This is a genomic window from Bifidobacterium anseris (genome assembly GCF_002860345.1).
Lineage (GTDB): Bacteria > Actinomycetota > Actinomycetes > Actinomycetales > Bifidobacteriaceae > Bifidobacterium > Bifidobacterium anseris.
In genome coordinates, this window is record NZ_NMYC01000003.1 from 57,672 (window position 1) to 115,342 (window position 57,671).

Annotated in this window: 35 protein-coding genes (2 of these 35 cut by a window edge); 7 read left to right on the forward strand and 28 right to left on the reverse strand. The window is 64.4% G+C overall.

Going from position 1 to position 57,671, the window contains the following annotated elements; all coding sequences use genetic code 11:
- Both CGZ88_RS04580 and CGZ88_RS04585 read right to left on the reverse strand, forming a co-directional pair.
- Window positions 1-882, reverse strand: partial view of a pyridoxal phosphate-dependent aminotransferase gene (locus CGZ88_RS04580; protein ID WP_101671289.1) — the 5' portion only. 354 nt of this gene lie to the left of the window's left edge; only the first 882 of its 1,236 coding nucleotides appear in the window; it begins with the start codon at window positions 880-882; the stop codon falls past the left edge of the window.
- 71 nt (window positions 883-953) lie between these two features.
- A complete protein-coding gene (locus tag CGZ88_RS04585) occupies window positions 954-1,604 on the reverse strand; it encodes a very short patch repair endonuclease (RefSeq protein ID WP_081664168.1) in 651 nt (216 codons plus the stop codon).
- Window positions 1,605-1,982: 378 nt separating this feature from the next.
- Between CGZ88_RS04585 and CGZ88_RS04590 the strand changes: the two genes are divergently transcribed.
- On the forward strand, window positions 1,983-3,116 hold the full coding sequence (locus CGZ88_RS04590) for a Gfo/Idh/MocA family protein (protein WP_081664148.1): 1,134 nt from the start codon (window positions 1,983-1,985) through the stop codon (window positions 3,114-3,116).
- A gap of 201 nt (window positions 3,117-3,317) precedes the next feature.
- Complete coding sequence (locus CGZ88_RS04595) at window positions 3,318-4,766, forward strand: hypothetical protein (protein WP_101671220.1); 1,449 nt, start codon at window positions 3,318-3,320, stop codon at window positions 4,764-4,766.
- Between the two features lie 151 nt (window positions 4,767-4,917).
- Here the strand turns inward: CGZ88_RS04595 and CGZ88_RS04600 are convergent, their stop codons facing one another.
- The 18 genes from CGZ88_RS04600 to CGZ88_RS04695 all read right to left on the reverse strand — a co-directional run bounded on the left by CGZ88_RS04600 (window position 4,918) and on the right by CGZ88_RS04695 (window position 30,276).
- Window positions 4,918-6,417, reverse strand: a complete 1,500-nt coding sequence (locus tag CGZ88_RS04600; protein ID WP_101671221.1) for a S10 family peptidase — start codon at window positions 6,415-6,417, stop codon at window positions 4,918-4,920.
- A gap of 117 nt (window positions 6,418-6,534) precedes the next feature.
- Complete coding sequence (locus CGZ88_RS04605; RefSeq protein ID WP_026645613.1) at window positions 6,535-8,661, reverse strand: APC family permease; 2,127 nt, start codon at window positions 8,659-8,661, stop codon at window positions 6,535-6,537.
- A gap of 93 nt (window positions 8,662-8,754) precedes the next feature.
- A complete protein-coding gene (locus tag CGZ88_RS04610; RefSeq protein ID WP_026645614.1) occupies window positions 8,755-10,113 on the reverse strand; it encodes a C1 family peptidase in 1,359 nt (452 codons plus the stop codon).
- A gap of 27 nt (window positions 10,114-10,140) precedes the next feature.
- On the reverse strand, window positions 10,141-11,499 hold the full coding sequence (locus CGZ88_RS04615) for a C45 family autoproteolytic acyltransferase/hydrolase (RefSeq protein ID WP_101671222.1): 1,359 nt from the start codon (window positions 11,497-11,499) through the stop codon (window positions 10,141-10,143).
- Between the two features lie 338 nt (window positions 11,500-11,837).
- Window positions 11,838-12,485, reverse strand: a complete 648-nt coding sequence (locus tag CGZ88_RS04620; RefSeq protein ID WP_101671223.1) for a peptide deformylase — start codon at window positions 12,483-12,485, stop codon at window positions 11,838-11,840.
- A 41-nt stretch (window positions 12,486-12,526) separates the two neighbouring features.
- Window positions 12,527-13,909, reverse strand: a complete 1,383-nt coding sequence (glmM, locus tag CGZ88_RS04625; protein ID WP_101671224.1) for a phosphoglucosamine mutase — start codon at window positions 13,907-13,909, stop codon at window positions 12,527-12,529.
- Between the two features lie 224 nt (window positions 13,910-14,133).
- Window positions 14,134-18,081 (reverse strand): type VII secretion protein EccCa, encoded by a 3,948-nt coding sequence (eccCa, locus tag CGZ88_RS04630; protein WP_243390071.1) that lies wholly within the window; start codon window positions 18,079-18,081, stop codon window positions 14,134-14,136.
- Window positions 18,078-19,391, reverse strand: a complete 1,314-nt coding sequence (locus CGZ88_RS04635) for an FHA domain-containing protein (protein WP_026645619.1) — start codon at window positions 19,389-19,391, stop codon at window positions 18,078-18,080. Before CGZ88_RS04635 ends, eccCa begins: the two co-directional genes overlap by 4 nt.
- Entirely contained in the window at window positions 19,388-20,419 is a 1,032-nt protein-coding gene (locus CGZ88_RS08955) for a hypothetical protein (protein WP_165778709.1), read from the reverse strand. The genes CGZ88_RS04635 and CGZ88_RS08955 overlap by 4 nt, the downstream gene beginning before the upstream one ends.
- 132 nt (window positions 20,420-20,551) lie before the next feature.
- Window positions 20,552-20,965 carry a hypothetical protein gene (locus tag CGZ88_RS04640; protein ID WP_026645620.1) on the reverse strand — a complete coding sequence of 138 codons (414 nt, stop codon included), beginning with the start codon at window positions 20,963-20,965 and terminating at the stop codon, window positions 20,552-20,554.
- Window positions 20,966-21,027: 62 nt separating this feature from the next.
- Window positions 21,028-22,485: a hypothetical protein gene (locus CGZ88_RS04645; RefSeq protein WP_101671226.1), complete on the reverse strand. Its 1,458-nt coding sequence runs from the start codon at window positions 22,483-22,485 to the stop codon at window positions 21,028-21,030.
- 55 nt (window positions 22,486-22,540) lie between these two features.
- Window positions 22,541-23,818, reverse strand: a complete 1,278-nt coding sequence (locus CGZ88_RS08960; protein ID WP_207761154.1) for a hypothetical protein — start codon at window positions 23,816-23,818, stop codon at window positions 22,541-22,543.
- Between the two features lie 52 nt (window positions 23,819-23,870).
- Window positions 23,871-24,332, reverse strand: a complete 462-nt coding sequence (locus CGZ88_RS04660; RefSeq protein WP_101671228.1) for a hypothetical protein — start codon at window positions 24,330-24,332, stop codon at window positions 23,871-23,873.
- A gap of 43 nt (window positions 24,333-24,375) precedes the next feature.
- On the reverse strand, window positions 24,376-25,893 hold the full coding sequence (locus CGZ88_RS08870) for a hypothetical protein (protein ID WP_133064599.1): 1,518 nt from the start codon (window positions 25,891-25,893) through the stop codon (window positions 24,376-24,378).
- Window positions 25,894-25,925: 32 nt separating this feature from the next.
- On the reverse strand, window positions 25,926-27,722 hold the full coding sequence (locus CGZ88_RS04680) for a S8 family serine peptidase (RefSeq protein ID WP_243390081.1): 1,797 nt from the start codon (window positions 27,720-27,722) through the stop codon (window positions 25,926-25,928).
- Window positions 27,719-29,302, reverse strand: a complete 1,584-nt coding sequence (locus CGZ88_RS04685; protein WP_165778711.1) for a S8 family serine peptidase — start codon at window positions 29,300-29,302, stop codon at window positions 27,719-27,721. Before CGZ88_RS04685 ends, CGZ88_RS04680 begins: the two co-directional genes overlap by 4 nt.
- A gap of 321 nt (window positions 29,303-29,623) precedes the next feature.
- Complete coding sequence (locus tag CGZ88_RS04690) at window positions 29,624-29,911, reverse strand: WXG100 family type VII secretion target (protein ID WP_026645626.1); 288 nt, start codon at window positions 29,909-29,911, stop codon at window positions 29,624-29,626.
- Window positions 29,912-29,964: 53 nt separating this feature from the next.
- Entirely contained in the window at window positions 29,965-30,276 is a 312-nt protein-coding gene (locus CGZ88_RS04695; protein ID WP_026645627.1) for a WXG100 family type VII secretion target, read from the reverse strand.
- Between the two features lie 578 nt (window positions 30,277-30,854).
- Here CGZ88_RS04695 and CGZ88_RS04700 point away from each other — a divergent pair.
- Genes CGZ88_RS04700 through mycP form a run of 3 tightly spaced genes read left to right on the forward strand, consistent with a single transcriptional unit; the run spans window position 30,855 to window position 34,942 of the window.
- Window positions 30,855-32,231 (forward strand): EsaB/YukD family protein, encoded by a 1,377-nt coding sequence (locus tag CGZ88_RS04700; protein ID WP_243390072.1) that lies wholly within the window; start codon window positions 30,855-30,857, stop codon window positions 32,229-32,231.
- Window positions 32,232-32,252: 21 nt separating this feature from the next.
- Window positions 32,253-33,680 carry a type VII secretion protein EccB gene (gene eccB, locus CGZ88_RS09120; RefSeq protein ID WP_051198789.1) on the forward strand — a complete coding sequence of 476 codons (1,428 nt, stop codon included), beginning with the start codon at window positions 32,253-32,255 and terminating at the stop codon, window positions 33,678-33,680.
- Entirely contained in the window at window positions 33,677-34,942 is a 1,266-nt protein-coding gene (mycP, locus tag CGZ88_RS04710) for a type VII secretion-associated serine protease mycosin (protein WP_051198791.1), read from the forward strand. Before eccB ends, mycP begins: the two co-directional genes overlap by 4 nt.
- Window positions 34,943-35,246: 304 nt before the next feature.
- Here mycP and pepN read toward each other — a convergent pair whose 3' ends face one another.
- The 8 genes from pepN to CGZ88_RS04750 all read right to left on the reverse strand — a co-directional run bounded on the left by pepN (window position 35,247) and on the right by CGZ88_RS04750 (window position 53,845).
- Window positions 35,247-37,871: an aminopeptidase N gene (gene pepN, locus CGZ88_RS04715; protein ID WP_101671232.1), complete on the reverse strand. Its 2,625-nt coding sequence runs from the start codon at window positions 37,869-37,871 to the stop codon at window positions 35,247-35,249.
- A gap of 75 nt (window positions 37,872-37,946) precedes the next feature.
- Window positions 37,947-39,833, reverse strand: coding sequence for a ribonuclease J (locus CGZ88_RS04720; RefSeq protein ID WP_026645630.1), 1,887 nt, complete (start codon window positions 39,831-39,833; stop codon window positions 37,947-37,949).
- A 500-nt stretch (window positions 39,834-40,333) separates the two neighbouring features.
- On the reverse strand, window positions 40,334-41,242 hold the full coding sequence (gene dapA, locus CGZ88_RS04725) for a 4-hydroxy-tetrahydrodipicolinate synthase (protein WP_034524154.1): 909 nt from the start codon (window positions 41,240-41,242) through the stop codon (window positions 40,334-40,336).
- A 90-nt stretch (window positions 41,243-41,332) separates the two neighbouring features.
- Complete coding sequence (gene dapB / locus CGZ88_RS04730; protein ID WP_026645632.1) at window positions 41,333-42,085, reverse strand: 4-hydroxy-tetrahydrodipicolinate reductase; 753 nt, start codon at window positions 42,083-42,085, stop codon at window positions 41,333-41,335.
- A gap of 88 nt (window positions 42,086-42,173) precedes the next feature.
- On the reverse strand, window positions 42,174-43,538 hold the full coding sequence (locus tag CGZ88_RS04735; RefSeq protein WP_243390073.1) for an MFS transporter: 1,365 nt from the start codon (window positions 43,536-43,538) through the stop codon (window positions 42,174-42,176).
- Window positions 43,535-44,257 (reverse strand): GNAT family N-acetyltransferase, encoded by a 723-nt coding sequence (locus CGZ88_RS04740; RefSeq protein ID WP_165778712.1) that lies wholly within the window; start codon window positions 44,255-44,257, stop codon window positions 43,535-43,537. Before CGZ88_RS04740 ends, CGZ88_RS04735 begins: the two co-directional genes overlap by 4 nt.
- Before the next feature lie 226 nt (window positions 44,258-44,483).
- A complete protein-coding gene (locus tag CGZ88_RS04745) occupies window positions 44,484-49,016 on the reverse strand; it encodes an ATP-dependent DNA helicase (RefSeq protein ID WP_165778713.1) in 4,533 nt (1,510 codons plus the stop codon).
- 2 nt (window positions 49,017-49,018) lie between these two features.
- Window positions 49,019-53,845 carry a PD-(D/E)XK nuclease family protein gene (locus tag CGZ88_RS04750; protein ID WP_051198800.1) on the reverse strand — a complete coding sequence of 1,609 codons (4,827 nt, stop codon included), beginning with the start codon at window positions 53,843-53,845 and terminating at the stop codon, window positions 49,019-49,021.
- Window positions 53,846-54,142: 297 nt separating this feature from the next.
- Here CGZ88_RS04750 and CGZ88_RS04755 point away from each other — a divergent pair, with 297 nt between their 5' ends.
- Window positions 54,143-55,567 carry a serine/threonine-protein kinase gene (locus CGZ88_RS04755; protein ID WP_101671235.1) on the forward strand — a complete coding sequence of 475 codons (1,425 nt, stop codon included), beginning with the start codon at window positions 54,143-54,145 and terminating at the stop codon, window positions 55,565-55,567.
- A 40-nt stretch (window positions 55,568-55,607) separates the two neighbouring features.
- Window positions 55,608-57,671, forward strand: the 5' portion of a protein-coding gene (locus tag CGZ88_RS04760) for an Ig-like domain-containing protein (RefSeq protein WP_101671236.1). The gene runs 3,948 nt beyond the window's last position; 2,064 of the gene's 6,012 nt are visible here — the first part of the coding sequence; it begins with the start codon at window positions 55,608-55,610; its stop codon lies off the right edge, out of view.

The window sequence follows — 57,671 nt, forward strand, 5'->3', positions numbered from 1 at the left end:
GAAGCATGCCATCGCCGCCATCTGCGTCGGCGTGTGCGCGCTGAGGAAGAAGTTCGCCGCGAGCCTGTCGACGGCGTCGACGACGTTGTCGGGCACGACGAGCCATCCGAGACGCCAGCCGGTCATGCCGAAGTATTTCGAGAAGCTGCTGCATACGATTGCGTTCGCGTCGATGCTGAGCACCGAGGGCACTCGGCTGCCGTCGGGGTTGACGTCGGCGAGGTCGAGGTACGTTTCGTCGACGATGCGCCATGCGCCGCGTTCGGCCGCGTAGTCGCACACGGCGCGCAGCGTGTCCTCCTGGATCGTCGTGCCGGTCGGGTTCGACGGCGACGTCACCATGACGGCCGTCGTGCGCTTCGACCAATAGTCGTCGAGCAACTGCGGCGTCAGATGGAACCGTGTCGCCGCGCTCGTCGGCACGTCGACGACGACGCCGCCGAAGGAGCGCACGAGTTCGCGGTTCGTCGGATACGAGGGGTCGGCGATGATCACTTCGTCGCCGTCGTCGACGGTGAGCGCGGCCGCGAGCAGCAGCGCCGACGAGCCGCCTTCGGTGATGACGATGCGTTCGGGGTCGACGTTTACATTGTGCTGCTGCGCGTAGAATCGCGCGATGCGCGCACGCAGCTGCGGCAGTCCGCGTGATTCGGTATACGGCAAGGGACGGCCGTCGTACAGGTCGCGCATCGCCAGACGCACCGGTTCGGGCGCGCCATAGTCGGGCTGTCCGACGTTGAGTTTGATGATGTCGTCGCCCGCCGCGATCATGACGTTCGCGCGTTCGCCGATCTGCATCGCACGGAACGGGTGCACTTCGCGCGCACGTTTTGACAGTTTCGGCTGCGGCAGCGGCTGCGTCGTGCCGACCGCCGCATGCATGACCTCTTCGTCCAACGTCTGCTGCCCGTTTGCGTCGACCTGCGTCGTGTCGTCAGCGCGCGCCCCATCCGTCATGTCGTCTCCTTGTTCTCGCCGTTTTCACCTGTGCCGTCGTGTTCGCTACGGGCGGCCGTCTGTTGATGCTGTATGTGCTCCGCTGCATTCATTGTGCCACCACTTGCGCCCACCGGCGCGTGGGCGACGATCTGCTCGACGAGACGTTCGAGTCGGCTTGCGCGCATCGCATTGCCGAGTTCGCATTCCCACACATCGATGACGTGCCATCCCATGCGCTGCAGTTCGTCGTGCTGACGGCGGTCGCGCTCGCGGTTGCGTTGCAGCTTCGCGCGCCAGAACGCCGTGTTCGTTTTCGGCATCGTATGGTTGCCGCAGCCTTCGTGCATGTGCCAAAAACAGCCGTTGACGAACACAATCGTGCGGTATTTCGGCAGCACGACGTCCGGATGCCCCGGATAGCGTTTGTCGTTCTTGCGAAAGCGCATGCCGTGGGCGAACAGATAGCTGCGCACGATGCGTTCGATCGACGTGTCCTTGCCGCGGATGCGCGACATCGTGTAGCTGCGCGTGCCTTTCGCGTATCGCGGCTTCTCCGTTAATTCCCGTTGCCGACGCGTTGATTTCGTCTGTGTCGATTTCTGCTGTGTCGATTTCGCCTGCGCTGATTCCGTTTCCGCCGATTTCGTCTGCGCCGATGCCGTCATGTTGCCCACACCGCCATCCTAACCGCCCTCCTGATCGATCTGACCGATTGACCCAATCGATCAATCCGACCGACCAGTGCACCCCGCATCCATATGCCTGCCGCATCCGCGACGCACGCAGCCTCAGCAATCCGCGAACGCGCACAGACGCCGTTGGGCGATATTCTGGTTTGTGCGCAGTGGCCGCCGCTTTTGCGCTCGCAGACAACATGGACGGCGCTTCGAGGAGGCGCTAGCGTAGAAATCAGAACAATACGACGACCGTAGCATCCGCAGCGACGCACCGCGGCGACGACGTGCGCAACGCACGACGCGCCGACATGGCACGCTGCGGCGGCGCGCCGGCGACGGCACCGACACCGACCCAAAGGACCTGAGATGACCGACACGATCCACGACAACACGAACCCGCTTCCCGTGAACACGCCATCGCCGACCGACCTCACGCCGGCCAACAGCGCAGCCCAGACGGCCGTCGCAGCCGGCACCGAAACCGTTGAGCGTCCGCTCAACGTGGCGATCCTCGGCGCCGGACGCATCGCGCAGACGATGGCGCGCACGCTGACGATGATGGCCGCCGACGCGCGCTACGTCTCCTTCGTCACGCCGTACGCCGTCGCGTCGCGTTCGGCCGCGAAGGCGCGCGCCTTCGCGCAGCAGTTCGGTCTGCACACATCCTTCGGTTCCTACCGCGACATGCTCGCCGACCCGAACGTCGATCTCGTCTACATCGCCACGCCGCATTCGCTGCACGCCGAACAGGCGGCCGCCTGCATGCGTGCCGGCAAGCATGTGCTCGTCGAGAAGCCCTTCGCCGTCAACGTCGACGAGGCGCGGCGCATGCTCAACGTCTCGTCGGCGACGAACCGCTTCTGCGGCGAGGCGATGTGGACGCGGTTCATGCCATCCCGACTCATCATCGACCGCATCGTCGCATCCGGCAAGATCGGCGCGATCACGTCGATCGCCGCCGACCTGAGCTATCCGATGACGCACAAGAAGCGGCTGACCGACCCAGAACTGGCCGGCGGCGCGCTCCTCGACGTCGGCGTCTACCCGCTCAATTTCATCGACATGGTCATTGGCGGCCGTGAGATCACGAAGATCGTCACGTCGATGACGCCGATGCCGACCGGCGTCGACGCGCAGAACGCGACGACGTTGTACTTCGACGACGGCACGATGGCGAACGCGACGTCGTCGATGATGTGCGCATCCGACCGCGCCGGCCACATTCGAGGCACGAACGGCTACGTCGAATGCGCGAACATCAACAACGTGAGCGCCGTCGACGTCTACGCCGCCGACCACACGCTCCTCGACCACATCGACATGCCGGCGCAGTTGACCGGTTACGAATACGAGGTCGCGGCCGCCGTGCGCGCAATCCGCGCAGGCCGCCGCGACTGCATCGAAATGCTGCATGCCGACACATTGCGCATGCTCGCGCTCACCGACACGCTGCGCGAGCGCTGGCAGCTGCGCTACCCCTTCGAGCCGGACGTCCGCTGACGCGCGCCCGCGCGCGCATCCGCAACATCCACAGCATACAGCGATATCGACGAATAGTGAGATGCCCGGGTACACAATGTAGAAAACCCGCGAAACGATCATCCGGAAGCTGCTAGCGTGACGTTGTGCGCATCCGCGCGCAAGCACGCGCAGTCGTTATCGCGTGTTACGAAACCGCGACTTTTGCAGCGGAGGGAACACATGACGATGCGAGCCGAACGCCCTGGCCTGCTCAAATACCGTGAGCTCGCGCAAATGCAGGACTTCGTCGACCATGAGTGGGGATTCGCCGATGATTTCGACGGCCCCACCTTCCTGTGGGATCCGACGATCAGCACCTGCGCACGGCACGACGATGCGCTGCGCGCCGACACGCCGGTGGCGCCCGCCGACGAGGCTGAACAGATCATCGACCGTCCGATGCGCTGGTATCTCGACGGCATCGCCGCCGTCACGCCGAACGCGCGGCGCACCGCCGACGGCATCGACGTGCCGCGCGCCGACATGCCGTCATTCCGTCTGGAGTCGCAGGCGCTCGCCGGCGTCGACGCGGTCGTCGCGAACGCGACCGGCAGCAGCCGCTGGCTCGAGGGCACTCGCAACCTGTGCCGCGCAATCGAACTGACGGCGCGTTTTCTGAGCATGTGCGAGGACCGCAATCAGGAGGGACTCGAATATCTTAAGGAGCTGTTGCAGATCACGCGCATCTATCTCGACGCCGTCGCAAGCCACGCCGACCCGTCCGTCGGCGCGCAGGCGCTGCGCATGGTCACGGCCGTCGCTTGCAACGAGGATTTCCGCATCAACCCGATGCCGATGATTGAACTGCTCTCCTGCTGCCTGTCCTTCGCCCGATACGACGACACCTGCGTGCACGCGTACGAGACGCTCGACACGGCGCTCGCGAGCATGGACGCGATGGCGCGCCGCTACGGCGAGACCGCCGACGAGGATGCGCGCTTCCGTTCGATGATCGACGACGAATACGCCTTCGAGCTCGCCGACCTGTCCGGACTCGCCGACGACCTGTACGAGGCGAGCCGGTCGGATTCGCAACCCGACCGTCAGGACATGGAGCTGCACGCGCACTACCGTTTCCGTCAGGCGGTGCTGCTGCTGCGGCACGACCTGATGCGCATGAGCGGCGACGTGGACGGCGCGGACGCGCTGCTGCGCGAACATGCGACGACGTCGCCGCTCGGCGACGCGTACGCGGCCCGGCTGATTCATGCGCGCCGCTGGAACGACCTGTTCGAGTTCACGTCGACGATGGTCGCCGACCAGAGCGCGCCGTTCCTCGTCATGTTCCCCGATGAGCTCGTCCCCTATGATTGGGAGTCGCTTGAGGAGGTGGCGCTGCAGGCTCTCGACGACCGTGCGCGGCTGCGCGACCTGTACCGCGAGCGCGTGCTGTCCTCCTTCGACGAGGATGAGATGCCGGCGTTGACGAATCTACGGCATGTCAGCACGAACCGCGAATGGCGCGACCAGGTGGCGCGCATCGTCGAGATCTACCGCCATGAGGGGACGCACGCCGTGCGCAACCGCGTCTACGAGCGGCTGCTCGTCATGCAGGGGCTGCGCGACGAGGCGATGCGTTATCTCGACGACTTCCCCGACGCGTGGCCCGACCTCGCCGAGATCCTGTGACAGGTCGACGCCGAAGGCGGCCATGGGCCGCCCTCGATACGATGAAGCCGGTGCCGACGCCATCAGGCGTCGGCACCGGCTTCATATTCGACCGGCCGCGTTCACCGCGCCGGCCGGCACAAGGGACCCCTCATGAGGGAGCGCTCAGACCTCACTGCGCGGCCTGGTCCTCGTGGCGCTTGTCGTAGAAGGCCTTGAGCTCGGGGCCGGCCGCGGCGAGCGCGACGTCGTCGCAGTACAGCATGTGGCCGTTCGAATGCAGATGGTATTCGATGCGGTCCTTGAGCGCCTGCGGCAGGAACAGCTTGTTGATGTCGTGACGCACGTTCCAGTACGGCGTCGCGGCGTCATGGATGCCGCCGAGCACGCAGATGCGGCTCGTCGGGTTGCGGCGCAGCGCGGTCGCCAGGTCGTAGGCGACGTTCGGCACCTGCGGCGAGCCCATCGTGCCGGGCGCCTGATGCGTCCAGTTCCAGCTTGAGTTGACCTTGAGCGACAGGCCTTCGTAGTTCTCATACCCCTTGAAGCCCATGTCCCCGAGCATCTTCATGTAGACGTCGAGGTAGGCGGCGTTGATCGCGTCGTAGGACGGATCCTCGCCGGCGAAGAACTCGTTGTCGCCCTGCACGTCCGGGTAGCCGTAGGTCGTGAAGCGCGTGTCGTAGCGGCCGGTGGTCTCCCCTTCGTCCTTGAGCAGGTTCTTGCGGAAGGTATCGAGTTCGATGCGCAGGCCCTTGGCGAGGATGAAGTCGGCGGGCAGGCCGATGAATTCGCTCATCTCGCCGGCGATCTTCTTCATCTCGTCTGCCGGCAGTGCGTCGGCGAGCGTCAGCGCGCGTGCGAGCGTGTTGTTCGCGTAGTCGAAGGCCTTGTCGTACCACTCGTACTGGTCGACGCCCACGCCGGCCTTCTTGAAGTAGTTGGCGGTGGCCGCGTACACCGGGAACATGCCCAGATAGTAGTCGTCCTCGCCCGAAAGCGTCGGCTCGTAATCGAGGATCGTCGACTGTTCGGTCACGCCGGCGACGCCCACGCCATGCTCGCCGAGCATGCGGTAGACGACGGCGTTGCGCATCGTGCCGTAGGATTCGCCGTACAGGTAGTGCGGGCTGTTCATGCGGCCGTACTTGGTGAGCCATGCGATGATGCCACGGGTGAAGGCATCGCCGTCGCCGTCGACTCCCCACACTTTCTTCGCGTCGTAGTTCGGGTCGACATGCGAGTAGCCGGTGCCGAAGGCGTCGATGAACACGAGGTCCGAGCTCGGCAGCAGCGAATACGGATTGTCCTCGACCTCGCCGACGCCGGTGAGGTGCGCCATGCCGTCGGTCTTGACGCGCTTGGCGCCCATGCCGCCGATGTTGACCATGTAGGATGCGCCGCCGGGGCCGCCGTTCCAGCAGAACGTGACCGGACGATCCGCTTTGTCTTCCTGGTCGGAGACCTGCGAGAACATGAACATGTGGCCGATCATCGTGCCGTCGTCGGCGCGCACGGGGATCATCTCCGCGGTGGCCGTGTAGTTGATCTTCGTGCCGTCGGCACCGGTCCACGTGTACTGCTTCGTGACTGTCTGCGGCAACGGTTCGAGCGGCTTCTTCTGCTCGCCGTCGCTTGCTTCATTCTTGGTTGTTGCTGTGTTGTCTGCCATGGAATACTCCTTAGCTTGTATGGTGCACGGGAAGAAATAACCCGTGCACCGAAGAATTTGGCGCGCAGGCGACGCACCGCTTTCTCGGAGCCGCCTGCGCATTAGGGACGCCTGAGCTCAGTGCTTGGGCTGCGACTGGTCGTCCGCAGGCTTCGTCGGGTCGGTGACGGCCTGATTCGCGTTGATGGAATCAATGGGCTTGACTGCGGCCTGTGCCTCATGCACTTCAGCCTCGTCCACCTGAACGTGGTGGGCGTCCTGCGACAATGTCGCATCGTCCTTCGCCTCATCGGCAAGGGCTACGGCCTCATTGTGGTACTCATGGGCATTCTGGCTGGCGATCTTGGCCTCGGCCTGGGCACGACGAGCATCGGCCGCCGCATCGGTGGGAACCGGGGCCGCGGCGACATCGGCCGCGGTGGGCTGTGGAATCATGTCGCCCGAAGCATTCGTATGCACGGGTTCCGGTTCGTAGGACACCGTCTTGACGCCGACGGTCGGGTCGCCGACCAATGCGACCTTGGCCGGCTCGGACGGTTCGGTGATGCCCTGCTGCTTGAGCAGCGCGGCCGCCGCCTCGCCCTGATTGGGATCCTTGCCGGTGGGCAGATCCGTCATCATCTCGTCCTTGTCGTAATGCTTCTTGATCGGCAGGCCCATCGGGTTCTGACCTTCGGACAGCAACGCGGTCGGGATGTTGGACAGCGCCTTGCCCGGCTTCGTCAGTCCTTCGATCTGCCAGGTGAAGGGGGCGAACTGGTTCGTCGGATCGGCCCAGTCATGCTTGCGCGACGCGCGGTAGATGAGCACGCATGCGATGAACACGAACGCGAGCAGGCCGACGATGATCAGATCGTAGGTCGCGCCGGAACCGACCTCGGCGCTCAGCTGCGCCGGCGGGTAGAACGCGAGCACGATGCCGAAGACCGAGGCGAGGATGCCGATGCCGGCCACGATCCACGCACCGGCCATGCCGCCGGGCACGCGGAAGCCGCGCGGACGGTTCGGCTGCTGGTAGCGCAGCCGCAGGAACGCGACGAACATGAGCACGTAGTAGGTCAGGTACAGGATCGTGATCGCCTGAGTGATCAGGGCGACGAAGCCTTCGACGTTCGGCAGCAGGAACACGATGAACGCGATGATCGTCATCAGCGCCATCTGCGTGTACATCAGACGGCTCGGCATGCCGTGTTTGTTGTTGTTCTGCAGGAACTTCGGCAGGAAGCCGGAGCGTCCGGCCTGACCGAGCATGTAGGACGGACCGGCGAGGTTCGTGATGAGCGCGGCGAAGCTGTTGAGCATGCCGAGCCAGCAGAACACCAGATAGAGGTCCGGGAAGCCGATTGTCGCGCCGAGCGCACGGTAGGTGGCGAACAGCGTATACAGCAGGTTGATCTGCTTGTTCGGAATCACCATCGCGATGATCAGCGTGCCGACGATGAAGATGAGCAGCGCGAGGATCATCGAAACGAAGATCGCGAGCGGGAACTGCTTGTTCGGCTTCTTCAGATCCTTGATGTGCGCGGCGTTCATGTCGATGCCGGCGAAGGAGAAGAACACGCCGGCGGCCAAAGCGAGCGTCGACATGCCCTCCCACTTGGGCACGAGGGCGCTCGGTGCCATGTCGATGGCCGGCGCGTGCCCCTGGCACAGCCAGACGACGGCGAGGATCGTCATGACACCAAGCGGCAGGAAGGTGCCGAGGATGACGCCGTACTGCGCGATCTTGCTGAAGGTCTTGACGCCCTTCGTTGCGAGGAAGCAGCAGAACCAGTAGTAGGCAAGCCAGCCGATCATGATCGGCAGCGTCACCTTCCAGCTGTGCGAGTTCTTCGCGAAGTCAACGGCCCAATCGTACTTCGTCGTGAAGAAGCCGATCGTCGCGGACATCGACGGGATGCCGGAGCCGAAGGTGAAAGTGGTCTGGAACCACAGGATCAGCAGGCAAGCGACCGCCGGGAACACGCCGATGCCTTCGCCGACCCAGCGGAAGATGCCGCCGCGCTGGCTCCAGCCGGATGCGAGCTCGGCCGCCACAAGACCGGTCGGCAGGAAGAACAGCAGACCGCCGAGCAGGAAGAAGGTTACTGAGGAGAGCCCGTAGAACGACTGCTGCACATCGTTGGCGAGACCGGCGATCACGGTGACGTTCATCATGATCAGCGCCAGCGTCGTGAGATTGCCGGTGCCTCCTTTGGCGCCCTTGACTATGGCGCCTGATTTGGATTTCGTGTTATCACTCATGTTTTCCCTGACTTACGTCCATGCGTCGTGCCGCCCGATCGGGGCCGCACGGCGCCATCGGTTATGGACGGGACCCGTACAGGCCTCGCGGCATCACGGTTCCGGGTTGAAGGTGTTCCAATACGGCAGGATCCTCGGCTCGCTGTCGTAGGCCTTCACGACGTCTTCCGGCAGGTATTCGCGACGGATGGCGACCTCGTAGTTGTATTCGGTGAACCACGAGTCGTCCATGATGAAGTAGCCCTCATGGCCGACCGGCTTGTTGTGCGCGGTGGTGCCCCACGAGTTCTCGACCTTCCAGCGCAGCGGATTGCCGTCCGCGTCCAGATCGACGCCGGCGATCATCATCGCGTGGGTCGGCAGGCTCTGGTTGTACTGGAAGCGTTGGCCCTTGTCGAGCTTGAACTCGAGGCCCATCATCCGCTGCACGTCATAGAGGTTGAGGGCCATGATGCCCTTCTGGAAATCGGAGTCCTGCAGCACGTCGCAGCCGAACCACACCGGTTCGCCAGCCTTGAGCTGCTTGATCGTCGCCTGCTTCATCACGTCGATCGGCACGTTGACGTAACGGCAGCGGCGCTTGGAACCGAGCACTTCGCCGGTCATGTCAATCTCGTAGGACTGGTTGTATTCCATGCCCTCAACCGGCAGGTTGATGACACCGATGCAGTCGGCGAACTTGACATCACCCAAATACTTCTTGTAGAACTCGAGCGGGGTCAGGCCGCGGTCCGCATGGTAGTGCTTGTCGGTGTCACGGTACACGAAGTCGACTGTCTTCGGCGGCTCGCCGAAGCTCACGCACAGCACACGGTAGATGTCGGAGAGCATGCCACGGCGCGCCTCGTCGATGTCCGCGTCCGACTTGCCTTCAGCGACCATCGTGCGCAGCGTGTACGCGTCCTCGCGCAGCATGCGGTTGAGCAGCGCGTCCAGTTCGGAGGAGTTCTTCGTGACCGCCGTCTCCGGCATCGCCTCCTCGGGCACGACGCCGTACTTCTCGACGAGCGCGACGATCGGGTCGAAGTCGCCGCCGTCCTGCTGCGGCGTGGCGAGCAGGAAGTCGATGCGGCGGTCGTCAAGGTCGCTGCCGGCGTACTTGACCATGTTCTCCATGAAGAAGTTGGCCTTCTCGAGCTTGTCGTAGAAGAAGTTGTAGGCCTGCGACAGCTGGAAGCTGCCCTTCGGCAGCTTGAGCTTCTTCTCCATGTGGAAGCGCAGGAAGTTGAGCGCCGAATACATCCAGCAGCGGCCGGACTGGCGCTGGTTGGCGACGGCCTCGTCGTCCACGTCCACCGAGAACACGAAGTTGTTCTTGGTGACGACGACGTTCTCACGCTCGCTCGAAGCATGGATGCCGTTGTTCTTGACGGCCTGCTCGGCGATTTTCTGGGCGGTGTCCTTCCTGTAGGATTCTGCCATCTTTGACAGATCTTCTTTGGTTAGTTCCATGATGGATCCTTTCTGCTAACCGTTTCCTTACTCGAACAAAGTCCAAGGCTGGCTCGGGCGGCTCTTGAGATACCCGCGCTGCCAATTCCACTGAGGATGCTGGTCCATGAACGCATCTGCGTCGAAGGGCTCGCCGTCCGCGCGTCCGAAGATGCCCCACATCCTCATGTTCCTGACATCCTCGGCGTCCGCGCATTTGCCGTCGCACGAGCCGCCCGGGAAGAACGGCACGTTCCACACGCCATGCGGATCGTCGGCGTAGTACTGCGGATCGACGTCGTAATGCGCGCAGATGTCACGCGAGCTCGCGCACTCGTAACCCAGATACGGGTCGAACTTGTCTGCGAGAATCCTCTTGGCCATGTCGTCGTCGATACGGCCGTCGACCTCGGGCATGAGCCGTTCGAGACGCGTGCGGCGGCCGCCGGTCTGCTGACGCGGATCGTTGTAGCCGTTGTCGACGCATTCGAGGTTGCGGATGCGCGGATTGTGCGCGGCGTTGCACCCGTAGAACCAGCCGTCCTTCGTGCGCAGCAGCTCCTGATGCTTGAGCCCCTGCTCGTAGCGCGCGATCTCGTTTGTATTGGCATCCACGAGCATCCAGATGTTCGCGTAGCCGCCGTTGTTGCCGTCGTTTTCGATGGCGACCCATTCGTCGATCGTCTTCGCGTATTGCGAGGCCTTGCGCGAGCGCACATATTCAGGTACGCCGTCCACGTCGTAGCTGACGAAGCCCGCGAGCGTCGTCTCGGTGATCCCCAGACCCGCGGAGGTCACGTAGAAATCGGTCATCGAACTGATGTAGCCGGGGATCGTCTGCATCTTCATCGCATAGCCGTGCGCCGGCTTGATCATTTCGCAAACGTTGAAGTACTGGCCGCTCCAGAAGTCGTCGAAGCTTTCGTGGGCGATGACCGGACGGCCGTCCACAGTGGCGGAGCCGGTGGCGACGAACCCGGTGCAATGCGACCCTTTCGGGCCCATCGGCGGGTTGTTCGAATACTGCGCGGCCACCTGCGGCCACCAGTACCCGGTCAGTTCCATCCATGCGTTCCAGCCGATCACGTCGTCGAGCGTCGTCGGGAAGCCGCCGGCGGTGAAGCCGTCCGCCATCCCCTGCATCTCGTCGAGATACTCCTGGGGGATCTTGTCCTTGTGCAGCTTGACGGCCTGCTCGACGAAGAACGAATAATCCATGCCGAGCGTCTCAAGCGTCATATGGGTGTAGACGCGGATCGCGTCCTTGAATTCGTCGACGAGCAGGTAGCCGTGTTCGAATCCGATCTCGTACGGCTCCCCCTGCACCGTGATGTAATGCCAGCCGTTGATGTCCTTGCGCTCGCCCTTCGCGAGCGCCGCGCGTTGTGCGTCGGTGAGCTCCGCCATGATCGATCGCCGTCCTTTCGTGATTGCTAAGGCACACGCTAGGTTCGCGGTCGCGGTGGTCGGCGGTGTTTTCTATCAAGGCATAACGTTTTTTTCATCGCCATGCGCGCAACAGGGAAAATCGAAGTTTTTCAGGCTTATTTGGAAATATATTTCGCTCTGCGTCGCAATCCCGAATGGGAAACCGGTTACGGTGGCGGCGTTGCCACTAATTTGCGCGCCGCGCAGGGGCGGCGGCTGGCGGATAGTCGTGTGGCGGACAGTCGACGACATCTGGCCAAATGGTATGCGCCACCGTTTTCATCGGTGGCGCATGCCGTCTGGGCAGTCGGCGGTGCTCACAGCTCGAAGCCGAGCACCTTGGCCGCTTCGGTAGGCACCGGATCCTCGCACCAGAAGTCCTCGAGGTTCTCGGTCGTCGTCAGACTACGGATTTCCGCCTTGTCGATGTACAGTTCTCCGCTCAGATGGTCGGTCTCGTGCTGGAAGATGCGCGCCGGCCAGCCGTGCAGCCGTTCCTCGTGCGGCCTGCCGTCCTCGTCGTGCCAGCGGGCGATGATGTCGAGCCAGCGTTTGCGCACCGACTGGTAGCCTTCGAAGCTCAGGCAGCCTTCGTAGAACGAGCGAGTCTCCTCACCGACGGGCGTGTAGGACGGGTTGATGATCGCATGGAACGGGAATTCGGCGATTTCACGCGGATCGTCGTCGGCGTCCGCATGGTCCTCGACGACGGCGAGCGCGAGATTGAGGCCGATCTGCGGCGCGGCGAGGCCGACGCCGGGCGCGTCGAGCATCGTCGTGCGCATCGTCTCGATGAGCTTGGCGAGCGTGTGCTTGCTCAGCTGGCCGTCGTAGCGCACGCACTGTGCGCGCAGGACGGGTTCGCCCGCCTCGACGATCGGCAGTACGCCGTTGCTTGCCGACTTGAGCAGTCGTTCCACATCCCTGTTGAGCGCGATGTCCACGCGCTTGTTCGTTCCGAACATGGTTTCCTCTTTCGTGTTCCGATGATGATTCGTATGCCGGCTCACAGCGCGAGTTCGTCGGCGACGACCTGCGCGAGGCGCGCGGTCACCTCGTCCGCCTGCTGCTGGGTCGCGGCCTCCGCCATGACGCGCACGAGCGGCTCGGTACCCGACGGGCGCAGCAGCACGCGGCCGGTGTCGCCGAGCAGCGCCTCCTCGCGGGCGACGGCGTCGAGAACCGCCTGATTCGTCTTCGCGGCCATCTTGTCGACGTTCGGCACGTTGATGAGCTGCTGCGGCAGCTGCGGGAAGTCGGCGGCGAGGCTTTTGAGGGAACGCCCGGAATCGACGATCTCCTTGCACAGCGTCAGCGCTGTCAACGTGCCGTCGCCGGTCGTCGCGAACTCGCGGTTGATGACGTGGCCGGACTGTTCGCCGCCGAGGCTGTAGTCGCCGTGCAGCATCTCTTCGAGCACGTAGCGGTCGCCGACGTTCGTCTGCACGGTGCGGATGCCCATCTCCTTGAGCGCGAGCTTGAGTCCGAGGTTGCTCATCACCGTCACGACGAGCGTGTCGTGGTTGAGTTTGCCTTCGCGCTGCTTGGCGCGTGCGAGGATGCCCATGATCTGGTCGCCGTTGACGAGCGTGCCGTCCTCGTCGACGGCGAGGCAGCGGTCGGCGTCGCCGTCGAACGCGACGCCGAGATCGGCGTTGGAGGCCTTGACCATCGCCTGCAGCTGCTCGGGGTGCGTCGAGCCGGCGTTCTTGTTGATGTTGTAGCCGTCGGGGGACGCGTTGATGACGATGACGTCGGCGCCGGCTCGGCGCAGCGCCTCCGGGGCGACGACCGAGGTTGCGCCGTTCGCGCAGTCGGCGACTACCTTGAGCCCCTTGAGCGGTTTCGTCTGCGTGCCGTCAACGACCGGCGCGACGGTGGCGACGAGATGGTCGATGTACATGTTCGTCGCCGTGTTCGAGTCGTGGCTGACACGGCCGACGCCGGCGCCGAGGGGCCGTTCCCAGTCCTGGCCGAGCACGGCTTCGATTTCGTCCTCCCTCGCGTCGGGCAGCTTGAAGCCGCCGCGCGCGAAGAACTTGATGCCGTTGTCCGGCATCGGGTTGTGCGAGGCGGAGATGACGGCGCCCATCTCGACGTTGAGCACGCTCGTCAGATACGCAACGCCCGGCGTGGGGATGATGCCCGCGTCGATGACGTCGAAGCCGCCTGCGGACATGCCCGCGGCGAGCGCGTTCGAAAGGAAGTCGCCGGAAACTCGCGTGTCACGGCCGATCAAGGCACGCCGACGTCCCGCCTTCTGGTCGGGTTTCGGGGAGTCGTCGCCGAGCACGCGCACGGCCGCGTCCCCCAGGTCGAGCGCGAGCTGCGCCGTCAGATCACGATTGGCAAGGCCGCGGACACCGTCGGTTCCAAACATACGTGGCATATTCATCCTCACTTGATATGCATCAGACAACCGATCCGGCCGATTATCCGCGACCGGACCATACGTGCACGATTCTACTGCACCCGCCGCCGCGCCCTCGGCGTTTGCCGTGGGCGGCGAAAGGCGTGCGGTCGAAGACTTCACAGCGAGGACGATGCGCCGTCCTGATGGCGCGGTCCGTCAGATGGATCAGCCACTACGTCATATGCGCGTCGACGTCGTTTTCAGTCGCACAATGGCGTGTAGGAGAGCTGGGCGACGAAGAGGCCCTCGTCGCGGGTGACGACCTGCGCACGTCCCGGAACGGCGCGCTTCGGCTTGACGCGGCCGATGAGCTGCCCCTCGTTCGGGTCTCCGGACAGCAGGATGCCAGGCATGCCCAGATCCTGGCACGCCTGAATGACCGGATCGTACATCGCACGGCTCGCGCCGCCGGTGCGACGAGTGAGGATCACATGCAGCCCCACATCGGCCGCCTGCGCGAGGAACGGCACAAGCGGACGCAATGGATTGCCCGACGATGTGGAAACCAGATCGTAATCGTCCACGAGCACATACACCTCCGACCCCTTCCACCAGGAACGGTCGCGCAACTGTTGCGGCGTCAGATCCGGACCCGGCATGCGCGTCTTGAGATACTCGGCGAGTTCCTGCATCTGCGTGGCCGCATCGTCCGGGGACGTGATGTATCCGGCGAGATGCGACTGCGGAATCTGCGCGAGGTTCGCCCGGCGGTAGTCGATCATGAAGATCTTCGCTTCGTTGCCGGCGTATACGCGTTCGACCTCCCGGACGACGAGACGCAGGAACGACGACTTTCCGGACTTCGACTCGCCGAAGAGATAGCACAGCGGATAGGTGTTGAGGTTGAACCCGACCGGCGCCAACGCATCCTCGCTGATGCCGAACACGAAGTTGCCCGGTACGTCGACGATCTTCCTGTAGGCCTCATTGCGGTGCATGTACGCGAGCAGCTGCTCGTGTTCGAGCATCTCCGGCAGCAGGCGCAGCTTCGGCCCCGGCTTGCCCTGCCAAGCGCCGTTCACCTTCTCGATGAGATCCTCGACGCCATCGCCGGCCGTGGCCGGATCGTCATCGCCGTCGATGCGCGGCAGACCAACCATCATGTGCAGCCCGTCCGCGCTGACACCACGTCCGGCCATGCCCATCGGCACCGTCTGGGCCACCTTGCGGTCGATGACCGAGTCACCGGGCTCGCCCAGACGCAGCTCGAGCTTCGTACCGATCGAATCGGCGATGTTCGCACGAATCTCCATCCACCGGTTCGCGCTGAGCAGCACATGCACGCCATAGGTGAGACCGCGCGCCACGATCTGCTGCACCTTCGGCTCGAGCTCCTCATAGTCGGCGCGGAAGTTGCCCCAACCGTCAATGACGAGGTACACGTCGCCGAATCCGTCGTTGATCGCGCCTTCGGCACGGCGGCGACGATACGTTTCGACGCCGTCGATGCCGGCCTTCTTGAAGAAGACCTCGCGACTGGCGATGATGCCGCCGATCTCGGCGATCGTACGGCGCACCTTCTCCTCTTCATTGCCGGAAGCGACGCCGCTGACATGGGCGAGCCGGTGCAATGGCGTGAACGAGCCGCCACCGCAGTCGATGACGTAGAACTGCGTCTCATGCGGCGTATGCGACAGCGCCAACGACGTGACGATCGTGCGCAGCATCATGCTCTTGCCGCTCAACGGACCGCCGACGACGGCCATATGACCACCTGCGCCGGAGAAGTCGACGGCCATGACCTCGCGCTTTTGTTCACGTGGCTTGTCCTCGATCGCGCATGGTGCGACGAGCGTCCCCTGCTTGCGCCAGTACGGCGAGACCAGTCCGAGACCCGGCACGACCTGCAGATCCGGCATGAAGCGGTCCAACGTGTCCGGCGTGGTCAGCGGCGGCAGCCACACCTGGTGCGCCGGCGTGCCTTTGCCGCGCATCTGCTCGACGGCGTATTGGAACGTCGTCTCGTCCCCGTCGAATCCTTCCGGGACGCCGGAGACATAGGACGCGCGGAACCGCGACATCGTACCGTCCGGCTTCTTGAGATAGCCGATGCCGGGAAGGCTCGGCAGCTCGAAGGCGTCCGTCACACCAAGCACGGCGCGCGACTCGCTCGCCGAGAACGTCTTCAGGCCGATGCGGTAGGACAGATGCTCGTCAAGACCACGCAGCTTGCCCTGCTCGAGACGCTGCGACGCGATGAGCAGATGGATGCCGAGCGAACGGCCGACGGCGCCGATGCGCACGAAGGACTGCACGATGTCCGGCTTCGCCTTCATCAACTCGGAGAACTCGTCCACCACGACGACAAGCGACGGCAACGGTTTGAGTTCGGAGCGTCCTCCATCGACGCGCAGCCTCTCGTATTCGGTGATGTTCGCAAGGTTGCCGGCATCACGCAGCAATTCCTGACGCCGGTTGATCTCGCCATCCAGTGCGTCCTCCATACGGTCGACGAGCGAGGCCTCACGTCCGAGGTTCGTGATGATCGACGAGATGTGCGGCATGCCGTCCATGCCGGCGAAGGTCGCGCCACCCTTGAAATCGATGAGCACGAAATTGAGCTGATCGGGAGAATGGCTCAACGCGAGCGAAAGCACCAACGTGCGCAGCACCTCCGACTTACCCGAACCGGTCGCGCCGACGAGCACGCCGTGCGGGCCCATGCCGCGCTGGCCCATCTCCTTGATGTCCAGCATCGCCGGAGACTGATCGTCATACAGTCCGATCGGCACATTGAGACGCGTGCGGCCGGTGCGATACGCCCACAACGCATCCAAATCGATGTGTTTGAGGTCGGTGATGCCGAGCAGACTCGGCAGATCGTTGCCGCTCCTGTGCAGTGCGGAATCCATTTGCGCACCGGTGCTTCCGTCACTCATCGACACGTCGCCCAACCGTCGCGCCACGGCCCGTATCTCACCGACGCTCAACGCATCCGCATGCAGTTCGATGGGCTGCTTCATCGCCGTCGACGACAGCTGCACGATGCCCGTGTCCAGCGTGTGTTCGACGACGTTCAGCCCTCGCTCGACCATCGTTTCGGAGAACAGCATGCGCAGCACGTTCGCCTCAGTCAGATCATCCCACGCCTCCGGCATGTCGATGACCGTCACGCCGTCGAGTCCAGCCGCGTCGAAGACACGCGTCTGCCTGCCGAGCGCTCCGATATCGTAGCCGTCGTTGATGATGAGCAGATGCGGCTGCGAGGAATAGTCGGCAGTGCTGAAGACGCCCCGGCTGGTGATGTCCGAGCCAACGAGCGCGTCCACGTCATGCGCGTTCGACGTGACCATATACCGTCTTGACGAAGCGGAGGGATCCAGATAGCCATCATCGGCGTTCGCACCGTCCGTGCGCGCATGAGGCAGCATGCGCACCCATTCCCAATCGCCGATCCTGTCTTCGCTGGCGAGCACGCCCACCTTCAGATGTTCGGGCGAATGCCAGACGACCGCCTGCGCCAGCATGGCGCGCACAAGCGGCTGCACCTGTTCGGGGTCGCCGAGCAGTTCGATGCGCTTGTAGTGCCGCATGTCCACGGTGAAGGGCATGTTGCGCAGCTTCGAATGCGCGATGAGGAAGCGATGCGCCGCCGAAGCGGACACCGGATCGAGCTGGGCGAGCGCCGAGATTTCCGGAGATTCAAGTTTGACGCTCAGCTCCTCCTCGTGGGTTCCCAATCGCAGCCTCATGAAATCGTCATCCGAGGGCATGCGCTCCCACCGTCGCGCCGGTTCGCACGCGACCGCCACCAACGCATCCGGGTTGGGCGCGTTCCACAATGCGGCGCTGCGCTGCCGGTACGCCGACGTACGCACCGCCTTGCGCGTCTGGGCGAGATAGGTCAGATACTCACGGCGCGAGGCCGTGAGGTTCGCCATGCGCTGCGAACGCTGCCGCACGCCGTTGACGACGACGAATCCCATCGAGGACAGCATGAACATGCCGCCGGTGAGCAGTCCGGTCAATCCGCTGTTCGTCATCAGCATCATGATGATCGCGCTGACCGAGCCGAGCAGCGGCACCATGGAGGTCAGCACCGTGTTGACGCCGTCGCTCGCCTCGAGTTCCGGCGGAGGCTGCAGCACGATGCGTCCCTTCGGCGCGACCGGCCCCTGCAGACGGTCCGACTTCATCTCCTTGCTCACGCGTTCCTCCTTCGCGTCGTCCTCATGATGCTGCCTGTCATGTCCCCGAACGACAGTCGTGCGCCGGGCTCGATCTGTTCCCGCACGTCCCGTTGCAGCCGGTGTTCCTCTCCGTCGATGGCGACCGTGGTGCCGTTGAGACTTCCCAGATCGGTGACCCAGATCTCGCCGTCGTTGATTTCGATGCGCGCATGGCTGCGCGACACCGTTCCCGTCGTGTCCTTGAGCGTGACGACGCCGTCGCCGTCCTCGACGGCGACCGGCTTCCTGCCGACGACGATCGCACCCCGTTTAGGCAGGTTCACCCGCTTGCCGCCTTCAAGATACATGATGAGCGTCTGCTCTCTGGTAGCTTCCTGCGCAGGGCGTTGCGGCAGCGCGACATGGACGCCGGCGGCCGGCTGTGGCGGACGCTCCGGCAACGCCGGGGGACGCACAGGCGTTGCCGGCGGACGCGTCGGCAGCGCCGGAGCTGGCCGACGCTTCGAATGCCGTGGCGCCGACGATGACCGCTGCGGCCGCGCCTGCGCCGTCGGCGAGGCGGGAGCGACTGGCGCGGCCGGCGCCGATTCGACAGCTGCCGATTCGGCGGGCGCCGGCGTGGGCGTCGATGCAGTCGGTGCCACGAGCTCCTCACTCATCGCCGCCGCGGGCACCGGTACGACGGGAGCGACGACGGGTGCCGCTTCGGTGTGCAGCGGCGACGGTTCCCTGACAGCGGGCACCGACGGGGCGTCAGGGGCACCGGTCGTGTCCGACATCGAAGCATTGGTCGAGGTGTAGCGGAAATCCAACGACGAACCGATCGGCGCGCCCACCGTGCTGATGCCCAGCAGCAATGGTCGGTCGATGTCTACCTGTACAAGCGACGCCACGCCGTCCGCCCAATCCCGACGGATGGCAGATTTCGAAGCAAAAGCCGATGAGCACATCTCGACGAGGAGTCCCACGCCTGCCGCACATGTGCACACGAGCAGCATCCCGTATTTCCTCATGATGAGCAGCATCCCCGCAGGCAGCACGCCGCCGTTCCTGCTCGTCACGCACTCTTCGCGCACGGTGCGCGTGCCGGTGATGAGCCTGCCGATTGTCTCTCCTCGCACGCCCTCCCAAATCATCATCGTCAGCACCAGTTCTACTGCCACGATGATCGTCAGCACAAGATCGTGGCCCAATAGCTGCGTGCCACCCGCGACGATGACCAGCACGGCGAGATCGATGCAGTTCGAGGCGATCTGCTTGCCGCACGATGCCACTGCATAGGTCTTCTCCTGCCGTTGCCCGGCAGACGTTCCGATGGCGATGCTCATACGATTCCTCTCAACCATTCCACAAGTCCCGCAGACAGCAGAGCCGCGACCGGTGCCAGACACAGCGCCGCGAAGCAGCAGCCGTCCCCGATGCGGGACAACGCGAGCGAATAGAACCCATTGCTTTGTGAGATCATGCCGAATCCCAACACCAACCCCACCACGGCGCATACACCGATGATCGCCACCGGCATCTGCGCTCCCCATTGCGGCAGCGCCGACGGCAGGAAGGCCACGACGACCATCAGCGACACCATGGCCGCGCCGCGCATCAGGTAGCGTTCAAAGGGACGACCTGATTGACGCGGCTTGAGCGCCAGATACAGCACGATGGACACGCCCGCGACAATGAAGGCGACGCGATCGAGTGCAGCCGCATAATCGACGCATGTCGCGAGCGCAAGGAAGGACAGCACCACGCATATCGTGCAGCAAACCGTTCCTGCCGTGTATTGCGCGAGGAAACGCTGCATGTCCTCATGCACGTCGTCGTCGGTGAGCATGCGCGCGTCTTCGGGGATGCTGCCGCGCACCGTCCATCGGCGGGTCATGTATCGGCGCCACTGCACAAGATAACGGTCGGGTACGCGTACGACGAGGTTCGCCATCATCTGCACGCCCCACACGCCCATCGCCACGCCGGATGCCGCGAGGATCGACGGACGCACGTCGAGGCAGATCGCCGTCGCACAGCCCAGCGCCGCCAACAGGAACACGATCATGCAGACGCGCACGGTGCCGATCAGCTGCGGATGGGTGACGCGTGTCGACATGACCGCCGCGTCCGCGCCTGCAGCGCACGACATGCAGAACACGGCGACGATGACGGGATGCGACGTGGGGATCAGCGCGGCGCCGGCGCCTCCTGCACACATCGCCAGCCAGATGCCCGCGGTCAGGTACCATGCGGCCGCGTTATGCGCATGCTGCTTCGATCGGCGCAGGCTTGCATGGTCGGCGAAGACGGCGGCCAGCATGAGACCGGCGACGATGCCCGTGATGAGCCCGAAGGACATGGTCGCGTCCATCGGCGCAAAACCGTATGGCAGCATGGCGGCGCCGGCCGCCAGCCCCATGATGATGGGCATGGTCAGATGCACGCCGTCCTGCTGTGTCGCCCGCGTCGTACGTGGAAGGGAAGAGACCGTCATGGGAGTGCGTCAGACGTCCTTGCGCATGCCGTCTTCCATCGCCTGCAGCTTGGCCACGCTTTCGATGGCCTGCAGGTAATCCTGTTTCGTCTCTTCCTCCGGATCCATCGCGTCGAGGTCATCGCGCACCTTCGTCATGTTCCTGACGAGGTCCGCCCTCACTTCGCGTGCTTCGGGCGACTTGTCGATGCCATTGAAGATATCCATTTCGCAGGTCTTGCCCAAGTCGATGCGCGACTGCAGCGTCTGCCAGGCCTTGCCCATCTGTCCTGCGCGTCGCGCTTTGACGACTTCCTCATGGTGCTCGTTCAGCCGGGGCTCGTTGTTCGCATGGAGTTCGTCGAGTTCCTTGCGGGCCTGAGCGAGGCCCTTCTGCGCCTGTTCGAGCTGCTGCATGAATGCTTCGAATTCGGTGGATGTCATCTATGCTCTCTCCCTGTATCTGACTGTGTCACATTGCCTATCGCATTGCATATTGCGGGGATTCAGCGGCCGCCGAAGGAACCGCCGTCATCCTCATGCTTCTGGCCCTGTCTCGTATCGAGAAAATCATTGGCATGCTGCTGCACTGAATCACCAAAGTCTTCGATGGCATCCTGTCCGCTGTCATACAGCATATTGAACCGATCCTGCCTTGCATCCGATTTCTGCCGGTTCTCCTCTTGCCATTGGTCGGTGCGGCGGTCATTGGCCTCATTACGGGCGTCATTCGCCGCGGTGCGTTCCGCGGAACGCTGGTCGAGATTGTCAGCCACCCCGTGCGCGCCGACGAAATCGAAGAAATCCGAAAGTCTGTCATCGACGAAATTGGCGGTGCCTGTCGTGGCGTTGTTCAAGCCACGCCGGATATCCTGTCCTCTGTCGATGCTCCAATCCAACGCGGACTGCCCGGCATCATACATTACATTGTTGCCCCATTGCATGGCATCGCCTACCGCGCGCCGTCCGGCCTGCGCACCGTCGAAAAGACCATTGCCGACGAACTGTCCGCCGTCCAATACGGTATTCCCGGCCCAATCGAGTCCTTCCCCGACCTTTTCGCCGGCCCATGTCAAGCCGTCCCAAGCCGCTTTGCCCATTGTTCCCAAGCCATTCCCGACCCCTGACACCAGATCGCCAAAATCGATGCTTGGATTCGTAAAGAATTCGGCTGCCTTGATCATCTTCTGCGTGGAATCGCTCAACGGCGCTCCCGACGTCAGTTTGCATTCGGACAGAGCGCTCACCGACTGGTCGTATGCGGTGCCGAAGTGCGCGAGGCAATTGGCGAAGGTCCGTGCCGTCGCCAGCATCTGCTCAAGTCGTTCACTGACGGTCGTGACCAGGTTTGAGACGGCATTGATCACCTTATGGGTATCCCACGCCCCCTTGAACTGGCCGATCACCGGGATGGAGATATCCGCCAAGACGTTTGCAAGCAGATTGGCGATCTCCTGCAGCGTGCTCATGATGAAATTGAAGGTATCCTCGGCAAGCTGGGCCAGCTTCCGCATCCCTTCTGCGCCTTCCCGGCAAGGCGTGACGCCGGCCTGCATCGCCTTCGCGAGCGCCGCGTTATCTTTCTTGAACGCATTGGAGGCGTCACCGCTCCAGCTCGTGCCGTCGCCCACGACGTTGGAGACCTCCGTGATGGCGGATGCGGTCTGAGTCAGGTTGGCTGCGAGCGCATCCCATCGTTCGGCAGTGGTGGTCATCGCATCCCAGTCGCCACTGAAGGGCTTCTTGATCCATCTATCGATCGGACTGAATCCGAACAGACCTTCGAATATGCCATCAACTGCAGAGATGATTGCGCCTGCGAGCTGAACGCCGGATTGGATGAGATCGTTCAGGTCGGAAACGGTTTTGGCGTCGCCTACCAACTTGCGCAGTGTAGACGAGTCGGCTGCCAATTGCGTGCCTTTTGTCGTCAACACGTTGGTGCTCGAAGCAACGGATGTCATGATCGGGTCCTTCTGTTCGTATGTGTTTCGTTACCGCCGTGCGCGTCCGGATTGTTCAGACCGCAATGTTGATGCCTTCACGTTCAGGCATCCGTGTGATGTCCCGCTCGAGGAAGAGCGCCTGGAGTTCTTCGGGGCTGCGTCCGAGTGGATCGCTGCTGGCGATCTGCTCCCATGCGGCCGCCGTGGCATCCTGTTGGGCTTTCGCCCGTGCTGCGGCCGATTCGCCGACGCGCATGACTGCGTCATAATCCCCGTCGTTGTCGAAGTCCACGGCGGCGAACTGGTCATCGCCGTCCTCGTAGACGCTGATTCGCGCATCGGCGGCCATGTCCGGCGTCATCGCGAGGTCGTTGGTGCCGTCATTGTTCGCGTCCAACGTGAAGGTAGACGCATTCTTCGGCTGCATGCCGTCCGGCAGCGGTATGTTCGTCGCATCCTCATCGGTTTTGCTCAGACGGATCGAACCGTCCGCTTCCATGACCGCATGCGTGTTGCCGTCGGTGAGGTTGAGCGAATATTCGTCCTGCGCATCCCCGCTGACATCCAACCCGATCGTATTGACGCCGTCATATGGATTGCCTGGTCGCCCGTCGACGGCGGTTGCGCCCGCATCCGGTTTGCCGTTGGCATCCGCACCTGAGGAACCGTCAGCCCCCGGCGCCCTGCCGTTGCCGTCGCCCGCGGCGGCTGCTCCCCCATCGGGCATGATGGTTCCGGCATCCGGATCGACGCTTCCCGCCGTACGGCCGTCATCGGCAGAGGCGTCGCCGCTTCCCGCCGTGGAACCAGATCCGGACGCATCCGCCTCGACGTCGCCGCCTCCTTGTGCGACGGATCCTTCGTATCGGTCATCATCGTGAGCGTCCTGCCATGAGCCGCCACCTGTGGAACCGGCACCGGCATAGCCGCCTCCGCCAGTCCCGCCGGCGCTGCCGCCGATGGTGCCACCACCACCGGTTCCACCGCCGGAACCGGTACCGCCACCGCCCTGCTCAAGCCGGTCAAGCTTCTCATCAATCTGCTCAAGCTGTTCCTGAATGCTCTTCAGATAGTCGATGATGTCCTTCTCGGTATTGGTGAAATCCTGTTGGGCGCCATCAATCGCTCCCTGCAGGTAGCTGAGCACCTGACCGATGTTGCTCAGATAGCCCGACGTGCATTCCTTGGCCGACGTATACATGGGGCGGAACATCTGCAGCACGAGACCGAAGCTTGGATCCTCGTTCTGGTTGAATGCGCCCATCGTCGCCATGAACTCACGTGACGCTGAACCGTATTGTGCCTGCAATCCTTTCAGATCGCCGCAATCCATCTTGATTTCGTCTGACACAGTCTCACTCCCTGTTTCCGTGACGGTCTGGTATCGGTTGGATCAGATGCTCTTATGCCTGATCCTGATTGGCGATGAAATCGAGGATCGTGTCGTGGACGTCCTCGATCGACACCCGCAATGTGCCGGTGAGCGTCTGGCCGCCGGCTTTGCGTTCGTGCTCATGCAGGTCACGCCTGAATTCAGCCGCGTCGGCCGCATCGGCCACTGCAGCCGTCTTCGCGTCGATTGCCACCTGCTGGGTTTCTTCAGACGCCTCGAAGCCCGCGACGACCTCTTCGAGCCATTTGGCATATGCTTCCAACGTCGTTTTGAGATTCTCGCGCGACTTGCGGTAGTTCTCGCTCATCTGCTTGATCTGCTTGTCCAGATCACGCCCGAAGAACTCCGGGGAGGCGTGCTGTGCCGGCTGCCATCGTGCGTTTCTGGTTCGGTCGATATCCGTATTGAGATGCCGCAGTTTGCGCACCATCTCACGATCCTGTTGCGGATTGATGTTGATTTCGTCCACCATTGGTCATGCTCCTTTCATGCTGTTCGAAAATGGTTTGCGCCGTTCACGCCTCTTGGGCACTGCGGCGACGCCCGGCCATGTTGCCGATCGGTGTGGGACTGAACTCCTCATCCTCCTCGATGACCGGCGCCACATAGCCAAGCTGCTGCCGCTTCTTCTTATCGCCACCAGCACCACCGGCGCCAGCACCGGAACCCATCATCGCCGGATTAGCACGCCCAGCCGCACCAGCCGCACCAGCTGCCGCCGCATTGTTGCGCAACCCTGCCGCCAATCCCTGCGCGCCACGAATCGACGAAGCCGAGGACACTGTAGCCGTAACCGGATTGTTCGCATAGAACGAGCCCACACCTGTCCCGCCGACAGCACCTACCAAGCCCAATGTGCCGCCGGCGCCTGCCGAACCCATCAGCGCCCCACCGGCTGCGGACGACATCATGCCCGCACGTCCGGCCACACCGGTCGCGGCGACACCGGCAGCGGCGACGCCGCCAGCCGAAGCCGCCGAGGAAAGACCCGTCACACCACGCATGCTGTAGCTGTCCACATCAACGCCATCGGCATCGGTACGCACCCACGCATTACGATCGGAATCATAGCGGTACGTGCCGTTCTCATCCCACTCATACAGATAATCGTCATGCCGATCATCATCGTTCGAGCCGCCAACGCGATAGCCGTCACGTCCCGCAGAACCCGACGAACCATTCGCACGATCGGCACCGCCCTGCAATGTTCCCAACGGTCGGGCAGCCCCCGCAAGCGACCCCGCAGCACCGCTTCCGGCCGACGACGACCGACCAGCCGACACAGCAGCAACCGACGAAGCGCTTGAACGTCCCGCACGAGCCGCTGCGGCAACACCAACACCAGCCGCAGTCGCGCCAGCGCCCACACCTGCACCGACGCTGGAAGGACCAGACCCATCACCACTCTGGGAGTGATCAGGAATTGGCCACCCATCAGGAGTTTGCCCCATATCCACAACTGGAATCGGATCTGGAGGCGAAACAACCGCCCCTCGAACACTATTAATTATTGCATTATACTTTTTCTCTGCCTCATCTTCACGATGGCTTACCATCAGCTGGGAGATGAGATTGACGCCGGCAATGCCCATCATGCCAGTCAAGGTGCCCAATCCGGGAACAACGACATTCATTGGCTCGGTGGCATCCATGATCTGCTGCTCCTGCGCGGCATTCAGACGACTGCCCGGAAGCGTCACGTTGTTCGCCTCAATGATCCCCTCATTATGCGCCTCGATGGCTCTCTTCATATCGGTCAGGCATTGCTGGTTGGCAGCGAAATGATCATCGATGTTGTCAACGACCTCTTTCGCCTTCGCATACATGCTGTCCTGAGCCGAGCAGTCGAAATCACCCGACTGCACCATCCACGAACGCACACCATCCACCTTGTCCCGTAACGTCTTAAGCATCGCCTGATAATTACGGATATTATCAATGATGCCATCCGCATCCCATCGATCAGTTTGCGCGATAGACGCTAGGCGCGATTCAAAGAAACCAATAGATGAGTTCACTTCATGCGTTGACATTTCATTCCTTTCCTAAAAGTTCTCTTTCATATTCACTTGTTTTCACGAGGATTATCTCGAGAGTCATGACCTACATAAGTACTGCCATAAGTCATTGGCGCGACGGGGCCAGCGGGAGGATATCCTCCTAGGCCAGACGCCCCTGACGCATTCGCCGGCATCGGCGGAGCGGCGGCCGGCACGGGCGCAACGGCCACAGGCAAGCGCCTGCGGCGACGCACGACCAGACAGGCGACGACGATAAGCGCGGCCACGGCCACGATGCCGCTACCCAACGCCGCCCACAACCACACCGAACCAGACGAAGACGACGCAGACGATGTGGTCACACCCGACGCACCGGCACCATCAGCTTTAGGCGCAGCAGCCTGCCCATTGTCAGACGTCGAGGATGACATGGCCTGGCCGGTGCGGGTGGCCGAGTACTGCATGCAATCGGCGCCACCGTCCTTGCGGCACTGCTCCACCTTCGCCCACGCCGCCTTCTGCCGCTCATACTCCTCACCAACGAGATCGGCCTCTTTGGGCACATCGATGCCCGAACTATCATCCAACCCGAACGGATCGGTCATTCCCGCCAACTGCGTCCAATCGGAATGATCCGTATACATGCCGCGCGTCTCCTCATGCTTCTCGCTGTTGGCCACCGCCGCCTCCAACAACGGATTGACATCCGGATACTGCGACGGATCCGTCGCCAACAACCTCGGCAGATCAATCACACCAAACCCGGCACGCAGATCCCGGTCGAACACCGGCTCCCCACTTGTGTTGCCCCGCGTGTTACGCACCACCGACTGCAACACCTGATTACCCGTCGCATCCGGCCATTTGCTCATCACCAACGCCAACATCCCACTCGTGATCGCCGACGCCGACGACGAACCACCAGAATCCACCTTCACCACACGCGCATCACCAACCGCATACCTGTTGATCCCCTCGCTCGGCGCCAGCAACGTCACACCGCCATCACGACGATTCGCATTCCCCGACTCATCCGCGCCGTTCACCGCCAACACCCCGGGAAAACGATTGATCTTCGTCGGCTCGCCCACATAATCCTTCGGCCCCGAATCCTCCGTATCATTACCCGAACCAGACACGACTACCACTCCGGCGCGCAACGCCCCGACATACGCCTCAACCATATCCGAACCACTCCTGCCTTCGAACGACAGATTGATAATACGATCGCCATTCGCAACGGCCTGACGGACGGAACCGGCAAAATCGATGGCTTTACCATTGGTAGAGCAAGCTTCAGAAAAACCAGACAGACCAGCAGATCCAAACGTTAACGGGTAATGCGTCACTTGCGCATTCTGCGCCACACCCACCAGACCACGATTGCCGTCATAGCCCGAACCATCACCCACGATATACGCAGTCATCATCGTCCCATGCGTCACATAAATCCCCCCATCACCCGCACGCAACGCCGGATCCGACACACGCATCATCCGCGTCTTCTTCAAATTCACACACGACGAAGCACCATCAGGAAGCACCAACCTCGACGCCACTTGCTTACCCGCGATCCCCGGATAATCAACAACCAACTGATCATCCAACACCGCGACCTTCACACCCTTGCCGGTCACACCCTGACTCCACGCATCCTGCGCACCCGTCTTCGTGACATACCAATCACCGGCATCCAACTCCACCGCCCACACGGACGGCGTTACAACCAACGCCAACGCCAACACCGCAGCCACAACCACGACACACACGGCACGCACCCGCACCACCACACGAGACACACCCATCACCAAATCCTTTCCAACACGAACACCAACACGAACAGAAGCATGAACACCAATCACCAACGACCACCCCCAGACACATTCGCCGGCATCGACGCAACAGCCGAAGACACGGGCGCAACGGCAGCTTGCAAGCGCCTGCGGCGGCGCACGACCAGACAGGCGACGACGATGAGTGCGGCCACGGCAGCGACACCCGCACCGAGCGTCGCCCACAACCACACCGAACCAGACGAAGACGATGCGCTCGCACCCGACGCACCGTCGCCGCCGCCGTCGGTCTTCGGCGCAGCGGACTGCCCGTTGCCAGCCGACGAAGACGCCGAGGACGACGCAGCCTGGCCCGTACGCGTGGCCGAATACTGCATGCAATCGGAGCCGCCATCCTTACGGCACTGCTCCACCTTCGCCCACGCGCTCTTCTGCCGCTGATACTCCTCACCAACCAACGACGCCTCACGCGTCACATCGATAGGGGTACTACCATCCAGATCGAACGAATCAACCGTCCCGATCAAATGATCGCCCCAATCCGAACGGTCCGTATACATGCCGCGCGTCTCCTCATGCCGCTCACTGTTGATCACCGCAGCCTCCAGCAAAGGATTGACATCCGGATACTGCGCCGGATCCGTCGCCAACAACCTCGGCAGATCGATCACACCGAAACCCGAGCGCAGATCCCTGTCGAACACCGGCTCCCCACTTGTGTTGCCCCGCGTGTTACGCACCACCGACTGCAACACCTGATTACCCGTCGCATCCGGCCAACGACTCATCACCAACGCCAACATCCCACTCGTGATCGCCGACGCCGACGACGAACCACCCGAACCCACCTTCACCACACGAGAATCACCAACCGCATACCCATTGATACCCTCCGCCGGCGCCAACAACGTCACACCACCATCACGACGATTCGTCGCACCCGACTCATCCGAGACATTCACGCTCAGCACGCCCGGGAACCGGTTCGTCTTCGCCGGCTCACCCACATAATCCCTCGGACCCGAATCCTCCGTATCATTACCCGAACCAGCCACGACCACCACACCCGCACGCCACGCATCGACGAACGCCCCGACCATCTCAGGACGCTGCGGCGACTCAAATGACATGTTCACGATTCGATTGCCATCCGCAGCCGCCCGGCGCAGCACCGTCGCAAAATCAAGCTCACCACCCACCTTGCACAACGGCGCATCCCCACCAAGAGCCCCAACGCCGAAGCCATTGGGATATGCGGTCACCTGCGCGTCCTGCGCCACGCCCACCAAGCCACGATTGCCGTCATAGCCAGAACCATCACCCACGACATACGACGTCATCTCGGTGCCATGCGTCACATACAGGCCACGATCCCCCGCACGCAAACCCGAATCCGACACATCCATACGAAACTCCTTGTTGCGATCCATGCACCACGTCGCCCCATCCTTCAACACCAACCTCGACTCCACATGCTTATTCGCGATCGCAGGATAATCCAACACAACCTGACTATCCATCACCGCGACCTTCACACCCTTGCCGGTCACACCCTGGCCCCACGCATCCTGCACACCCGTCCTGGTGATATACCAATCCCCATCATCCAACTCCACCGCCCATGCCGACGGCACCACAGCCAACACCACTGCACATACCGCAGCCACCACCGGGCCGACAACAGCACCGGCTCTACTCGTCTGAGTCGATCGTCCCATAAGGTCGGAGTACTTTCTTGCTCAACTTGGGCATGCCGATCATGCACATGATCACGGCCGCCCATCTCAGCGTCACATACAGGTCAACGTATGTGCGCTGGTGCGGCAATCACCCTCTCGCGACCGCCGCACCAGCCTCTCTACTTGTCGTCGTCGCCTATCGACGCGGTCATTGGACGCATCGGCATGCCCCAATGACGACGACGGTGGCGCCCCGACGCAACGTAGCTATCGCGGCGCCACCGGTATCCGTCAGAAGCGAGCCGCGGAACGGTTGTCCGACTCCACGTACTGATCGGCGATCTGCTGGGTGGTGGTGGAGATCTGGGCCAGAATCTGGTTCATCTCCTGGATCTTCTTGTTCCACTCGATCTGCGCACGGTAATACGCTTCCTGCGCGGCGCCGTCCCACTGATCGATGAGCGAACGCACCTGGGAATCGAGCGTATCGAGCTCCTGGCTGATCCCCTTGGAATCATTGGCGATATCGTTCGAAAGCTGACCGACCATCTGCGGGCGGACGGAAATGGAACCTACCATTGGTTTCTCCTCAACTGTTGTGTTTGCTTGTGATGTTTGCTATGCCGTTGCGCTCAGCCCAGCAGCGCCTGCAGGCGCGAGGTCTGGGACTGGTTGTCCGCTTCGTTCGCCGCCTGATCCTTCGCGGTTCCGCGAATGTTGTCACGCAGGTCGTTGAGGATGCGGTTGAGGGCATTCGCCTTCTCCTGCCACGCCATCATCAGCGCGTTGTACGAGGTGGCGGCATCACCCTTCCAGAAGGATCCGAGCTCCCCCATCTTGCTCTCGATGTCCTTGATGCGCTGATCAATGCCGACCCTCGCGTTTTCCACGGCGACGGCGCCCTTCTCAAGCGCGCCCTCACCAGCTGCGATCTTCTCAGCCATGCTGTTCCTCCATTGCGTTCGAAGGTTAGTTATTTATTATCACTGCCGCTTGCTTGTCGGCGGAGCCCCCTACGAGAAACGCGTCCTCATTGGCGTTGGTCCCACATCCAAACCGCAGATTGGACAATCATATCCCACACATGTTTCCTGCATGTACACATATCTCAAGAATTCGACTATTAGAGTAGTGCTCAAGTTTTTCCACATAATCGGCTATATTGCACGCACATTCCATCTTGATCCTGCGTGACCGAAACAGACCGGATATCCGCCTTCCGACTTCTGCACCCCTCATCCGACTGTTGTCCTCAGCTTGCACAAAGGCGCGAAAACTTAAGGATTTCCCCATACCCTCATCCTGCGATTCCCGGTTTTCCCGTAGTATGATATACAATCTTTGACGCATACCGTTGGGAAGCAATGCTTGTGCCGTCGGGGAACAAACCCGCTCCTGCGAACCTCAATAGTGAGAGCGACGCTTAGCCTTCCGGGAACAGTCCAAAAGAAGAAAGGCAGGGAACATGGACACCGATGCCTACGTGCCATCACCTCCACCCTTCGTTCCGGCAGCCCAGGCAATGAATCAGCAAACAGGCAACGACGCCATGGACGGCCCGGAAATCAGCCAGCAATCCTCCATCCCGATCACCGTCTCCTACAAAAAGCGTTCAGTGACGTTGACGGTGGCAGCCGACGTCATCGTCGCCGAGCTGCTTCCCGACATCGCAAGCCGTCTTGGCGTCCTCGACCCCGCAATCGTCTACGGAGGATACCGCCTCGTCAACGGCGACGGCGAAACACTTGACCCGGCCCGCACCATCCCCCAGCAATACATCGCATCCCAGCATACGTTCGCGCTCACCCCCGGTGCCCTCGCCGATTCGGACATCATCTACGACGACGTAGTGGAGGCCGTCGGCTCAAACGTTGGACAGGTCTACCGTGCATGGACGACCAAACACACCACGTTCACCACGTTGATCATCTGCGCCGGCATGCTCGCCATCAGCGCGATATGCCTCGCCGTCACACCCGCCTCGATCATCTCCGCCTCCATCGGTGCCGCATTCGCCATCATCATGCTTGCCCTGACGGCGTTGCTTGACAACCACCAGCTGCAGATTCCGGCCATTGTCATCGGATTGCTGTCCAGTATCTTCGCGGCGCTCACCGGTTTCCAATGCATCGCCGCGATGCATCCGCTCGCAACGGCGTACGGTCTGCCGACGCTCGGTGCGGCCGCCGGATTCCTCATGGCCGGCATCATCATCGTGTTTGTGGCTCCCCGCAGCCGTCCTTACAGCTTCGTCCCGATCATCGTCGGCGCGGTCACCCTCATTCCGAGCGCCTTGGGCGCGATCTGGCCGCATGCGCTCAAACCGGCATGGGTCATCACCGCGACGGCCGCCGCACTCGTCATCAACGCGCTGCCATGGATGTGCCTGTCGGTGGCACGCATCAGCGTCCTCAGTCCGCAATCAGAATCGGAAATCTTCGCACTGCCCAAGCCGATCGACTACGACGACATCCGCAGACGCTACATCCAAGGTTCCACCTATCTGTTCATCGGACGCATCGCCATCGCCGCGACGCTGCTCATCTGCACTCCGTACATCATGGGTCTGCACGGCCTGTTCGCCCCGTTGCTGTGCCTGCTCGCCTTCGCCGCGATGCTGCTCGATTCGCGGCAGATCTACACGCTGCGGGAAATGGCGATCACCGTCGGCGCCGCCGGCATCGGCATTCTGCTCAGCGTGCTGTTGCTCGCCGCCACACAACCAGGAACACGCCCCGCGCTTGCCATCGGCCTGCTCGTCTGCGCCATCGTCGCATTGGTCTTCACTTACGTCTCACGGAAGCAATCACTGTTCGTGACGCGCGTGACGGACGCCATCGAAGTCATCTGCATCCTCGCGCTGCCGCCGCTCGCATACTTCATCATCATGGCATCATGACGATTCAACAGGGGAAGCATCATGGCTGACAAAAAAGACCTCGCCGAAGCGCAACGCTATTCACGCCGCCGACTCGTCACGGCCTTCACGAGCGGCATCCCCTCGGACGTGGAACTTACGCCGAAGAAAAACCAAACGCCGGTCATCGTCGGCATCGGACTGACGATCATCGCCATCCTCGTCGGCGTGTTCTACGGATACATGAAGCCGGCGCTGCCGGACAACTGGCAGAACAGCAAACTCATCGTCGCGAAGAACTCCGCCGCACGCTACGTCAGTGTCGACGGCAGACTGCATCCGGTCATCAACGCGATCAGCGCACGCCTGATGATCCCCTCCTCCGATTTCGCCGTCATCACCGTCGACGACGAACAGCTCGAAGGCATCCCGATCGACTCCACACTCGGCATTCTGGGAGCTCCTGATTCTCTTCCCCCACGCAGCGGACTCGTGAGCGGAACGGCGACAAGCTGCACCTACGAACATCGCCTGTACAACATGATCAGCGACGATTCGCCGAAACGCTCCGAGAACAAGGAGGCCATCGTCGCGCGTGCCGACGGAAGCGACTATCTCATCTCGAACACGAAACGGTACCAGCTTCCCAGAAACCTGAACCAACGCGACGGGTTCCTGCGCGCCTACGGCATCCCGCAGACCGCGCAGATCGATGCGTCGATCCAATGGCTCAATCTCTTCGAAGCGGGGACGACGATGCAGCCGATCACCATCGGCGCATCGAGCGACGCCGATGTCGACGGCGTCCGTCCAGGAGCGATCGTCATGCAGCAGGACGCCCCTTCGGAAGCGCGCTACGTCGTCATGGAAGACGGATCGATCAGCCATCTCGACGACGTCGCCTACGCCCTCTACGCGATAGACAAAAGCGACAAGCAGCTCGAACCCATCATGCTGAGCGCGTCCGAATTCCAAAAACTCACCAATGCGAAACAGTCGCCGCTGCCCGAGGATTGGCCGCACACCACGCTCATGATGGCGGACGACAGCAGCGCGATGTGCGCGACGCTGCCGCTGCGCTCGGACGACGACAGCACGGCCGCACGCTTCTACACCGACGACGAGCTCGCGCGACAGGTGCGCGCGGACACGGACGTGCAGGACGACGAGACGAACATCACCACGACGATCCGGGGAGGCACCGGCGTGCTGATGCGTGCCAGCATCGGCGGCAACGGCTCGGCGGGCACCATTTACGCGATCGACGCGACCGGTACCGCATATCCACTGCCCGGCGCACAGGAGGAAACGCTCAAGCGGCTCGGCTACACCAATGAGGATGTGCACAACGTCCCGCGCGGATGGGTCGACATCTTCCCGACCGGCGTCGAACTGACCCCACAGGCGGCGGCGAGCGCGCCCGGTTCGAAGAAACCGGAAGTGGAAACGGTGAAGGAACATCAGTCCTCCGAACAGGCGGAACAGCAATGAGCGGCAACTGCGCCACATCGTCGCGACGCAGGCTCCCGCATATCATCGCCGCGATCTGCGCATGCCTGTGCACGGTGGTCGTCATCGGTCTCGCCCCGCAGACGGCGATGCCCACAGCGCAGGCGGATGAGGGACAACGCCAATGCCAAGCGGGCATCGAAAACTACATCACCGACACACCTTGGACGAACACATTGTTCAATGTGGAGGCTTTGCATCAGCAAAGCACCGGCAAGGGCGTGACGGTCGCCATCATCGACTCGGGCGTCAGCACCGAGAATCCGCACCTTGCCGACGCCGTCGTGGAAGGGAAAAGCTACATCCCCGACGACGATTCAAAAGGGAGGAAAGATGTCTACAGCCACGGGACGATCGTGGCCGGCATCATCGGCGCGCGGCGGATCAAAGGCTCCTCCGTCGTCGGCCTCGCTCCGGACGCGAAGATCATGCCGATCCGTGTCTTCAAGGCACTACGGGAGGAAAACGGGCAGACGACCGGTAACGCCGACCTGTTCACGCTCGCGGACGGCGTCCGCTACGCCGCGGACCATGGCGCACAGGTCATCAGCATCTCGATGAGCGACACCCATGACCTTCCGGCGATGCAGGACGCCGTGAAATATGCGGACAAACACGGCGCGCTCGTCGTGGCGAGCGCGGGCAACCGGCTCACGTCGTCAAGTACCGTGGACGGCATGCGCTATCCGGCGGCCTATCCGGAAGTCGTCGGCGTATCGGCCGTGACGATGGAGCTCACCTCCACCGAGGACGCGATCCACGGCACGCAGGTGGACGTCGTGGCGCCCGGCGCCAATGTGGCTTCAACGATCCCCAACGGCGTGGACTGCGGATTCAACGACGGATCCTCCACAAGCTATGCGACGGCATTTGTGAGCGGACAGGCGGCGCTCATCGCCGAACGCTACCCCGACGAGACGCCGGCACAATGGAAGCAGCGGATCCTGACGACCGCGAACCGCAGCCATCCCGATGAGCGCGACGATGAATACGGATGGGGCGTCATCGATCCGATCGCATCGCTCAACGTGGCCCTCTCCGACAATCTGCGCGGACCGAACATCAACGGTCAGACGACGCAGCTGCAGGCCGATCGCCCAACGGACAGCATCACCTTGGCACCGCAGCATGATCCGAATGCGCTGGCGAAGCGCATCATCATGCTGATGACGATCATCACCGTCGTCATCTGCGCCACCGCATGGCTGCATACGCTCAGACGACGCGAGGATAGCGACAGCTGAAGCGGATCGGCAGGGCATCTGCACCGTATCTGCGCTGAGCGGTAGCATTTCCGCGCCGAATGCCGGGTATGCCCCTCTCGCAAGCGCGTCATATCAAGGATTTGAAGTCCCCATACTTCAAGATGCCGATGAAAAAGCTACCTCCCAGCGCAGATACCCAGTAGATACACGCTGGAGTCGTCCGATCGGGGCCCGAAAACGCGTGAGAGGGGTGATACGCACTGGCGCATCACCCCTCTCACCGAGCGATACCTTATATATATAGGTCAATCAGTATATATTTGGTCAATCAGTCGCTATGTCCTCATCCCTCGACGGTCTCGCTAAGCTTCGCGTTGAACTCGGCGACGGCGCGGGTGCGTTCCGAGGCCTCCACGTTGCCGCGGACGATGCGCTTGAGCGCGTTGTCCGCATCCTGATGCGCGTCGAGCCACGCGTTGCCGGCCTCGACGAGCTTCGCCGGATCGGCGAAGCTCGGGTAGAGGCCTTCGAGCAGCGCCTCGGCCATATGGAACGACTTGTTCTTCCAGATCCATGCGGCCTGGTCGAAGTATTCGTCCACATACGGGTCGACGAGCTCCTGGCTCGGCGTGCCGGCGAAGCCGCGGGCGACCTCCTCGAGCTGGCTGTTCGTCAGCGCGTCGTTGTGCAGCGCCTGATCCCACGCCCAACGCTTCGCGTCGGCGGTCGCACGCACGGCCTTGGCGCCGTAGGCGAATTCGCGGTTCTCGGTCGTGTCGCGGCGCTTGAGCTCCGCCTCGATGTCCTCATCCTTGATTGCGTTGACGGACGCGAGCGCGCGCACGAGCGACCAGCGGAAGTTGTTGTCGAGTTCGAGTCCTTCAAGCACGAGCGAGCCGTCGAGCAGGCCGCGCACCGTATCGGCGAACGCGTCGTCGCCTTCGACGCCGTAGCTCAGGTAGGCGGAGGCGAGCTGGAACTGCATGTCGGAGCCGGCCGGCGCGACCTTGGCGAGCGCGAGCAGCTGCTGCGCGACGTGGCATGCGATGTCGGCGCGCTTGGCCGGGTCGGTGTAGTGCCAGACGGTCGTCGACAGCGTCGCGAGCGCGTAGCGGAAGGTCGTCGATTCCGTTTCGGTCGACAGCAGCTTGAGGGTCGTGTCGATGAAGTCGGTCGCGGCAAGTTCGGCGTCGCGCGTCATGTCCCACAGCGCGAGCCAGACGACGGCGCGGGTGAGCGCGTCGTCGAAGCGCTGCAGGTTCGCAAGCGCGAACGCGAGCGAATCGTCGTCGAACCTGAGCTTCGTGTAGGTCAGGTCGTCGTCGTTCGCGAGGATGAACGCCGGCTTCGTCTTGCCTTGCGCCGGCACGGCCGTCGTTTCGCCGTCGACGTCGAGTTCGATGCGGTCGGTGCGCACGATCCTGCCGGTGGCCGCGTCCTCGTCGTAGAAGCCGACGGCGAGGCGGTGCGGGCGCAGCACCGGATGCGCTTCGGGCGCGCTCTGCGTGAGCGTGAGCGTCGCGATCGTGCCGTCGTCGGCGCAGGTGACGTCAGTTGCGATCGTGTTGATGCCCGATTCCTCGAGCCACTTCTTGCTCCACGTCTTGAGGTCGCGGCCGGAGGTCTCCTCGAGTTCGGCGAGCAAGTCGTCGAGCGTCGCGTTCGAATAGGCGTGGCGGTACAGATAGTGGTTGATGCCTTCGAAGAACTTGTCGCGGCCGACGTAGGCGACGAGCTGCTTCAAGACGGAGGCGCCCTTCGCGTAGGTGATGCCGTCGAAGTTGACGTAGGTGTCGTTGAGGTCGTTGATCGGCGCGACGATCGGGTGGGTCGTGCTCAGCTGGTCCTGATTGAGCGCCCAGCTTTTCTCGCCGGAGCAGAAGGTCGCCCATGCGTCCTTCCAGTCGGTCGCCTCGGCGGTGGCGAGCGTCGACGTGAACTCGGCGAAGGATTCGTTGAGCCACAGGTCGTTCCACCATTTCATCGTCACATAGTCGCCAAACCACATGTGCGCGAGCTCGTGCAGCACGGTGACGACGCGGCGTTCGGCGAGCGCGTCGGTGACCTTCGACGAGAAGACGTACGAGTCGCGGATCGTGACCATGCCGATGTTCTCCATCGCGCCCGCGTTGTATTCGGGCACGTAGATCTGGTCGTACTTCGCGTACGGGTACGGCACGCCCCACGTCTTCGCGTAGAACGCGAAGCCTTTCTTCGTGATGTCGAACAGGTAATCGACGTCCTTCGCGAAGTCGTCCTTGAGCGCCTGACGGCAGTACTGCGCCATCGGGATCGTGCGGCCGTCCTCGTTCTCGTAGGTCGTGTGCCATTCGGCGTACGGTCCGGCGCAGATCGCGGTCAGGTACGAGCTCATCGTCGGCGTCGGCGCGAAGGTCCAGCGCTTCGTCGATTCGGCCGGCTTGTCGGCGAGCGTGCCATCCATCGTCATGCGATCGAGATCCACGACGGAGGCGGCGGGCATGTTGCTCGTGACGATCCACGACTGCGGCGCGGTCACCGTGAAGTCGAAGACGGCCTTGAGGTCGGGCTGGTCGAAGACGGCGTAGACGCGGCGCGCGTCCGGCACTTCGAACTGCGAGTAGAGATAGACGTTACCGTCGGACGGGTCGACGCTCCTGTGCAGGCCTTCGCCGGTCGTCGAATAGCGGCACAGCGCCGTCACGGTGACGGTGTTGTGTTCGGCGAGGTCATTGAGTTGGATACGGTCATCGTCGAAGACCTCGTTCGGGTCAACGTCGACGCCGTTGACAACGACCTTCGTCACTTCGTCGGCGATGAGGTCGAGGAAGGTGCTCTCCCCCGCCTTCGCGCCGAACTCGATCGTCGACGTGGAGACGAAGGTCGTGTCCCCCTGCGTCAGGTCGAGGTCGACGGCGTAGTGGATCGGATACTGCACGATCGATTTGCGTTCCTGCGCTTCGACGCGTGTGAGATTGGCTCCTGGCATAGTGCTCCTTGATGCTTGCTTGATCTGCTGTGCTGCGTGCTGCCGCCGGCGTCCGGCCATACATGGCCGTGGACGTCAGTGCGCGTAGCCCTCCATCGAATCCATGTCGGCGGCGATGTCCGCGACGACCGGGACGATCATCGGCTTGCGGTGCAGTTCGCGCGCCACCCAGCTGCCGAGCGTGCGGCGCATGATCTGCTGCAGCTTGTGGACGTCCTTCGTGCCGGTCATCATCGCGTCGCGCAGCTGCTCGATGATCTGATGGCGTACCTTCTCGAACTCCTTCTCGTCCTCGGCGACGGCGTTGAGATACACCTTCGGCCCGGAGACGACCTCGGCGGCGTCGGTGTCCACGACGGCGAAGCACGAGACGAAGCCTTCGGATCCGAGGATGCGGCGCTTCTCGAGCTCCTCGTCGGTCAGTTCGCCGACCGAATCGCCGTCGACGTAGATGTAGCCGCACGGCACCGAGCCGACGATTGCGGCCTTGCCATGGTAGAGGTCGACGACGTCGCCGTCCTCGGCGAGCACGACGTTGTTCGGGTCGATGCCGGTCTTCACGGCGATCAGGCCGTTGGCGACGATGTGGCGGTTCTCGCCGTGGATCGGCATCGCGTTCTTCGGCTTGACGATGTTGTACATGTACAGCAGCTCGCCCTCGTTGCAGTGACCGGAGACGTGCACGGCCGCGTTGTCGCGGTTGACGACGCGCGCGCCGAGCTGCACGAGCTTGTTGATGACCTTGTACACGCCGTGCTCGTTGCCCGGGATGAGCGAGCTGGCGAGGATGACGGTGTCGAACTCGTTGATCGTGATGTCGCGGTGGTTGCCGTCGGCGATGCGGCCGAGCGCGGCCATCGGCTCGCCCTGCGAGCCCGTGCACATGTAGACGAGCTTGTTGTCCGGATAGTCCTTCGCCTTCTTCAGGTCGATGACGGTGTCCTCGGGCAGGTGCAGGTAGCCGAGGTCGGCGGCGATCGCCATGTTGCGCACCATCGAACGGCCGACGAAGACGACCTTGCGGCCGTACTTGTGGGCGGCGTCGACGACCTGCTGCACGCGGTGCACGTGGCTCGAGAAGCTTGCGACGATGATCTTGCGCGTCGCGGTGGCGAAGACCTGATCGAGCGCCGGACCGATTGACGTCTCCGGCTTGACGAATCCAGGCACTTCGGCGTTCGTCGAATCCATCATCAGCAGGTCGATGCCCTGCTCACCGAGCTTGCCGAATTCGACGAGGTCGGTGACGCGGTGGTCGAGCGGCAGCTGGTCGAGCTTGATGTCACCGGTGTCGATGAGCGAGCCGGCGGGCGTGCGCACACACACGGCGAGCGCGTCCGGAATCGAATGCGTCACCGAGACGAATTCGAGATTGAAGGGGCCGACCTTGAGCTTGTCGCGGCCCTTGACCTCGATCATCTCCGGTTCGAGGTGATGCTCCTTGCATTTCGCCTCGACGAAGCCGAGCGTGAGCTTCGAGCCGATGAGCGGGATGTCGGGACGCATCTTGAGCAGATACGGCACGCCGCCGATGTGGTCCTCGTGGCCGTGCGTGAGCACAAGCGCGTCGACCTTGTCGAGGCTGTCCTTGATGTAGTTGAAATCCGGCAGGATCAGGTCGACGCCCGGCTGCTCCTCCTCAGGGAACAGCACGCCGCAGTCGATGAGCAGGATGTGGCCGTTGTATTCGATGACGTTCATGTTGCGGCCGATCTCGCCGAGGCCGCCGAGTGGGACGATGCGCATCGAACCCTTGCGGTACTTCGGCGGCGCGATGCGGTTCTCGTCGCTCGTGTCCGACGTGGCGAGCGCGCGCGTGCGCGTCTTCTTCGCGCCCGACTTCGTCTCACTCTTCGCCGTCGTCTTGCGGCTGCGCGTCGTCTTCTTCTCGTCCGACTTCGCGGACGTGCTCTTCGACGCGGCCTTGCTCGTGCGCGTCTTCTTCGCGCCGCCTTCGCCGATCGATTCGACGGCGAGCTCGGCTGCTTCGATCTGGTCGTCCGCGCGGCGCGTCGTGCGGCGGCGCGTCTGCGTGGTCGTGTCCTGTGCCGTTTGTGCGGCCTTCCTCTTCGAACCGCGCACATGCGTGGTCGTTGTTGTCTCTGTCATGGTTCTTTTTTGGTTTCTCTTCAGTGCCGCCCGCCTATGCGCGCGGCGAGGCTTCATCTGATCGCGGCCGGCGCCTGTGGGGATGCCCGTACGGTCCATGCGGTACGGCGACGAGGCGGATGGTCATCGGCTCACGATTGTCGTTCATTATGCTCACAGTGTATCGCCGTCATGGACGGACACGGCTCGTGAACGGCCGGGTTACAGCTAACGGCGCAAACGACGCCGGCGGCGAATACGCGACGGGATACGTGACGCCGCCGGCCGGCAATCAATATGCGGCAGTGCGATCACACACACATGCGATCGCACTGTCATTTATAGAACTGTCATGTATATATAGGTATCCGCGTTCAGTCGATCAGGTCGCTCGCCCGCATGCCGGCGCGGACGACCTCGATCTGTTTGGGCGTGGGGCCGACGTTCGGCAGACGCATCTGCGTGCTTTCGAGGATGCCGCGCACGTACAGCGCCGCCTTCGCCATGACGGCCTGGAAGCCGGTGCCGTTCATCGCGTCAATCGCCGGCGCGATGCGATTCGCGAGCTCCTGCGCGCGGTGGATGTCTCCGCGATCGAAGGCTTCGGCGAGTTCGCGCATCGGATGCGCGGCCGCATGGGCGACGACGGAGATGATGCCGACGGCGCCGATCGATAGGAACGGCAGATAGAGCGCGTCGTCGCCCGAATACCAGGTCAGTCCGGTTTCGAGACGCTTGCGCACGGCGCCGGCGATGTCGCCGGTCGCGTCCTTGACGGCCTTGACATGGTCGAGTTCGGACAGGTGGCAGTAGGTGTCGAGCGCGATGCGCACGCCGGTGCGCCCCGGCACGTCGTAGACGATGATCGGCTTGTCCGCCGACTCGTCGACGGCACGGTAATGGTAGAAGATGCCCTGCTGCGAGGGACGCGAATAGTACGGGCAGACGACGAGCACCGCATCGGCGCCCGCCTCCTGCGTCTGCTCGACCATGCGCACCGTGTGCGCCGTGTCGTTCGAACCCGCGCCGGAGATGACGGGAACGTCGACGACCTCCTTGACGGCGCGGACGAGATCGACCTTCTCATCCATGTGCGTCGTCGGCGATTCGCCGGTCGTGCCGTTGACGACGAGACCGTCGGCGCCGTCGGCGACAAGCTGCTTCGCGACGCGCTGCGCGGCGTCGTAGTCGATGGATCCGTCGGCCTTCATCGGCGTCACCATCGCGGGAAGTACACGCCCGAAGGGGGCGGGATCGAGAAGATGCATTGTTCCGTCAGTCATAGCTGCAACGGTACTGGTCGGTTAGGACGCGTCCCGCCGCCCCAACCGGCCGCTTGCGGCCGGCGATTGAGGGATCGCCGGCCGCAAGAATCACAGATCGAGGAAATGGTCGAGACCGACGGTCAGTCCCGGGAATTCACCCGAGGCGACCTTGCGCACAGCGAGCAGCACGCCGGGCATGAACGAGCCGCGGTCGAAACTGTCGGCGCGGATGACGAGCTGCTCGCCGGCGTTACCGAAGAGCACCTCCTCATGCGCGTTGAGGCCGCGCAGACGCACCGCGTGCACATGGACGCCGTCGACGACCTGGCCGCGCGAACCGCCGTCGGTCTGCGTGTTGTCCGGCACGGCGCCGAGGCCGGCCTTGGCGCGTGCGGCGCCGATACCCTGCGCCGTGTGGATCGCTGTGCCCGAAGGCGCGTCAACCTTGTCCGGATGATGCAGCTCGATGACCTCGGCCGATTCGAAATACGGCGCGGCGAGACGCGCGAAGTAATCGGCGAGAACGGCGGAGATCGCGAAGTTCGGCGCGATGAAGACGCTTTGGCCTTCGCGCGGCGCCTGCGCGAGCGCGGCACGCACCGCGTCGAGCTTCTCGTCGGTCCAGCCGGTCGTGCCGACGACGACGTCGACGCCCTGCGCGATGAGCGTGAGCACGTTGCCGAGCGTCACGGACGGCACCGTGAATTCGACGACGACGTCGGTGTTCTCCGGCGTGATCGCCGTCAGGTCGTCGCCGGCATCGAGCGCGAGCGCGAGTTCGGCGTCGGAGGCGGCGTTGACGGCGTCGACGACGTGCGAGCCCATGCGGCCCTGCGCACCGACCACGGAAACCTTGATCATGATGGCACCAGCTTTCTGCTTGTGGTTGCTTGGTTGAGGCTTGTTCCACGACCAGTGTAGCGACAGCCGTCGCTATGGCGGCACCGTGCTACAGCGCGTCGCTGTTTTCGCGTTCGATGTCGGCGTTCTTGCGCATGAAGACCCACCAGCCGAGCAGCGCGAAGGGGATCGCGACGGCCGTGTACACCCACGTCATCATGACGCCGGCGTGCGAGTCGAGATGGTCGAGGATCATGCCGCCGAGCAGCGAGCCGAGCGACGCGCCGATTTGGCCGGCCGTCGTCAGCCACGACAGGCCTTCGGTCAGCGACTGTTCGGGCACCGTCTCGCGCACGATCAGGTTGCCGGTCGCGAACAGCGGAGAGACGACGAGGCCGGCGAGCAGCTCGACGGCTCCGAGGACGAAATAGTTGTCCATCGTCGCACGCATGCACGCGAAGCCGACGGCGAGGATCGTCAGGCAGACGATCATGCGGCGCCAATGCGAGCCGCGGTGCTTGCGCGAGCCGAAGTGCAGCGCGCCGATGCACGAGCCGACGGCGACCATCGCGAGCTGCAGACCGAGGAAACGGTCGAGATGGTCGTGCTCCATCGCCGCCGTGATCGACACGTCGAAGGTCGTGAAGCTCATGTTGAAGCAGATGAACGTGAGCATAAGCGGCAGGATGCCGGCGTACAGCAGCACGTTGCGCGTCGCCTTGCGCGACGATGCGGCGAGCGCGTCGCGTGTGCGCAGCGAATCCTGCGGCGCGTCGTCGAATTCGCCGCGCGCGAGACGCAGCTCGGGGTCGTCGGCAGCGACCGGCTTCGTCTCGACGACGTGCAGCACCGGCGGCTCGGAACGTTTGAGCGAGAAGAAGATCGTGCCGCCGATCGCGCACGCGGCCGTCGGGACGAACAGCTGCGAGACCGGATGCACCGACGTGGCGAGCGTCGCCGCGAGAATCGGGCCGAAGATGAAGACGATCTCGTCGATCGCCGATTCGAGCGCGTAGGCGGTGTTGAGCAGATCCATGTTGCCGGTGCGTTCGAGCAGATACGTCCAGCGGGTGCGCACGAGCGCGCCGAAGGAGAACTGCGTGGCGCCCATGACGAGCGCAAGCACGAACAGCAGCGGGATCGGCACGCGCGCGAGCGCGCTGAACGCGAACACGAGCATCGCGACGACCTGCACGGCGAGCGCGACGCGGCCGACCCTGCGCTGGCCGAAACGGTCGAACAGGCGTGCGTAGAACGGCGTGACGGCGGCGACGGCGAGGATATAGGCGCCGCTCATCGAACCGGCGATCGTCCAGTTGTCATACAGATGGTTAAGCGCGAGCACGATGCCCAGGCTCATCATGCTCATCGGCAGGCGCGCGAGCGCGGCGGACGCGCAGAACGCCTTCGCGCCGGGCAGCGCGAACATGCGCGCGTACGGCGAACGCGGCTTCGTCGTGGTCGTCCCGCTCATGCGCCGCGCACCTCCGTGTCCTCATGCGGGTCGACGGCTGCGCCGAGCGCCGCGTCGGCGAGGTCGGCGCGGTAGATGAACTGGTCGTCGGTGTTCATGCCGGCGGCGAGGTCGGCGTCCTCCGGATGGTCGGCGGCGATGCGCGCGGCGACGCGCGTCAGGCCCTTGTGGTCGTAGAAACCGTAGTCGCAGCTCGAATCGGTGTGCAGGAAGAACGCGCGCACGCCCATGACGCGCAGCGCGTCGAGCAGCTGCCGCCACAGCGCGCCGCCGACGCCCATGCCGCGCACGGCCGGGCTGACCATGAACAGTTCGAGTTCGGCCTGCGTCGTCTCGTCGACGTCGGCGTCCTCCTCGAGGATGCGCTCGCGCACGAAGAAGCCGTCCTCGAGCATCGCGACGACGGCAGCGCCGCGCGGATCGGCAAGGATGAGCGAGCGGACGCGCTCGAGTTCGTCGTGGGCCTGCGGGAAGAGCGTCGGCGCGCCGGCGACGCGTGCGAGCGTGATGCCGGCGAAGACGCCGTCGTCCGTTTCGGCGAGGTTCGACCATGTGCTCAATTCGAGGTAGTGCAGCGTCAGATAGCGTGCGATGAGCGTCGCGAGCGGCGTGCCGGCGATGCTTTCGCGCTGCGGCCAGACGAGATCGAAGCAGTCGGTGACGGCGTCGAGGTCCTCCCAACGCATCGGACGGTAGTGGACGTGGCTGTTCGCATCCATGTGCATTGCTCCTTGTGTGCAGCTTGTGTGCAGTGTGCATTGCGCATGTGTGCCCGCCCACGCATGCCGGGGGTCGTCGATTGCGCGCATCGTCGCAGTGCGTTCCCCTGCGCTGGACCGTCGAGTCCGGATGCGCGCGCGCCGCCGGAGTCTCGCTCCGGCGGCGTCGCCCGTACGTTCAGCGCATCAGTGTAGCCAGCGGTGTCGATTGCGGCAACGTGCTACGCTAACCGCGTGCAGCGGCGGCCTTGTCGCCGTCTTCGCCGCCATCGTCGTCGAAGGCGATGCCGGCGCGGATCTCACGGATGATCGTCGCCTCGTCCTTCGGCTCGGCGTCGATCTGGCGCGCGTCGGCGTCCTCCTCGGAGACGTAGTAGAGCGCGCCGTCGACCGTCTCGAGCGGCACGCCGCGCGCCTTGGCGAGCATGAGCCGATAGAAGTCGAGCTGCCTGAGCTTCCCCTCGATGTCCTCGGATTTGCGCGGCCTGTGGCCGGTCTTCCAGTCGACGACGGTGAAACGCTTCGTGTCGTCGTGCGGATCGAGGCCGCCGATGAAGACGGCATCGAGCTTGCCCTGCACGAGGTTGTCGACGCCGTCGATCGCGACGACGATCGCCTCCTCGGCGGCCTCGGGCACCCGCGACGCCCACGGCGAATCGATGAGCCGGTGCTGCCAGAGCGCGAAGCGACGCGCATCGGCGTCCGCCGCCTCCCCGTCCGCGAGCGCACGCTCGACATCGGCGATCATCCGTGCGCGCGCGGCGCCGTCGTCGTTGAGCCCTGCGCGCACGAAGCGTTCGGCCCATGCGTGCAGGCGCGTGCCGTCCGCGGCCTGCGGCGAGCTCATCGCCGGGATCGGCCGCAATACGCCGGCGACGAGGTCGAGGTCCCGTTCGGCGCGGCGTCGGCGTTCCCGCTCGCCGATGTCCCCGCCGACGGCCTCCCCGTCCGCAGCGGCGGCGCGGCCCAGATCCGCACCGCGCTGCAATGCCGTCGCGTTCATACGCTGTGCGCGCAAGGCGCGACGCGCCTTGTCCTTGAGCAGCGCCAGCAGCTGGTCGGATGGCATGTCCGGCAGCGCGCCGAAGCTCGGGTCGCTGATCAATGCGAGCGCATGCGCGACGAGCGAGCCGGCGCGCACGTTGTCCGGCGCGGGTTCGGCTTTGCCCGAGCGCTCCCAGTCCTCCATTTTCCTGCCGATGCCCTCGACGCCGACGCGCAGCCGTTCGGCCAGTCCGTCGCTCAACGCGAAGGGCCACGGCCGGGATACGGCGTCCGCTCGCTCCTCGATCGGCGTGTTCCATGCGTCGCCGACGACGACGTCGGCGAAGTCGCGCGCATGCTCGCCGACGAAGTAGCCGGCGGGGCGCGCCTCACCGATCTCGTCGAGCGTCCACGCCGTCGGTGCGTCGTCGTCAATCTCGTCGTCCGCGAGCGCGAACGCGCATTCGTATGCCCGCTGTTCGAGTTCGAGAGCCCGTTCCTCGAGCGCTTCGAGTTCCTCCTTGGGCAGGCCGTCCTCGTGTGCCTGTTCGAGTGTGCGCTTCGCCTGCGCCGCCTGTTCGTCGGCTGCGCGCGCCATGTTGTAGCGGGCGATGAGCGCGGGACGGTGCATCGAGCGCGTCCAGCGCGCATCGAGTGCGGCGGCCTCGTCGCCCGTGTCACCTTCGCGTGCCGCCTCGACGGCGGCGACATGCGTGGAAGGGTCGAGCAGCAGCGAATCGTGCACCTCCCTCCAGAACATCGACGAGTCGTTCGGCACGACGACCTCACGTTCCTCGGGATCGTCCCATGCGGCGTATCCGGCGGCGCAGGCCACCGCATGCGCGGCGGCGGCAGTGCGCGGCGAGGCGGAGGCGTCCGCCATGCGCACCGTCGACGCGTCCTCGCTGTAGGTGAGCAGCGCCTCGTCACGGGCGCGCGTCAGCGCCACGTACATCAGGCGGCGTTCGTCGGCGTACAGCCGGCGCCCGAACTCCTCGGTCTGCGGCATCGTCCACAGTTCGGCGTCGCCCCACAGCGCGTCGGCGTTGTGTGGGAAGCCGTCGTCGTTGACGATGTTGTATTCGCGCAGGCTGCCGAACACGTCGTCGTCGAGCAGTCCGACCTCGTCGTCGGCGCCGAGCGCGGCGATCGGGTCGTAGTCGTTCGAGCCGGCGATTCTGCGCGCGTCGCCGGGGAAGGCGGGCAGGATCGCCGCGTCGGAACGCACCGGCACCGGCACGGCGGCCGGGTCGGTGACCCAGGTGTGCGCCTGCGCCTTGTAGTCGGGCGGCGTCCACGCGCCGAGCATGTCGAGCGGGTCGAAGCTCTTTTCGACGCCCGGACGGTCGTCGTATTCGACCTTGAGTCGCTCGCCCTGATTGGACGGGAACTTGTTGCGCTGCAGGCCGACGACGGCGACGGCGTCCCATTCGAGACCCTTCGACTGGTGCACCGTCATCAGGATGACGTCGACCGGCGCGTCCGGCATCGGCGCGGCGCCTTCGTCGACGGAACGCTGCGCGTCGATCCACGACAGGTAGCCGCGCAGCGTCGGCGTCTGCATCGTCGCGATCTCCTGAACGTAGGTGCGCACGGTGCACAGCAGCGCGTCGATCGATGCGCGCGTCGCCGCCGTGTTCGCCGGCGTCTCGCGCCCCATGCCGCGCCGGCGACGTTCCGCGTCCGCGACGAGCATATCGATGTCGAGGTCGAGCGCGTCGACGGCGGCGCGCATGACCTCCTCGATTGGCCCGTAGGCGACCTGCCGCACGCGCCGCAGCACGGCGCCGGCGTGGTGCAGCGCACGTTTGCCGGCCTCGGAGATATGCGAACCTTCGATCGTCTCGTCGGCGTTGTCGTCCATCAGCAGGTCGGCGGCGAAAACGGCGTTCGGCACCTCGCGCGCATGCTCGCGCACGGTGCGTCGCCGCGCGGCGGCGTCGTCCCCGTCCTCCTTGTCCACGCCGATGACGCCCGCTTCGATAAGCGCCCGGTAGCGGTAGTCGACGTTGCGTTCGTCGGCCATGCGCGCGAGCCTGCGCAGGTCGGCGGCGCCCAGGCCGAAGCGCGGCGTCGCGAGCAGCCGCATCAGCGAGGCCGCGTCGGAACGGTCGGCGACGACGTGCATGAGCGCGAGCACGTCGAGTACCTCGGGCTGTTCGAGCAGCGACGACGTGCCGACGGCGAAGGTCGTCAGCCCCGCCTCCTCGAGCGCGGCCTGGAAGGCCGGGATCTGCGCCTTGCCGCGGAACAGCACGGCGACATGCGGTTTCGTGCCCTGCGGATCTTCGCCTTGCGCGACGCGCTCGGCGTCTTCGCGTTCGTGCTTGGCGATCGCGTGCTTCGCGAAACGCACGACACCGTCGATCTCCTGGCCGCGCGTCGCGTAGCCGAGGACGCCGAGCGTGCCCTCGTGCACCTCGGTGTTGCCGTCGCGCGGGATGGACAAGGTGCGCACATCCACTTCGTGCACCCGCACGCTGCTGCCGTCGTGCGCCTGGTCGCGCAGCGCGGCCGTCAGGTTGTTCGCGGCCTCGAGCACGACGACGGCGTTGCGCCGTGTCTCGGACAATGCGTACGGCTCGTAGTCGTCGGGCAGCCCGAAGGAGCGCTGGAACAGGCGGAAGGCGCCCGGGCTCGCGCCACGCCACGCGTAGATCGACTGGAACGGATCGCCGACGGCGCTTACCGCCGATTTGCCGTCGGGTCCGCAGAACAGCTTCGCGAGCAGCATCGCCTGCGTCGTGGACGTGTCCTGATATTCGTCGAGCAGCACATGCGTGTAGCGGGCGCGGTAGCGTTCGCCGATCGACGGGAAACGGGTGACGAGCTGATGGGCGGCCACCGTGAAGTCACTGAACTCGGCCATGTGGTTGCGCCGCTTCGCGTCCGTATACAGTTGCACAAGCGTGAGCAGCAGCTCGCGTCTGACGGTCGCCTCGCGCATCTGCTTGATGTGGAACTGCTGGATGTGGTCGCGCCAGTAATCGATCTTCTCGTTCGTGCGCATCGCCTGCGCGTACGGCTCGCCGTTCGCCTTGACGCGGCGGTCGTACTGGTATTTGCTCAGCCGTTGCGACTTGGGGCTCAGGTCGGGCACGGACGGCGCCTCGTCGTCGACGGCGTCGAAATCGACGCCCATGCCGTCGATGAGCTCAAGGAACGCGCGATCCCATGCGCGAATGCGCGCGATCGCCCCGTCGACGCCGTCGCAGTCGCCGCCGATCATCGAACTCGCGATGTTCGACGAAAGCGCGAAGACGGCGTCGACGATGTCGGTGAAGCGCGTGAACTCGACGCCACTGTCCCTGACGACGTCCATATGCTCGCCGATGGTCGTCGCAATGAGCTGGCGCGCGCCGGCCTCGCTCAGCGGCTGCGTCTGCTGGTCGAAGCCGACGAGCAGCCCGTACTGGCGCACGATCGACTGGAAGAACGCGTCGTAGGTGTACACGTCCGGTTTCATGAACATCGACGTCCGCGCACGCACGTCCACGGCCGCCGAAACGCGCGTGAGCAGTTCGGAGGCGGCCTTCTTCGTGAAGGTCAGGCCGAGGATATGCTCGGGCGGCACGCCGTCCTCGATGAGCCTGATGATGCGTTCCGTCATCGTGAAGGTCTTGCCGCTGCCGGCGCCGGCGACGACAAGCAGATCGTCGTCCTTGGGCGCGTCGATGATCTTCCGCTGCTGGAGGCTCGGCGTGGTCTTCCGCGGCTTCTTCGGTTTGCGTTGCGGCTGTCGCGACTCGTCCATCGGCGTATGCTGCGTATCCATCGTCACATCCCCTTCGTCTCGTACACGGTCTGCATCTTCTCGGCGCATGCCGGGCAGATCGGTTTGTCATGGCAATACTTGAGGTGCTCCGGCGTCGGATGCGCGTCGATCGTCGACGCCAGCGAGGCGGCGGCCGCGTAGAACACGCGCGCGATCATCGTCAGCGACCATACGAGCAACTTCGATTCGGCGCGCGCGCTCGCCGCCAGCATCGCCCAGACCTCCTCGTCCACACCGTCGGGCGGTGTGATGTCACCGAAGGTCTTGATTTGCGGGAACAATCCGCCGAGCTTTGCGATCGCGTAGGTGCTGTTCGGATCGTTGCGTTTGCCCACTTGGGCCGTGTTGAGCGCATCTCCGTCGAACAGCGGCTCCTGGTAGTGCATCTCCGCCTTCGATTTCTTCGCCGACGGATAGGTCACCTCGGCGACGTCGAACAACGCGGCGCGCGAGACCGGCAGCCGCACGGACCGCATGCCCGCGTCGCCGCCCTCGGTGTGCGGGAAGCGCATCGCCAACTGGTAGCACACGAGCTGCAGGTCGCTGAAGTTCTCGACGCGCCCGTGCGCATGGCCGGTCTTGTAATCGATGAGTCGCCAGCTCAACGCGCCGCCCTCGTCGCGGCGCGTCTCGCGGCGGTCGATGCGGCCCGTCAGGCGGATGCGCATCCGATGGTCCCACTCGCACGGCCAGCCGCCGATGAGCGCGCCCATGACCGCGGCGAGCTGGTCGGCGTCGAGCTGCAGCTTCGTCGCATCGTTGAACGCCGCCGTGACGTCGGCGAGCGTGAAGGACGCGTCAAAGGAGATCTCCGCCTCGGCCTCGACGAGCGTGCCGACCGTCGGCAGGCTGCTATGCGTGTAGCGGCGCGGACATCGTTCGTTCTTCGTCCTCTTCTTGCCGTTACGGCCGATGGAGGTCACCGTGCGCTCCTCGGTCGATTCCGGCCCCTGCTCGTAGATTGGCAGGTTCGAGCGCACGAGATAGTCGGCCGCGTTGAGCAGGGTCTGCCGCGTGCGTTCGTCGCGCAGCGTCGCGTCATAGCGTTCGTCGGCGTCGCGCAGCGTCTGCGGGTCGATGCGCAGCGTCTCGTAGTAGGCGATCATCCGCTCGGCGAGGCGTTCGGCGCGCCGGCGCGCGACCTCGTCCCACGTCGCGTAGTCGGGCGAATCCGATTCACGGAAGCGCGCCTCAAGCTGCGCGTCGCCCAGATCGAGCCGGTCCTGGTAGCCGGGCATGTCCCAGCCCATCCGCGTCGCATGTTCGAGCACGGCATGCACGATTGAGCCGTAGTCGAGCGTGAAGGGCTGCACGGTCGGCCCGAAGAACTCACGTTCCATGCGCGCGCACACCGGGCATCCCCACAATGCGTCCACGGCGGACGGCGACAGGGTGACGACCGGCGCTCCGTCGGCGCCGGTCGGACACGTCGGCCGCGGCGGCCGGGAGGACGACTGCGCGGCGCCGTGGGCGTCCGGCGTGTCCTCGCCGTGCGACGCGGCCGCTTCCCCATGTCTCCAGGGGATGAAGGGCACGTTCGAGATGCTCGGAATCGTCGCGCGCAGCAGACTGTTGCCGTCGCGGCCGCGGCCATGTTCCACGCCGTGTTCCACAGCGGCGTTCGCGTTGGAGTTCGCCGTGGCGGCATCGGTGGACGCGGCGGTCTCCCCCGACTTGCGTTCCGGCCGGTATTCGCCCCACAGGCCAAGGAACGGCCAGTTGCCGGGGCCAGCGTCGGCGTAGCCGTTGACGGCGAGCAGCGCGAGCGCGTCGATGGCGTCGTCCACCTCGGCGTCGTCCACGCCGCCGCCGGCCGCCGCTGCGAGCCGTGCGCGGGCAAGCGCGATGAGGCCGCGCGCGTCCGCGTCGAGCGCCAGCCCGTCACCGTCCCCCAGCCTCGTGTAGACGCGCGTCTCCGGCTTCGCATCTCGCGCGCGGTCGAAATGCTCGGGCATATAGCCATAAAGGAACTCGGAGGGCACCGCGTCGTCGTTGAGCGTCGCGCTGACATGCGCCTGCACGTCAGCGCGCGTCAACGCGACGAGGAAGCTCTTCTGCTCGGTGCCGAGCACCTTCTGCAGCACGATGTCGCGCTGCCCGGTGCGTTCGGCGCGCGTCATGTCGAGCTCGCCGTACAGGCGGATGTCGACGAGGTCCTCGCCGCCGAACATCGTGTTGCGCGCCGCGAGGTTCGGCCATACGCTCTCCTGCACGCCCGGCAGCCATACATGGCGCCAGTGCCGTCCGACGGCACCGGCGGGCGTCGTCAATGTGACGGCCTGGTCGAGTGGCGCCGTCCTCGCGAGCGAATCGGCTTCGATCTGCAGCTGGCGCACCTGGTTGATGAAGGTCGTAATCGACATCGTGCCGCCGTTGCGGTCCACGTAGTCGAACAGGCGCATCGCCACGTCGAGGCGGTCGTTCGCGGCGCGCCCGACCGGCGTGTTGAACAATGCGAGGCGTTGCCAATGGGTTGCGACGTCGCACACGCCCCATGCGGCCTCGAGTGCGAAGCGCGGCCGCGAGGCATCCTGCGTCCCCAACGCGCGCAGCTGCCGCGCGATCCGGCCGACGTACTCCCACAGCCGCGCGAAACGGCGCGCGGGCGCGTTGCGTCCGACGTGGCGGCGGCCTCCGGCCCCGGCGCCGCAGATCGACGCGACCGTCTCGACGACCTTCGGCGCACCGTCGTCGGCGAGCAGCAGATACAGCGCGTCGACACCGAAGCCGACGTCATCGCCGTCCTCGTCGCCGAGCACATGCACGTTGCCGGCGGCGTGCGCAGCGACGGCCGCGTCATGCAGCGCCGTCCACATCCTGCGCAGCTCGCCGAGCGACGAGCCCGCGGCCACATCGTCGGAGACGCCGTCGGCGGCGATCATGTCGAATGGCTGCACCTCATCGTTCGCCGATATGTCCTCGGTCTGCGCGGCGCTGGCACCCCCGTCGACTTCGGCGCAGGTTTCGACGGGCGTGCCGGGCGTACCGAGTGCGGCGCGCGCCGGATCGGCGGCCTCGCCATCATGCACCTTGCGGATCAGTTCGGCGCGGTCCTGCACGTCGGCGATCGACTGCAGCGCGCGCATCGCGGCGTCGATCATATGCATGTCCATCGGATGTGTCGCGTCGTCGTGGGCGTCGTCGCGCTGTTTCGGCGCGACGTCGAGCAGCGGGCTCGCGACGATCGCGCGCACACGCGAACGCACGAAGGCGGCGAGCGCCTTGAGCGGCGTCGTACGCCTCGCGACGCCGTCGCGGCGCAGCTGCGCGAGTTCGATGAGCGAGAACAGTCCTTCGACGAAGGGTTCGTCGGCGAGCGGACGCGTCACCGACGAGAAGCGCACCGGCACGCCGTCGCGGCGCAGACGTTCGCCGTAGGCGCGGATCGCGTCGTTGTCGTGCATGATGACGGCCATGTCGTTCCACGATGTGCCATGAAGCAGATGCTCGGTCTTGATGTGCCACACGACGTCGTCGCTTTCCTCGACCGGCGTGCGGTAGAGCGCCGCGAGCACCGAGTCGTCGGGCGTGACCGGCGCAATCGGGTAGGCACCGGGCAGCGGCGGCATCTTGCCGGGCCGCTGCGGCATCGGCGCGAGACCGTCCTCGCTCGTCGCAATCGACAGGCTCACGCGCGCCTGCACAGTGCGCAGATAGTCGTCGCCGCCGGCGTCGGCGAGCGTGATCCGCGCCGGGCGCAGGCGTTCGTCGATCTGCCTAAACAGGTATTCAGGGTACGAGCCGCGGAACGACTGCACCGACTCGTCCGGATTGCCGACGAGCACGAGCCGCACGCCGCGTCCGTGCAGTGCTTCGAGGAAGCCGAAGCCGGCGAGCGTGAGGTCCTGCACGTCGTCGACGATGACGATGCTCGGCAGGTCGCCCTCGTCGAGCGTGCGGACGGCCTCGGTGCCGGCGACTTGCAGATAGCTGGCGTCGAGGCGGTACTCGTCCGGATAGGACGCGCGCATCGTCGCGATGTATTCGGCGCGCAGCGCATATGCGAGCCGCCACTGGATGCGCAGCCGCTCGCCGCGCATGCCGCAGTGCTCGACGGCGGCGAGCATCGCCGCCTCGCTGTCGGCGCCGGCGCCGACCTCGTCCATGCGCGCGAGCATGTCGCGCAACTGGGCGACGAATGCGGCGCTGACGCCCTCCTCAAGCAGCGACTCGGTCGTCGCCGGCGCCGAAGCGTCGTCGTCCTGCGCGGCCGCATCGCCGTCGGCGACGAAGGCGGTCCACCGTTCGTTCTGGAAATAGTCGCGCAGCAGGCGGCACGTGCCGCACATGTCGCCCGAGCGCACATGGTCGAGATGCACGGCGAGCACGCGGCGCAGCAGCGCGTCCTGCTCGGCGCCGTTGAGCAGTCGCGGCAACGGCTCGCCGGCATGCGCGCGCGCCGCGGTCACAAGACGGAACGCGAGCGCGTTGAGCGTCGTCGCCGGACGCGTGCTCGTGCTCACGCCGGTATGGCGAATGAGTTCGGGCGCGTAGTCGTCGGCGAGTCGTCGATTCGAGACGGTGAGCACGGCGTCCTGCGTACCGAAGGCCGTCATCGCCTCCTTCGCCGCGTCGATCGCGAAGGTCGTCTTGCCGCTGCGCGGCGCCCCGACGACGAGCACGCTCGGCGCCGTGCGATCCTTCTGTGCGTCCGTTGATTCCGCGTTGCGCGCGTCGTGGCTGCGCGCGTCGAGCACCGTGCGCACGGGCGCGCTCGCGAGCGCGTCGCGCACAGCCTTGTCGATGGCCGCGGCGGCGCGCTCGTCGGCTTCCTTCTGCTGCTGCGGCTCCTGCGCCCGTTGCGACCGCTTCGATTTCGATTCCTGCATGGCGTTCCCCTTGGATCCGGCCAATCGTTCCTTCATCCGGCCGCCAGCTTCGGCAACCGGCCCGGTTTCCCAGCATAACGCCTCGGCGCTCCGCGCGCCATCGGCTGCATCGTCCGACACGCCCGTGGAACGGCGGCATCCGCATCGTGAGTAACGCCGTGTGCTTGACCACCATTTCGGCCATGATGGTGCAGAGAGGAACGACACGCGCATACGCGCGCCGTCGCCGATGTGGACCCGGGGGCGGAACCGCGTCGGCGACGGCGCGGCGAGGGCGAAAAGGACGGAATCAGCTTCATGCCACAAAGGACCGCATCCACAGCCGCACGCAAACCGGCGGGCACCCCGGTGCCTCCACGTCTGAGGGGATACCGCTACGTGGGCGTCATCGGCAAGGGCTCAACGGCCTACGTCTTCCGCTACCGGCAGGAGGCGACCGAACGCGACGTGGCTATCAAGGTCGGCACGACGCATCTCGATTCGAAGGCAGGCGCGCGCTTCAAGACCGAGGCGGTCTTCATGGCGTCGCTGCAGCATCCGAACATCCTCACCGTCCACGGCGCGGGCGTCACCGACGACGGCCGTCCGTACACGATCTTCGAATACGCTCCCGCCGGATCGGTCAAGGACATCATCGCCAAGCAGGGCGTCTATTCGGTCGAACGCACGCTCGACTATGGCGTGCAGCTCGCGAGCGCGCTCTATCTCGCGCACCGCAGCAACACCGTGCACCGCGACCTCAAGACGAGCAACATCCTGATCACGGCGCAGGGCGTGCCGGCGATCGCCGATTTCGGCATCGCGACGAACATCTACGACCATCGCAGCACCGGCTATTCGCCGCCGTGGGCGCCGCCGGAGGTCATCGCCTCGCGCGGCTCGGGCGACGACCGCAGTGACATCTATTCACTCGCGGCGACGCTGTATGCGATGCTCGCCGGCAAGTCGCCGTTCGAATACGCGTACAATCCGCACACGATCGACGAGCTCGTCGACTGCATCATGCACAAGCCGGTGCTGCCGATCAACCGCGCCGACGTGCCGCAATCGCTGCAGCGGGTGCTGCTCAAGGCGCTCGACCCGGATCCGGCGAACCGCTATTTCACAGCCGTCGAATTCGCGCGCGCGCTCCAGGAGGTGCAGATCCAGCTGTACGGGCATGCGACGCCGGTCAACGTGCAGGGCATCGAGCCGTATCCGACGCGCGCCGCGATGGCGACGGCGGGCGCGCAGGGGGCGTTGCCGGCCGCGCCGGCCGCGCAGCCGAAGAACCGCAAGCCGCTCATCATCACGGCGGTCGTCGTCGCCGTGCTCGTCGTGTTCGGCATCGTCTTCGCCGCTGTCATCCTGCCGAACATCGACCGTTCGGGGGACACGAAGACGGCCGCCGTCGTCAACCCGGGCATGAATGGCACGTCGGAAGGCGACGACGATGATGACGACGTCACGGCGACGGTGCCCTCGCCGATTGAACTGTCCGGCGCCTATCAGGGCGACACCGTCAAGTTCACGTGGAGCAACCCCGATCCGCAGGACGGCGACCGCTACGCATGGTCGGTCATCGACGGCACGGGCTCCGGGCAGGCGAACGCGAAGCTGATCGAGGGGACGTCGGTCGAGGTTCCGGCCTCGGACGGCGCGCAGACCTGCATCCAGGTGAGCATCGTGCGCCAGGACCGGCGCATGTCGTCGACGCCGGCGACCACCTGCGCGGTCAAGTGAACGGCACAGACACTACGGAGATGATGGAGAAGAGGCGACGATGAAGTTCAACGGCAAGCGTATGGACGGCGGATACGAGCGCGACACGCGCCGCAAGGAACGGCTGCAGTCCATTCTGCGCACCGGCAGGAGGCCGTGGCTCGTGCCGCTCGTGTGCCTGCTCGCCGTGCTCGCCGTCATCGTCGGCGCGTTCATCGTCAGCTCGGTCACCGAACGCCACCTCAAGCTCGACGACGGCACCGTGTGGGTGACGTCGCTCAACGACGGCAAGGCGGCGCGCTTCAACGTGGCGTTGCAGGAGCCGGACGTGGCCGTCATGGCCAGCGGCGCGCAGTTCGACGTCGCGCAGGCGGGCGCCGTCACGATGCTCGACGAGGACGCGTCGACGGCGTCAATCGACCAGGCGACGGTGTCGATGGCCGACACGACGCCGACGAAGAACGGCATCCGCACGTATGTGGGCGGCGACACCGTCGCGATGTTCGACACGCAGCGCGGCAGCGTCTGGATCGGCGACGCCTCGGACGTCAAATCGATCCGTCCCGTCGACAGCGACCCGACGATGAAGCTCGGCGTCGGCGGCAAGATCGCCGTCACGCACGACGGCACCGTCTACGGCTACCGTCCACGCGACGCGAAGGTCCTCGCCGTCAATCCGGCATCGTCGATGGAGCCGCGCGAGGTCACGCAGCTCGCCGACGGCGCGCAGTCCGCCGACTCGTTCACCGTCGTCGGCGACCATCCGGTCATCTCCTCCGGCGACCGTCTCATCTGGGACAAGGACGGCAGCGCCGAATTCGAGGACGCCGGACCGTTGACGCTGCAGGCGCCGAGCGTCGACGGCGAGCAGGACGACTGGGTCGCCGCCGGCGCGCAAAGCGGCCTGGCGCTCGTCGACCTGTCGGCGAAGAACGGCGATCCGCTGCTGCTGAGCTCGGGCGCCAAAGGCGAGCCGGCGCAACCGGTGTCCCTCGGCGGCTGCGTGCAGGGCGCGTGGGCGCAGCAGGCGCACAACGCGATCAAGGTGTGCTCGGCCGATTCGGACGCGCAGTTCACGACGCTCGAGGAGATCACGCCCACCTCGCAGCTCGTCTACCGCGTCAACCATCGCCGCGCCGTGCTCAACGACGTGCTCAACGGCAACCTGTGGAACCCGGACGTCGACACGAGCGTCATCAAGATCCAGTGGAAGAAAATCGAGACCAAGCAGGAAAGCCGCGAACAGAACAATGACGAATCGACGAACAGCAAACGCAACTTCGAGAAGCAGTGCTCGTCGCAATCGGGGCAGATCAAAGCCGCGGACGACGAGTTCGGCGCGCGCGTCGGCTCCCACCAGATCCTCGACGTGCTGCGCAACGACGAGCAGACCGACTGCTCGGTGCTGCGCATCACGTCGGTGAGCGCGCCGAAGAACAGTTCGATCACCGTCTCGCCGATCTACGACGGCCGCTATCTGCAACTCAACGCCGCCGACGCGTCGACCGGCACGGCGAGCTTCACCTATGAGATCAGCGACGGCCGCGACCAGACGAGCTCGGCGACCGTCACGCTCAAATTCGAATCCAACTCCAGCAACCATGCGCCGCGCCAGACGGAAACGCCCGAGCAGATCGACGTCGAGCAGGGCGCAAGCTACACCGGCAACGCGCTTGGCGGCTTCGTCGACGAGGACGGCGACCCGCTCACGCTCGTCGACGCGCACGTCGAGAACACCGAGGAGGCCACCGTCTCGACGCGCGCCGACGGCCAGCTCACGTTCAACGCCGGGTCGATGAATTCGGGACGCGCGACCGTCAAACTCACCGTCTCCGACGGCAAGGAGACGGCGACCGGCACGATGTACTTCGCCGTGCGCCCGGCGCATACGCTGCCGGCGAGCATCGACCCGGTCGTCAAGCGCACGACGCCGAACACGGCCACGCAGATCGACCTCAAGCCCTACGTGCACGGCACCTCCGTCGACCCCGTCAAGATCAGCGACGTCGAAGCCCCGGACAAGACGACCGCCTCGCCGCACCCCTCGGACATGGGATTCACGTTCACGGCGCAGCAGACCGGCACCTATTACGTCTCCTACACGGCCACGCAGGGCACGATCCCC

What these genes read in the sequence shown, in the direction of transcription:
- CGZ88_RS04610 (WP_026645614.1), bottom strand. Translation starts at nt 10,113, where the DNA reads ATGGAACTAACCAAAGAAGATCTGTCAAAGATGGCAGAATCCTACAGG.
- CGZ88_RS04690 (WP_026645626.1), bottom strand. Translation starts at nt 29,911, where the DNA reads ATGGTAGGTTCCATTTCCGTCCGCCCGCAGATGGTCGGTCAGCTTTCG.
- mycP (WP_051198791.1), top strand. Translation starts at nt 33,677, where the DNA reads ATGAGCGGCAACTGCGCCACATCGTCGCGACGCAGGCTCCCGCATATC.
- CGZ88_RS04755 (WP_101671235.1), top strand. Translation starts at nt 54,143, where the DNA reads ATGCCACAAAGGACCGCATCCACAGCCGCACGCAAACCGGCGGGCACC.
- CGZ88_RS04740 (WP_165778712.1), bottom strand. Translation starts at nt 44,257, where the DNA reads ATGGATGCGAACAGCCACGTCCACTACCGTCCGATGCGTTGGGAGGAC.
- CGZ88_RS04750 (WP_051198800.1), bottom strand. Translation starts at nt 53,845, where the DNA reads ATGCAGGAATCGAAATCGAAGCGGTCGCAACGGGCGCAGGAGCCGCAG.
- CGZ88_RS04600 (WP_101671221.1), bottom strand. Translation starts at nt 6,417, where the DNA reads ATGGCAGACAACACAGCAACAACCAAGAATGAAGCAAGCGACGGCGAG.
- CGZ88_RS04645 (WP_101671226.1), bottom strand. Translation starts at nt 22,485, where the DNA reads ATGACATCCGTTGCTTCGAGCACCAACGTGTTGACGACAAAAGGCACG.
- CGZ88_RS08870 (WP_133064599.1), bottom strand. Translation starts at nt 25,893, where the DNA reads ATGTCAACGCATGAAGTGAACTCATCTATTGGTTTCTTTGAATCGCGC.
- CGZ88_RS04605 (WP_026645613.1), bottom strand. Translation starts at nt 8,661, where the DNA reads ATGAGTGATAACACGAAATCCAAATCAGGCGCCATAGTCAAGGGCGCC.
- dapB (WP_026645632.1), bottom strand. Translation starts at nt 42,085, where the DNA reads ATGATCAAGGTTTCCGTGGTCGGTGCGCAGGGCCGCATGGGCTCGCAC.
- CGZ88_RS04620 (WP_101671223.1), bottom strand. Translation starts at nt 12,485, where the DNA reads ATGTTCGGAACGAACAAGCGCGTGGACATCGCGCTCAACAGGGATGTG.
- CGZ88_RS04585 (WP_081664168.1), bottom strand. Translation starts at nt 1,604, where the DNA reads ATGACGGCATCGGCGCAGACGAAATCGGCGGAAACGGAATCAGCGCAG.
- dapA (WP_034524154.1), bottom strand. Translation starts at nt 41,242, where the DNA reads ATGACTGACGGAACAATGCATCTTCTCGATCCCGCCCCCTTCGGGCGT.
- CGZ88_RS04595 (WP_101671220.1), top strand. Translation starts at nt 3,318, where the DNA reads ATGACGATGCGAGCCGAACGCCCTGGCCTGCTCAAATACCGTGAGCTC.
- CGZ88_RS04700 (WP_243390072.1), top strand. Translation starts at nt 30,855, where the DNA reads ATGAATCAGCAAACAGGCAACGACGCCATGGACGGCCCGGAAATCAGC.
- CGZ88_RS04660 (WP_101671228.1), bottom strand. Translation starts at nt 24,332, where the DNA reads ATGGTGGACGAAATCAACATCAATCCGCAACAGGATCGTGAGATGGTG.
- CGZ88_RS04745 (WP_165778713.1), bottom strand. Translation starts at nt 49,016, where the DNA reads ATGGATACGCAGCATACGCCGATGGACGAGTCGCGACAGCCGCAACGC.
- CGZ88_RS04635 (WP_026645619.1), bottom strand. Translation starts at nt 19,391, where the DNA reads ATGAGCATCGCCATCGGAACGTCTGCCGGGCAACGGCAGGAGAAGACC.
- CGZ88_RS04735 (WP_243390073.1), bottom strand. Translation starts at nt 43,538, where the DNA reads ATGAGCGGGACGACCACGACGAAGCCGCGTTCGCCGTACGCGCGCATG.
- glmM (WP_101671224.1), bottom strand. Translation starts at nt 13,909, where the DNA reads ATGCCACGTATGTTTGGAACCGACGGTGTCCGCGGCCTTGCCAATCGT.
- CGZ88_RS04640 (WP_026645620.1), bottom strand. Translation starts at nt 20,965, where the DNA reads ATGACATCCACCGAATTCGAAGCATTCATGCAGCAGCTCGAACAGGCG.
- eccB (WP_051198789.1), top strand. Translation starts at nt 32,253, where the DNA reads ATGGCTGACAAAAAAGACCTCGCCGAAGCGCAACGCTATTCACGCCGC.
- CGZ88_RS04615 (WP_101671222.1), bottom strand. Translation starts at nt 11,499, where the DNA reads ATGGCGGAGCTCACCGACGCACAACGCGCGGCGCTCGCGAAGGGCGAG.
- CGZ88_RS04695 (WP_026645627.1), bottom strand. Translation starts at nt 30,276, where the DNA reads ATGGCTGAGAAGATCGCAGCTGGTGAGGGCGCGCTTGAGAAGGGCGCC.
- pepN (WP_101671232.1), bottom strand. Translation starts at nt 37,871, where the DNA reads ATGCCAGGAGCCAATCTCACACGCGTCGAAGCGCAGGAACGCAAATCG.
- CGZ88_RS08955 (WP_165778709.1), bottom strand. Translation starts at nt 20,419, where the DNA reads ATGGACGCGACCATGTCCTTCGGGCTCATCACGGGCATCGTCGCCGGT.
- CGZ88_RS04590 (WP_081664148.1), top strand. Translation starts at nt 1,983, where the DNA reads ATGACCGACACGATCCACGACAACACGAACCCGCTTCCCGTGAACACG.